This is a genomic window from Paenibacillus sp. NMA1017, from assembly GCF_058895805.1.
In genome coordinates this window covers 1-57,671 of the sequence record NZ_JBZXYR010000014.1, presented here as the reverse complement: position 1 = coordinate 57,671, position 57,671 = coordinate 1, and the positions used below count along the sequence as shown (strand labels likewise).

At 45.4% G+C, this 57,671-nt stretch carries 55 protein-coding genes (1 of these 55 running past the window's edge); 47 read left to right on the top strand and 8 right to left on the bottom strand.

What is annotated here, in order from left to right; all coding sequences use genetic code 11:
* The 23 genes from AC5ELV_RS23530 to AC5ELV_RS23420 all read left to right on the top strand — a co-directional run.
* Nucleotides 1-605 carry the 3' portion of a major capsid protein gene (locus tag AC5ELV_RS23530; protein WP_493432124.1) on the top strand. Its footprint begins 418 nt before the window's first position, so 605 of the gene's 1,023 nt are visible here — the last part of the coding sequence; its start codon lies beyond the left edge, outside the window; its stop codon occupies nucleotides 603-605.
* Nucleotides 606-619: 14 nt separating this feature from the next.
* A complete protein-coding gene (locus AC5ELV_RS23525; RefSeq protein ID WP_493432123.1) occupies nucleotides 620-898 on the top strand; it encodes a hypothetical protein in 279 nt (92 codons plus the stop codon).
* Between the two features lie 11 nt (nucleotides 899-909).
* Complete coding sequence (locus tag AC5ELV_RS23520) at nucleotides 910-1,281, top strand: hypothetical protein (protein ID WP_328802020.1); 372 nt, start codon at nucleotides 910-912, stop codon at nucleotides 1,279-1,281.
* Nucleotides 1,278-1,652 carry an ABC transporter ATP-binding protein gene (locus tag AC5ELV_RS23515; protein WP_493432122.1) on the top strand — a complete coding sequence of 125 codons (375 nt, stop codon included), beginning with the start codon at nucleotides 1,278-1,280 and terminating at the stop codon, nucleotides 1,650-1,652. Before AC5ELV_RS23520 ends, AC5ELV_RS23515 begins: the two co-directional genes overlap by 4 nt.
* Nucleotides 1,652-2,089 carry an HK97 gp10 family phage protein gene (locus AC5ELV_RS23510; protein WP_328802022.1) on the top strand — a complete coding sequence of 146 codons (438 nt, stop codon included), beginning with the start codon at nucleotides 1,652-1,654 and terminating at the stop codon, nucleotides 2,087-2,089. The genes AC5ELV_RS23515 and AC5ELV_RS23510 overlap by 1 nt, the downstream gene beginning before the upstream one ends.
* A 4-nt stretch (nucleotides 2,090-2,093) precedes the next feature.
* The gene (locus AC5ELV_RS23505; protein ID WP_328802023.1) at nucleotides 2,094-2,519 is read left to right on the top strand and encodes a phage tail terminator family protein; all 426 of its coding nucleotides are present in this window, start codon (nucleotides 2,094-2,096) and stop codon (nucleotides 2,517-2,519) included.
* Nucleotides 2,516-2,713 (top strand): hypothetical protein, encoded by a 198-nt coding sequence (locus AC5ELV_RS23500; protein WP_493432121.1) that lies wholly within the window; start codon nucleotides 2,516-2,518, stop codon nucleotides 2,711-2,713. The genes AC5ELV_RS23505 and AC5ELV_RS23500 overlap by 4 nt, the downstream gene beginning before the upstream one ends.
* A complete protein-coding gene (locus AC5ELV_RS23495) occupies nucleotides 2,713-4,035 on the top strand; it encodes a phage tail sheath family protein (protein WP_493432120.1) in 1,323 nt (440 codons plus the stop codon). Before AC5ELV_RS23500 ends, AC5ELV_RS23495 begins: the two co-directional genes overlap by 1 nt.
* 16 nt (nucleotides 4,036-4,051) lie before the next feature.
* Nucleotides 4,052-4,516, top strand: a complete 465-nt coding sequence (locus AC5ELV_RS23490) for a phage tail tube protein (protein ID WP_493432119.1) — start codon at nucleotides 4,052-4,054, stop codon at nucleotides 4,514-4,516.
* 32 nt (nucleotides 4,517-4,548) lie between these two features.
* Nucleotides 4,549-4,956, top strand: coding sequence for a phage tail assembly chaperone (locus tag AC5ELV_RS23485; protein ID WP_493432118.1), 408 nt, complete (start codon nucleotides 4,549-4,551; stop codon nucleotides 4,954-4,956).
* A gap of 244 nt (nucleotides 4,957-5,200) precedes the next feature.
* Nucleotides 5,201-5,662 (top strand): hypothetical protein, encoded by a 462-nt coding sequence (locus AC5ELV_RS23480; protein WP_493432117.1) that lies wholly within the window; start codon nucleotides 5,201-5,203, stop codon nucleotides 5,660-5,662.
* A 53-nt stretch (nucleotides 5,663-5,715) separates the two neighbouring features.
* The gene (locus tag AC5ELV_RS23475; protein WP_493432116.1) at nucleotides 5,716-8,370 is read left to right on the top strand and encodes a phage tail tape measure protein; all 2,655 of its coding nucleotides are present in this window, start codon (nucleotides 5,716-5,718) and stop codon (nucleotides 8,368-8,370) included.
* Nucleotides 8,357-9,037 (top strand): LysM peptidoglycan-binding domain-containing protein, encoded by a 681-nt coding sequence (locus AC5ELV_RS23470; RefSeq protein ID WP_493432115.1) that lies wholly within the window; start codon nucleotides 8,357-8,359, stop codon nucleotides 9,035-9,037. Before AC5ELV_RS23475 ends, AC5ELV_RS23470 begins: the two co-directional genes overlap by 14 nt.
* 18 nt (nucleotides 9,038-9,055) lie before the next feature.
* Nucleotides 9,056-10,021, top strand: coding sequence for an XkdQ/YqbQ family protein (locus AC5ELV_RS23465; protein ID WP_493432114.1), 966 nt, complete (start codon nucleotides 9,056-9,058; stop codon nucleotides 10,019-10,021).
* Nucleotides 10,021-10,272, top strand: a complete 252-nt coding sequence (locus tag AC5ELV_RS23460; protein ID WP_328802033.1) for a DUF2577 domain-containing protein — start codon at nucleotides 10,021-10,023, stop codon at nucleotides 10,270-10,272. Before AC5ELV_RS23465 ends, AC5ELV_RS23460 begins: the two co-directional genes overlap by 1 nt.
* Nucleotides 10,269-10,676: a DUF2634 domain-containing protein gene (locus AC5ELV_RS23455; RefSeq protein WP_493432113.1), complete on the top strand. Its 408-nt coding sequence runs from the start codon at nucleotides 10,269-10,271 to the stop codon at nucleotides 10,674-10,676. The genes AC5ELV_RS23460 and AC5ELV_RS23455 overlap by 4 nt, the downstream gene beginning before the upstream one ends.
* On the top strand, nucleotides 10,666-11,757 hold the full coding sequence (locus AC5ELV_RS23450) for a baseplate J/gp47 family protein (protein ID WP_493432112.1): 1,092 nt from the start codon (nucleotides 10,666-10,668) through the stop codon (nucleotides 11,755-11,757). Before AC5ELV_RS23455 ends, AC5ELV_RS23450 begins: the two co-directional genes overlap by 11 nt.
* Nucleotides 11,750-12,334 (top strand): putative phage tail protein, encoded by a 585-nt coding sequence (locus AC5ELV_RS23445; RefSeq protein ID WP_493432111.1) that lies wholly within the window; start codon nucleotides 11,750-11,752, stop codon nucleotides 12,332-12,334. Before AC5ELV_RS23450 ends, AC5ELV_RS23445 begins: the two co-directional genes overlap by 8 nt.
* Complete coding sequence (locus AC5ELV_RS23440; RefSeq protein WP_493432110.1) at nucleotides 12,331-12,612, top strand: ketopantoate hydroxymethyltransferase; 282 nt, start codon at nucleotides 12,331-12,333, stop codon at nucleotides 12,610-12,612. The genes AC5ELV_RS23445 and AC5ELV_RS23440 overlap by 4 nt, the downstream gene beginning before the upstream one ends.
* 1 nt (nucleotide 12,613) lies before the next feature.
* The gene (locus tag AC5ELV_RS23435) at nucleotides 12,614-14,017 is read left to right on the top strand and encodes a hypothetical protein (protein WP_493432109.1); all 1,404 of its coding nucleotides are present in this window, start codon (nucleotides 12,614-12,616) and stop codon (nucleotides 14,015-14,017) included.
* A 119-nt stretch (nucleotides 14,018-14,136) separates the two neighbouring features.
* On the top strand, nucleotides 14,137-14,415 hold the full coding sequence (locus tag AC5ELV_RS23430) for a hypothetical protein (protein ID WP_493432108.1): 279 nt from the start codon (nucleotides 14,137-14,139) through the stop codon (nucleotides 14,413-14,415).
* Nucleotides 14,416-14,438: 23 nt separating this feature from the next.
* Nucleotides 14,439-14,705, top strand: a complete 267-nt coding sequence (locus tag AC5ELV_RS23425; protein ID WP_493432107.1) for a phage holin family protein — start codon at nucleotides 14,439-14,441, stop codon at nucleotides 14,703-14,705.
* The gene (locus AC5ELV_RS23420) at nucleotides 14,705-15,316 is read left to right on the top strand and encodes a glycoside hydrolase family protein (RefSeq protein ID WP_493432106.1); all 612 of its coding nucleotides are present in this window, start codon (nucleotides 14,705-14,707) and stop codon (nucleotides 15,314-15,316) included. Before AC5ELV_RS23425 ends, AC5ELV_RS23420 begins: the two co-directional genes overlap by 1 nt.
* Nucleotides 15,317-15,397: 81 nt before the next feature.
* Here AC5ELV_RS23420 and AC5ELV_RS23415 read toward each other — a convergent pair whose 3' ends face one another.
* Complete coding sequence (locus AC5ELV_RS23415; RefSeq protein WP_493432105.1) at nucleotides 15,398-16,135, bottom strand: hypothetical protein; 738 nt, start codon at nucleotides 16,133-16,135, stop codon at nucleotides 15,398-15,400.
* A 99-nt stretch (nucleotides 16,136-16,234) separates the two neighbouring features.
* Between AC5ELV_RS23415 and AC5ELV_RS23410 the strand changes: the two genes are divergently transcribed.
* Both AC5ELV_RS23410 and AC5ELV_RS23405 read left to right on the top strand, forming a co-directional pair.
* The gene (locus AC5ELV_RS23410; RefSeq protein WP_493432104.1) at nucleotides 16,235-16,399 is read left to right on the top strand and encodes a hypothetical protein; all 165 of its coding nucleotides are present in this window, start codon (nucleotides 16,235-16,237) and stop codon (nucleotides 16,397-16,399) included.
* A gap of 180 nt (nucleotides 16,400-16,579) precedes the next feature.
* Nucleotides 16,580-17,998 (top strand): transcriptional regulator, encoded by a 1,419-nt coding sequence (locus AC5ELV_RS23405; protein WP_493432103.1) that lies wholly within the window; start codon nucleotides 16,580-16,582, stop codon nucleotides 17,996-17,998.
* Between the two features lie 378 nt (nucleotides 17,999-18,376).
* Here the strand turns inward: AC5ELV_RS23405 and AC5ELV_RS23400 are convergent, their stop codons facing one another.
* Both AC5ELV_RS23400 and AC5ELV_RS23395 read right to left on the bottom strand, forming a co-directional pair.
* Nucleotides 18,377-19,270, bottom strand: a complete 894-nt coding sequence (locus tag AC5ELV_RS23400) for a hypothetical protein (RefSeq protein WP_493432102.1) — start codon at nucleotides 19,268-19,270, stop codon at nucleotides 18,377-18,379.
* A gap of 669 nt (nucleotides 19,271-19,939) precedes the next feature.
* A complete protein-coding gene (locus tag AC5ELV_RS23395; RefSeq protein ID WP_493432101.1) occupies nucleotides 19,940-20,359 on the bottom strand; it encodes a hypothetical protein in 420 nt (139 codons plus the stop codon).
* Nucleotides 20,360-20,810: 451 nt separating this feature from the next.
* On the opposite strand from AC5ELV_RS23395, the gene AC5ELV_RS23390 reads away from it, so the two are divergent.
* The 3 genes from AC5ELV_RS23390 (at nucleotide 20,811) to AC5ELV_RS23380 (ending at nucleotide 22,528) form a co-directional block, all read left to right on the top strand.
* Nucleotides 20,811-21,038, top strand: a complete 228-nt coding sequence (locus AC5ELV_RS23390; RefSeq protein WP_493432100.1) for a DUF896 domain-containing protein — start codon at nucleotides 20,811-20,813, stop codon at nucleotides 21,036-21,038.
* A gap of 66 nt (nucleotides 21,039-21,104) precedes the next feature.
* Complete coding sequence (locus AC5ELV_RS23385; RefSeq protein ID WP_493432099.1) at nucleotides 21,105-21,503, top strand: DoxX family protein; 399 nt, start codon at nucleotides 21,105-21,107, stop codon at nucleotides 21,501-21,503.
* Nucleotides 21,504-21,577: 74 nt separating this feature from the next.
* Nucleotides 21,578-22,528 (top strand): ring-cleaving dioxygenase, encoded by a 951-nt coding sequence (locus tag AC5ELV_RS23380; protein ID WP_493432098.1) that lies wholly within the window; start codon nucleotides 21,578-21,580, stop codon nucleotides 22,526-22,528.
* Nucleotides 22,529-22,646: 118 nt separating this feature from the next.
* Here AC5ELV_RS23380 and AC5ELV_RS23375 read toward each other — a convergent pair whose 3' ends face one another.
* Nucleotides 22,647-23,798: a glycosyltransferase gene (locus AC5ELV_RS23375; protein ID WP_493432097.1), complete on the bottom strand. Its 1,152-nt coding sequence runs from the start codon at nucleotides 23,796-23,798 to the stop codon at nucleotides 22,647-22,649.
* Between the two features lie 353 nt (nucleotides 23,799-24,151).
* Here AC5ELV_RS23375 and AC5ELV_RS23370 point away from each other — a divergent pair, with 353 nt between their 5' ends.
* From AC5ELV_RS23370 to AC5ELV_RS23335, 8 genes are all read left to right on the top strand, one after another.
* Entirely contained in the window at nucleotides 24,152-24,874 is a 723-nt protein-coding gene (locus tag AC5ELV_RS23370; RefSeq protein WP_023986502.1) for a GntR family transcriptional regulator, read from the top strand.
* Nucleotides 24,875-25,169: 295 nt separating this feature from the next.
* Entirely contained in the window at nucleotides 25,170-27,554 is a 2,385-nt protein-coding gene (locus AC5ELV_RS23365; protein WP_493432096.1) for a phosphoketolase family protein, read from the top strand.
* A 275-nt stretch (nucleotides 27,555-27,829) separates the two neighbouring features.
* Nucleotides 27,830-28,672: an aldo/keto reductase gene (locus AC5ELV_RS23360; protein ID WP_493432095.1), complete on the top strand. Its 843-nt coding sequence runs from the start codon at nucleotides 27,830-27,832 to the stop codon at nucleotides 28,670-28,672.
* A 183-nt stretch (nucleotides 28,673-28,855) separates the two neighbouring features.
* Nucleotides 28,856-29,476, top strand: coding sequence for a PspA/IM30 family protein (locus AC5ELV_RS23355; RefSeq protein WP_493432094.1), 621 nt, complete (start codon nucleotides 28,856-28,858; stop codon nucleotides 29,474-29,476).
* A 26-nt stretch (nucleotides 29,477-29,502) separates the two neighbouring features.
* Entirely contained in the window at nucleotides 29,503-30,537 is a 1,035-nt protein-coding gene (locus AC5ELV_RS23350; RefSeq protein ID WP_493432093.1) for a TFIIB-type zinc ribbon-containing protein, read from the top strand.
* Nucleotides 30,534-31,328, top strand: coding sequence for a TPM domain-containing protein (locus AC5ELV_RS23345; protein WP_493432092.1), 795 nt, complete (start codon nucleotides 30,534-30,536; stop codon nucleotides 31,326-31,328). The genes AC5ELV_RS23350 and AC5ELV_RS23345 overlap by 4 nt, the downstream gene beginning before the upstream one ends.
* A gap of 43 nt (nucleotides 31,329-31,371) precedes the next feature.
* Nucleotides 31,372-32,364, top strand: coding sequence for an SPFH domain-containing protein (locus tag AC5ELV_RS23340; RefSeq protein WP_493432091.1), 993 nt, complete (start codon nucleotides 31,372-31,374; stop codon nucleotides 32,362-32,364).
* Nucleotides 32,365-32,612: 248 nt separating this feature from the next.
* Nucleotides 32,613-36,362, top strand: a complete 3,750-nt coding sequence (locus AC5ELV_RS23335; RefSeq protein ID WP_493432090.1) for an alpha-L-arabinofuranosidase family protein — start codon at nucleotides 32,613-32,615, stop codon at nucleotides 36,360-36,362.
* A 103-nt stretch (nucleotides 36,363-36,465) separates the two neighbouring features.
* On the opposite strand, the gene AC5ELV_RS23330 is transcribed toward AC5ELV_RS23335, so the two are convergent.
* Nucleotides 36,466-37,863 carry a phytase gene (locus AC5ELV_RS23330; RefSeq protein WP_493432089.1) on the bottom strand — a complete coding sequence of 466 codons (1,398 nt, stop codon included), beginning with the start codon at nucleotides 37,861-37,863 and terminating at the stop codon, nucleotides 36,466-36,468.
* 110 nt (nucleotides 37,864-37,973) lie between these two features.
* On the bottom strand, nucleotides 37,974-38,849 hold the full coding sequence (locus tag AC5ELV_RS23325) for a helix-turn-helix transcriptional regulator (protein ID WP_493432088.1): 876 nt from the start codon (nucleotides 38,847-38,849) through the stop codon (nucleotides 37,974-37,976).
* Nucleotides 38,850-39,042: 193 nt separating this feature from the next.
* Between AC5ELV_RS23325 and AC5ELV_RS23320 the strand changes: the two genes are divergently transcribed.
* From AC5ELV_RS23320 to AC5ELV_RS23310, 3 genes are all read left to right on the top strand, one after another.
* Complete coding sequence (locus tag AC5ELV_RS23320; protein ID WP_493432087.1) at nucleotides 39,043-40,986, top strand: glycoside hydrolase family 127 protein; 1,944 nt, start codon at nucleotides 39,043-39,045, stop codon at nucleotides 40,984-40,986.
* Nucleotides 40,987-41,013: 27 nt separating this feature from the next.
* Nucleotides 41,014-42,384, top strand: coding sequence for a glycoside-pentoside-hexuronide (GPH):cation symporter (locus tag AC5ELV_RS23315; protein WP_493432086.1), 1,371 nt, complete (start codon nucleotides 41,014-41,016; stop codon nucleotides 42,382-42,384).
* A 275-nt stretch (nucleotides 42,385-42,659) separates the two neighbouring features.
* Nucleotides 42,660-44,051, top strand: coding sequence for an MATE family efflux transporter (locus AC5ELV_RS23310; RefSeq protein WP_307353728.1), 1,392 nt, complete (start codon nucleotides 42,660-42,662; stop codon nucleotides 44,049-44,051).
* Between the two features lie 86 nt (nucleotides 44,052-44,137).
* Here the strand turns inward: AC5ELV_RS23310 and AC5ELV_RS23305 are convergent, their stop codons facing one another.
* Nucleotides 44,138-45,130 carry a zinc-binding dehydrogenase gene (locus AC5ELV_RS23305; RefSeq protein WP_493432085.1) on the bottom strand — a complete coding sequence of 331 codons (993 nt, stop codon included), beginning with the start codon at nucleotides 45,128-45,130 and terminating at the stop codon, nucleotides 44,138-44,140.
* 135 nt (nucleotides 45,131-45,265) lie between these two features.
* Here AC5ELV_RS23305 and AC5ELV_RS23300 point away from each other — a divergent pair, with 135 nt between their 5' ends.
* Together AC5ELV_RS23300 and AC5ELV_RS23295 are read left to right on the top strand one after the other, a co-directional pair.
* Nucleotides 45,266-46,138, top strand: a complete 873-nt coding sequence (locus AC5ELV_RS23300; protein WP_493432084.1) for a LysR family transcriptional regulator — start codon at nucleotides 45,266-45,268, stop codon at nucleotides 46,136-46,138.
* On the top strand, nucleotides 46,116-47,264 hold the full coding sequence (locus AC5ELV_RS23295; RefSeq protein ID WP_493432083.1) for an RDD family protein: 1,149 nt from the start codon (nucleotides 46,116-46,118) through the stop codon (nucleotides 47,262-47,264). The genes AC5ELV_RS23300 and AC5ELV_RS23295 overlap by 23 nt, the downstream gene beginning before the upstream one ends.
* A gap of 141 nt (nucleotides 47,265-47,405) precedes the next feature.
* Here the strand turns inward: AC5ELV_RS23295 and AC5ELV_RS23290 are convergent, their stop codons facing one another.
* Nucleotides 47,406-49,661 carry a beta-L-arabinofuranosidase domain-containing protein gene (locus AC5ELV_RS23290; RefSeq protein WP_493432082.1) on the bottom strand — a complete coding sequence of 752 codons (2,256 nt, stop codon included), beginning with the start codon at nucleotides 49,659-49,661 and terminating at the stop codon, nucleotides 47,406-47,408.
* Nucleotides 49,662-49,791: 130 nt separating this feature from the next.
* On the opposite strand from AC5ELV_RS23290, the gene AC5ELV_RS23285 reads away from it, so the two are divergent.
* From AC5ELV_RS23285 to AC5ELV_RS23260, 6 genes are all read left to right on the top strand, one after another.
* A complete protein-coding gene (locus tag AC5ELV_RS23285; RefSeq protein ID WP_493432081.1) occupies nucleotides 49,792-50,685 on the top strand; it encodes an AraC family transcriptional regulator in 894 nt (297 codons plus the stop codon).
* Nucleotides 50,686-50,797: 112 nt separating this feature from the next.
* Nucleotides 50,798-51,253, top strand: a complete 456-nt coding sequence (locus AC5ELV_RS23280; RefSeq protein ID WP_493432080.1) for a PTS sugar transporter subunit IIA — start codon at nucleotides 50,798-50,800, stop codon at nucleotides 51,251-51,253.
* Nucleotides 51,254-51,571, top strand: coding sequence for a PTS fructose transporter subunit IIB (locus AC5ELV_RS23275; RefSeq protein WP_493432079.1), 318 nt, complete (start codon nucleotides 51,254-51,256; stop codon nucleotides 51,569-51,571).
* Between the two features lie 99 nt (nucleotides 51,572-51,670).
* Nucleotides 51,671-52,786 carry a PTS fructose transporter subunit IIC gene (locus AC5ELV_RS23270; protein ID WP_493432078.1) on the top strand — a complete coding sequence of 372 codons (1,116 nt, stop codon included), beginning with the start codon at nucleotides 51,671-51,673 and terminating at the stop codon, nucleotides 52,784-52,786.
* Between the two features lie 44 nt (nucleotides 52,787-52,830).
* Nucleotides 52,831-55,506: a mannosylglycerate hydrolase gene (gene mngB / locus AC5ELV_RS23265; protein ID WP_493432077.1), complete on the top strand. Its 2,676-nt coding sequence runs from the start codon at nucleotides 52,831-52,833 to the stop codon at nucleotides 55,504-55,506.
* A 46-nt stretch (nucleotides 55,507-55,552) separates the two neighbouring features.
* Nucleotides 55,553-57,520, top strand: coding sequence for a BglG family transcription antiterminator (locus tag AC5ELV_RS23260; RefSeq protein ID WP_493432076.1), 1,968 nt, complete (start codon nucleotides 55,553-55,555; stop codon nucleotides 57,518-57,520).
* Nucleotides 57,521-57,671 lie beyond the last annotated feature (151 nt).

The following is a 57,671-nucleotide window of genomic DNA, read 5'->3' as shown; positions in this document are numbered from 1 at the left end:
TGGATGAAAATAATCTTTCTGCAACAATTGATTACGGCGTTCCATCGGCTCATAAGCTGGTGCTGAGTGGTACTGATCTTTGGTCTGATCCCGCATCCGACCCTATTGAAATCCTTGCAGAGATGTCGGCAACTCTGGATGAGAAGCCGACGCGGGCCCTTACTTCCACTAAGGTACTTAGTGCAATGGTAAAACACCCGAAGGTAGTCGGTGCCTTGTACGGGGTCAACGGCAGCAGCCGTATGGCCAGCCGCGCAGAACTGAACAGCTATCTGCAACAGCTTGAACTGCCGCAGATAGCGGTCTACGATGGCAAGTACAAGAAGCAGGGAGCGAACGGCACGTACACCACTAACCGATACTTCCCGGAAAATAAAATCTCATTGTTTGGTCCTGACAAGTTGGGCGATACAATCTACGGTCCGACTGCTGAAGAAGTTCGCCTGACTCGTGATCCTTCCATCCAGACACAGACGATTGGCAATGTATTGGCGATGGTCTACGAGGAAGGTAAAGACCCAGTGAGTACCTGGACGAAGGCCGTAGCAACTGCGCTGCCAAGCTTCCCGGAAGCGGACAACGTCTTCCAGGCGCAAGTATTGTAAAGGGGTGATCGACAATGTTGGTTGAGGTAAAGGAAATTCAGGTACGGCATGACGGGACGCTCTACGAAAAGGGAGCGTCTTTTTCATTGACAGCTAAGCAGTATGAGCGCATTAAGGCGCACGTTACGGTACTGGATGAAAACGACGAGAACACAGAGCCGGGGCAAGATGTTGACGAAATGACGGTACCTGAGCTCAAAGCTCATGCTGAGAAGCTGAAAATTGATCTTGGCGAGGCAACGAAAAAGGATGAAATCCTGGAGAAAGTCAAGGCGGCTGTTGCGGCCAATTAAGGAGGGCCGTTATGAAGCTTGAAGACGAGGTTTTTGAGTTGATTCGGCGAAGGCTGAAGTTACCTCCAGATAACACGGTATTGGATAGTACGATCGAGATGTACATGGACGAGATTAAGCAGCGGATTATCAACTATACCCATCAACTAGCGATTCCGGCAGGTCTCAAATACACCTGGTCGAATATGGTCATTGATCTGCTGAAGGTCCGTGATTTTGCTTTGCCAGAAGTAGCAGCGCTGCTGGGCAAAGACGCCGTAGAGGTCAAGATCGGCGACACATCGGTAAAGCTGGGTAGCACAGGAAGCGTTGCGGTTGAAACGATTGTGACCAGTTACGCTCCTGAGTTGCGTCGTTATCGGCGAATGGGGTGGCAGGGGTGATTAATTACGACCGTTACCGTGCTGCACTGGAGCTCACCTATGAGGATTCATGCGCTGTGTATCGCTATCAGGATGCCAAGGACCCAGCCAGCAGGGAGACGAAGCAGACAGCGGTCATGATTTATGAGTCACTGGCTTGCCGACTATCCCAGACAGGTCTGGCTAAAAACGGTCAGTCAGATGTGCAGAACGATACGCAGTATGACGCCAAGCTATTCCTGAACCCTGAAGTGGATATACAACAGGGGGACATGATCCTTGTGACGCGAAGGGCACGCCTCGATGTGCCTGAACGTTTCGTGGCAGGGGAACCCTTTCCGCCGTACCTAACGCACCAGGAGGTCAACTTGACATACAAGGAGTGGGCCTAATGGCAGGATTGGGTACTTTTGATTTTAGCGAGTTTCAAAAATTCGGCGATGACCTCAAAGCTATGGAGCGTGCCTGGCCGAAATTTTTGAAAGAATGCACTGAGGAGCTGGCGAACCGGCTGCTAGCCAAAGCCGTTCTGCGGACACCCGTCCGAGATGGTGACCTGCGCCGTGGTTGGACCATTAGTCAGATTAACATGACATCGACAGGCGCTGAGATTGAGGTTTTTAATTCAGTGCTGTACGCAGCTTATGTGGAATATGGCCACAGGCAGACTATAGGCAGATTCGTGCCAGCCATCGGGAAGAGGCTGAAGGTAGGCTGGGTTGAGGGTCAATTCATGCTGACACTCTCTACACCGGAACTGGAGCGTGAGCTGCCGGCGATTGTGGAGAGGCGTCTGGAGCGTTTTATCACGAGATACTTAGGGAGGTAGTGCCGTGCAAATCACTTTTAACACAGTGCGGTATGCTGTGCATGCAGCGCTGGACTCGACCTTCCCTGACATCCCGATAAGCGGCGAGGAGATCAAGCAGAATCTTGATCCACCTCGCTTTTTTGTGCGGCTTCTGGAGCCTGCACACACGCAGGAGTTGGGGCGGCGTTATCGCCGCGACCATCCCTTTGTGATCCGGTATTTTGCCCCTGAACGTGCAAATGAAGACATGTACGACATGGCAGAGCAACTGACAGGTGCGCTGGCGTGGATCGACATTAACGGCCGGAGATACCCAGGGCAGAGCATGCACTATCAGATCGTCGACGAGGTGCTGAACTTCATGGTTACTTACTCGCTGCTGGTGTGTGGGCAAGAGCCGGATGATCCGAAGATGCGGAGATTGAGACAGGAGGGAAGTCTGAAATGAGTGAGGAAAGAGTTGTTAAAGGCGTCGAACCCAAGAAGGAGCCTGCATACAGCAAAACGCAGCTGCTGACAGCCAAGCGCTTCGAGCGCGTGGACAAGGATGTACTTGCAGCCATCCTGGATGATGAGGAAAAGTATTCCATCGCTGAGGTGGAAAAAAGGATAAAGATTTTTAACGCGAAGGAGGCTAAATGATGGCTGGAGGCACTTGGACAGTACAAAATAAAAAGATACCAGGCATATATATGAACTTTGTGTCAGAAGCCGCCCCGCTTGGAACCTTGGGTGATCGAGGCGTTGTCAGCCTTCCACTTTCTTTAAGCTGGGGGCCATCTAAAACACTTGTTGCTATCGATGCTGGTGCTAATGTATTTGACGTCCTTGGATACGACATTACAGATCCTAAATTGATCTTGATTAAAGAGGCATTTAAAAATGCTAGCCGTGTTCTGTTATACCGGTTGAACACAGGGACAAAGGCAACCGTAACGGCGGGTGTATTGAGCGCTACAGCCCTTTATGGAGGAGTTAGAGGCAATGACATTACTGTAGTGATTGAGGCTAATGTAGACAATACATCTAAGTTTGATGTCGTTACTATTTTGAGCGGTACAGAAATGGATCGTCAAACGGTAGGCACGGCTGGCGAACTGGTAGCGAACAATTGGGTAACCTTCAGCGGGACTGCTGGTGCATTAACCGAAACAGCAGGCGCGCCGCTTGTAGGTGGCTCGGATGGTACGGTTGCAAATGGTGACCATACCGAATATTTGACTAAAATTGAGGTTCAAAACTTCAATACGATTGGTCTTACTTCTACGGACGCAACCCTTAAATCCGTTTATGTCGCATTTGCGAAGCGCCTGAGAGACGATGAGGGCAAATACATTCAGGTAGTCTTGCCTGAATACCCTAAGGCCGACTATGAGGGCGTAATTAGCGTTAAAAATGGCGTGGCGTTAACTGATGGTACTACACTAACGGCGGCAGAAGTTTGCGCATGGGTAGCCGGGGCAACAGCGGGGGCCAACGTTAATGAATCCCTGACAAACAAGGCGTATGAGGACGCTGCTGATGTAGTAACAAAGTACACCAGAACCCAACTTGAAGCTGCGGCTGATGCTGGTGAGTTTGTCTTCACAACAAGACCAGATGGTACGGTAATCGTCTTGTACGATATTAATACCTTGACGAGCTTCACACCGAAAAAAGGTAAACTCTTCCGCAAAAATCGTGTGATACGCGTTCTGGATGCAATAGGGATTGACTATCAAACTATCTTCAGTAAGTTCTATGTTGGCAAGGTCAGCAATAACGACATTGGCCGTAATCTATTTAAAAATGAATGCGTGAATTATATGGAAGATCTTCAAGATATCGAGGCTGTTCAAAATTTTGATGCTCAATCAGATATCGCAGTAATTAAAGGTGACGAATCTGATGCGGTTCTTATTAAACAAGCCATTCAACCAGTTGACAGCGCAGAGAAGTTCTATTTTGAAATTACGGTCAGCTAAAGGAGGGGAAATCTAAATGTTCATGAATGTCGAAGACGCGATTAGCGGAAAAATGGCCACTGCCCACGCAACTATTGAAGGTGAAGTGCACGAGCTTTTCTACGCTAAAACCGGGGAAGCAACAGTAGAAAAAAATAAAGTGGATGTTCCGATCCTCGGCAAAACCAACACCCCTCAACGGGGGTCTGGATGGTCAGGAAACGGAACAATGACCGTGTATTATGTAACGTCTGTTTTTCGAAAATTGATGCTGAGATACATTAAGACCGGTCAGGACTTTTGGTTTGATCTGATGATTACTAACGAACAGCCTGGATCAGCAACCGGAAAACAAACCGTGATTGTTAAGGAGTGTAACTTGGATTCACTTGTAATCGCGAAGTTCGACGCGACGACTGACGATATGCTTGATGAAGAGCTACCTTATACATTCGGTGATGTTGACATGCCAGATGAATTTAATACCATTACGGGCGCCTAATTGGCGCCTCACCCTACTAGGAGGATAAAATTATGAGTTTACAAGAGTTTCTGAATGCTAATCTGGTGGATGGGATCACTGATGAGGTAGCCGTTTCGCACCGCTTTGTGGACAAGGATAAGAAGCCCCTTTTGTTCACGATCAAGGCTATGACGGATGTGGAATTTAACGATCTGCGTAAAGCCTGCACCGCGATCAAGAAGGGACGTAAGGTTGAATTCGATTCACAGCGATTTAATTTGCAGACGGTTATTCGGCACACGGTGAATCCGAATTTCCGGGACGCCGAGAGCCTGAAAAAGCTCGGCTGTGCTAGCGCCGAAGAATATGTGCAGAAGGTCTTGCTGGCAGGGGAGATTGCCACCTTGTCACAGAAGATTAGCTCGCTCAGCGGATTTGATATTGAAATGGAAGATTTAGTCGATGAGGCAAAAAACTAATTAAGGAGGACTCTGACGCCAGTTATGCATACTACGTCCTCCACCAATTAAAAAAATGGCCTAGTGAATTTATGAATCTGCCGATCCGGGAGAAAGCTTTTGTCATAGCAGCCATCAACGAAAAAGTTGAGAAGGAGAAGCGGGAACGGAACAAGCCGAAGCCAAAAGGGAAGAAAAAATAATCTCCTGAGAAATTTACCCTGTGGTAGAATATAGGAAAAACGGATCAGGAGGGCTTCGGCAGATGGGATTGTTTCGAAGGAAAAAAGCGGATCGATTCACAGCAACGCTGTATCATGTGATTGGCTTACCTTTAGCAGAAAACACAATTTGTCAATTAAATGTGGTATCTGACAAACTGACTATTGTCAGCGGTAGTTCTGAATTCAACTTGAATTTGAATCAGCTCAGGGCGGCTGATTATAAAATGGATGTGGAAATATCACAAATTGTTGAAAGTAGCGCCTTAAAAGGGGTGGCTGGAGGTTTGCTTTTCGGTCCAGTTGGCGCGATTATTGGATCTATGCCAAGCAGTAAAGAGAAAAGAGCAGTAACGGGTTATTTAATCCTGAATTATCTTAAATCCAACGGAGAATTGGCGTCATTGCTATTTTCAGATGAAGCAAAATCTCTGGAAGCAGCAAGGTTTATTGATAATTTACGCCCCCTGCTCCCAGTCCTGGAAAAACAAACATACGAATTGTAAAAAACGAAGTCGCCCGAGTGGCGGCTTCTTTTTGTGTGAAAGAGGTGAATTGATTGCCTACAGTAGCTGCAACGATACAGATGATGGACAGATTCAGTGCTCCGCTGCGGCGTGTTAATAATCAAGTTCAGGCTGCAATTAGCAGCTTGGAGCGTATGCGCCGCTTAGTGGAACGCCCCGTGAGAAATCTCAACATAAAGGTTCATGTTGACGACTCCGATGCTTTACGTACCGCATCTCGAATCCGCGGCCAAATCGAATCTCATCTCAGAGGGATTACGGCGCGTGTAGAGTTGCAGGTAAATGCTCAGCTAACAGGAGCTATGGGTAGCTTGGACTCGACTATGGAGCGGCTGCGCCTTGAAGTGCAGACGCTCATAGCGACACTCCAGAGTGGAGGAGGCCCAGGTCCTGGTCCTGGTCCCGGGGGCGGTGGGGACGGCGGGCTTATTTTTGGTGGCTTTGGCAAGTTGATGGGGCTGGCGGCTGGACTATTCGGCGGCGCGGCTCTAGTCAACGGCACCGTAGGGGGATCTGCAAGACAGCAGCAGATGCAGGGCAGCCTACAAGCTCAAACAGGTGTGGATCAGGGACAAGCCGCTGCCATGATGCAGGATGTAAACAGCATCTATGCTGCTGGCTGGGGCGAAACCCTTACTGGCATAAGTAATGACATGGCAACCGTCCGGCAGAACCTGAATGGCTTGTCTCAAGATGCGGCGACAGCTTTCACACAGTCGGCGTATGCTGTAGAGCGAGTAGCCAAAGGACAGACGGAAATCAGCGAGTTATCCAAAGTTACGCGTACGCTCATGGCCAACTTCAACGGGCTTGGTGAAACGCAGGCGCTTGATCTGATTACGACTGGGTTTCAAAAGGGCGGGAACTACGCTAATGACCTGCTGGATACAGTGAATGAATACGGTGTCCATTTTGCCGGACTTGGCATGAGCGCTGAGCAAATGTTTGCAACGCTGATTGCGGGGAGCCAACAAGGGGCCTGGAATCTGGACAAGGTCGGGGATAGCGTCAAGGAGAGCTTCATTAGAATGCAAGATTTGTCCGACACGAGCACTGGTGCATTCAAGGCACTCGGCCTTGATGCGAACAAGATGGCTACGAATATCGCTGCTGGCGGAGATAAGGCAAACCAAGCATTTCAGGCTACTCTCCTTGCCCTTGGAAATTTGGGCAGCGATTTGGACCGTAATACAATCGGCGTCCAACTCTTCGGAACGCAGTGGGAGGACATGGGAGATCGTGTAGTTCTGGCAATGAAGGCCGGAGAGAAAGGTCTGGAAGGCTTTGAAGGGGCGACAGCTCGTGCAGCTGAAGCACTGCAAAATAATTTTGGATTCCAGTTTGAGCAATTAAAGCGGAATTTTGCATTGGCGTTAGCTGGAGCAGGTGGCGCTGCTGCTGAAGCAATCGCACCGGCAATAGCCTGGCTGAATCAAGCGTTCGAGTCTGGGAGGTTCCAGCCGTTTTTTGACTCTCTCGCCACGGGACTCGACGTCATTTCTAAAATTGCTGGTGCTGCTATGTTTCTTGCGGGAATTATTCTAGAAAACTGGCCGTTGATCGCCCCGATTGTTTTAGCAATGGTTGGGGCACTCACTTTATACCAAATTGCTCTTGCAGGCGCGGCTCTTAAAACTGGATTTCTAGCTGCGACAGAACTTGTTTCGGCGGCTGCAAAGGCAGCCTTTACAGGAGCAACATTAGCTTCAGTTAGCGCCACAGCAGCTGCCACAGCAGCCCAGTGGGGCCTGAACGCAGCATTGCTGGCGAGTCCTATCACTTGGATCATACTTGCTATCGTGGCCCTGATCGCGCTGTTTTATCTTGTGATTGCAGCCATTAATAAATGGGCGGGTACATCTTTATCGGCGACGGGAATGATCGTCGGAGCGCTGGCCGTTGCTGGAGCCTTCATAGCCAATCTATTTCTTGGATTGCTGCAAATAGTGTTCGGCGTCATCGAGTTTTGGTATGGCTGGTTTCAGGCCATTGCCAACTTCCTCGGGAATGTGTTCAACGATCCAATTGGGGCGGTAATCAAATTGTTTGGCGATTTGGCGGACAATGTCCTGGGAGTATTGGAGCGTATCGCTAAAGCAATGGATACGATCTTCGGCAGCAACATGGCCGATACTGTAGCTGGATGGCGGGGAAGTCTCTCCTCCATGACTACCGTGGCAATGAAGAAATACGGAAATGGAAAGTACGAAGAAAAAGTCAAAGACCTGGACATTGACAGCATTGTCGGAGACCTGGGCAGATTTGACTACGGTAAGTCGTGGAACACCGGCTATAATTGGGGTGCTGGTTTAGGAGCAGACAGTGGTGGATCGGCTGCTAATGCCGCAGCAAAGGCTGCTGCGAAAGAGGCAGCTGCTGGAGCAGGAACTGGAGCCGGAGCCGGTATAGGTGCAGGTAACGGAAAATTGAATAGTATCGACAAAGTCGGAGAGGTCGGGAAGATAAAAGACACTGTAGATGTATCTTCTGAAGACTTGAAGACAATGCGCGAGTTGGCCGAAATGAAGGATATTCGGAATTTCGTTACCTTGCAGCCGTCCATCCAATTTACGGGTGCAAATAACTACAACAGCGGCTATGACGTAGACACGGTCATTAGCCGTATCGATGAATATCTTCAAACGGAACTGGCGTCTAACGCATCGGGGGTGTATGGCGTTGGTTGAGTATGGTATTTATCTAAGCTATAACAATCAGGAGGAAGGATTCCAGCTCCCCATTGTGCCAGGCAAAATTGAAATCAGTAGCGGAGGCAAAGGAAGCACCTATGACGTGTCCAAGCTGGGCGAGATCAATGTGATTAAAGACCCAGCGCTGAAGGAATACAGCTTTGAGAGCTTCTTCCCAGCCAGCCCGATGCCATTTACAAGCGGCACGGTATTTGAGCCGTCGTTTTATAAAGACTTAATCGAGAAGTGGATGGGGACCAAACGCCCTATCCGCTTTATTTTTGTTGGCTCGACCTTTGAGATCAACACACCTGCCAGTATAGAGCAATTCGACTGGTCGGAACAAAATGGCGCAGTTGGTGACATCTTTTTCAGCCTGAAGCTGAAGGAGTACAAGTTTTACTCTGCTCAAAAGGTCGTGGTACAGCAGACGACAGCTACCCGTGCAGGAAGCAATACGGTTGTAGCCAAGAAAAAGACACGCGCCGACAGCCGGAACAAGCTGAAGACGTACACTTTGAAGCCGGGAGATACTTTAATCGGCATTGCCCGTAAGGTGCTTGGTGATGATTCCAAATGGCGTGCCATTCAAGCGGCAAACAGCCTCACGGATGCGCAGCTCAAATCGCTGCCAGTGGGCAAAGTATTGAAAATGCCGACGTAGTTAGTAAGGAGGGAACCTATGGAGATATTACTGGATAACAAAAACGGGCGTGTGTGGGATGTGTCTCAGATCGTTTCGGATGCAACATGGACTACGAAGCGAATAGGCGCGGCTTCATCGTTTGAATTTACCATGATTAAAGGCGGGATCTACCAAGACCCGTCTTTTGCAATCAATAACGGCGATGTGATCCGGGTACGGGACGGAGAATGGAACATTTTTTACGGCTATGTATTTGAGATTAACGAGAGCAGGGACGAGAGTGTGAAGGTGAAATGCTACGATCAGATCCGCTATCTGATGAGCAATGACACTTATGTATTCAAGGGGATCAAGGCCAGCGATGTCGTGAGGCGGATTGCTGATGATTTTGGCCTAAAGACAGGAACGCTACAGGACACGGGGTATGTCATCCCTGTGATGATTGAAGATAACAAAAAGCTGCTCGATACCATCTGGAAGGCTCTCGATCTTACGCTAATCCACTCGGGACAGAACTTTATTTTCTTTGATGACTTCGGCAAGCTTATGGTTCGAAGGCTATCGGAGCTGAAGGCGAATATTGGTATTGGTGACGAAAGCCTGATGACCGATTTTGAGTATACCAGATCCATCGACACGGACACCTACACCAAAATCAAGATCGTTCAGAACAACAAGAAAACCGGGAAACGTGACGTTTACATCGCTCAGGACAGTGCCAATTCAGCCCGATGGGGGCAGTTGCAACTGTACCAGGTAGCTGATGAAAAACAGAATGCGGCACAAATCAATCAATTGCTGAGTCAGTTGGCCCAGCTCAAAAACCGCGAGACGCGTAGTCTGTCGCTCACAGCCATAGGCGTGCCTGGCATTCGAGCCGGTTCCTATATCCCTGTTGTGATCGAGGAGCTTGGCTTGAGCCAGTATTTCTGCGTAGACGAGTGCTCTCATAGTTTCGAAGGAGCAGTACACACGATGAAGCTTAAATTGGTGGTGGTTTGATGGCACTTTCTGACACATTAAAATCGTTGAGCAAAGCGACGAATGAGGCCGGGAGTCCCGTGGGTGTATATTACGGCACCGTGACAACCGCTGATCCGTTGTCCATCTTGATCGACCAGAAACTACCTTTGCCCAAGGAGGCGCTGGTACTGCTCAAGGGTGCAAGTTTCAAAGCAGGCGATTCTGTTGTCCTGCTGAGAGCTCAAGGCGGTAATCAGTATATTGTTTTGGGGGAGGTCGATTCTGAATGATTCCGACGGGTGCGGCACTCACTGAAGAGCATATCACAGAACAGCAGCAGCCAAGTTATACCTATCAAGTCGATTTTGCAAATAAACGAATAAGCGATCACGTTGACGGTCTGGAGGCAGTGAAGCAGGCCGTTATTTTAATATTGTCCACGGATCGCTTCCAGTATTTCATCTATACGGTGGACTATGGCATGGAACGTATCCCCATCGTAGGAGCATCACAGGCCATTGTCCGATCAGAGCTGCAAAGATGCGTGACAGAGGCGTTACTGCAGGATGACCGAATATCCGAGGTGATTAACTTCCGGCTGTCATTTAACGGAGATGAAGTATTAGTCACCTTTACCGTTGTGACGGAATTCGGTAATTTTGAACAGGAGGCGACATTCAATAATGTACGATGATCGAACCTTCGATAACATCATGGCGGAAATGCTTGCCACCGTCGATGACAGATACGATAAGCGTGAGGGAAGCATTATCTATAATGCTTTGGCTCCAGTGGCCAAAAAGCTAGCTGAAGTATTTTATGAGTTCAGTATAGACGTGAATCTCTTTTTTGCTGATACGTCCACAGGGGTTTACCTCTCACGTCGTACAGCAGAATACGGTGTTAACCGTCAGCAAGCAACCAAAGCAATCCGCATGGGCACGTTCTACGGTTCTGGTGATGTACTCGTTGATATTCCGCTGCAAACTCGGTATGCATTGAGCAATTCCAGTAACGAGGCTACCTATGTGGCTGTGCAAAAAATATCTACTGGCATATACCGCTTAGAATGTGAGACTCCTGGAGTCATTGGCAATCAGGAATTCGGGCAGCTCATTCCCATTACCTATGTAGCGGGTTTGGTTCGGGCTGAATTGTCTGATGTGCTTGTGCCCGGAGAGGAGGCAGAAGTGGATGAGGTATTGCGTAACAGGTACTACGATGCAATGAACGAACCAGCTTTTGGGGGAAATGTGGCGGATTATAAACAACGGGTTAACGCTTTACCTGGAGTCGGTGCAACAAAAGTCTATCCGGTCTGGCAAGGCGGCGGAACAGTAAAATGTACGATCATCGCATCTGACTATAACGCACCTTCTGCAGCACTTGTGGATGATGTACAAACCATCATTGATCCGATCGTCAACAGCGGCCAGGGGATGGGTCTTGCTCCTATCGATCATAAGGTCACAATAACTGGCGCGTCAAAGGTTACGATAAACGTTTCATCAATTATCACATTGGAAGCTGGGTCTTCTATCGGTTCTGTGCAGCCTGATGTCGAAGCTACGATTGCTGATTATTTACTAGCCTTAAGAAAAACGTGGGCAGACTCGGCTCCGATCATCGTAAGGACGGCTCAGATTGATGCCAGGATGTTGGATGTCAAAGGCATCATAGATGTAACCGATACGCAGATCAACGGTTCCACAGATAACCTGACGCTTACGAGCGACCAGATTCCGGTAATGGGGGCGGTGACGCTGAGTGAGTAATGAGTTATTGGAGTCCTTACCGCCTGAGCTCCAGGAGATTGAAGAATTTCAAGTCATTACGGAAGCGGAGTTACCACAGATGCGGAAGCTCACTGATATGGTGACTCAAATCAGGAACAACCAATTTATTATGACGTCCGATGCTCAGGCCATTAAACGCCGCGAACAAAGGCTAGGCATACAGGCGAATCCCACGACAGAATCACTGGATTTTAGGAAGATCCGTTTGATCAACCGAATGAGCACCAAGCCGCCGTTTACAGTCCGGTACTTGCAGCAGCAACTGGATAAGCTGGTGGGCGAGGGATTAACCATCGTCACGGTTGACTATGCAAACCGTGTCCTCTCTATCACGGCCAACATTGGCAATGCGCCAGTCTTCAGTGAGGTGGAGAGGACTGTGTCAGTGATCAAGCCGGCTAACATGGTGTATCAGCAGCAAACATCGATTGAAGACGCGATAGGAGTAGAGGAACGAATGTCCTATCGAACTCTGACGCGACGTACAAAATTAGGTTCATGGGGTATTGGTACGATACCCTTTGCGGAAGCTGGACCGGAGGTGATCATTAAATGATTGCACCAACACTATTGACTGATTTAGCAGAGGTTGTAAACGGTAAGATTGCTAAAGTTGTACTTAATGATGCTGTAGAATTAACCGATTTCAGCGTCAAGCGGGTTGATGGTTCTACCGTGGCCATGCAATACATCATTCCGGCTTCAAGTGTATCCTTGGTAACCAATATAAAGCTGAAATCGAGCGCAGATGAAACGCTCACAGATAACAATGTTCATGTGCCGATCACCTCAGATACATTGTTGCTGCACACGCTGCCTATAAAGGAGGTCTAACATGCCTTACAACGGTAAAACAGATTGGAAATACAGTGATACGGTCACCGAAAATGATATGAACCGTATTGAACAGGGGATTGAAGATGCATTCACAGAAATTGATAACATCCATATCCCGGATGCAAGTTTAACAGAAAAAGGTATCGTCCGACTCAGCGCAGATTACAAGTCACAATCTGCTACGACTGTGCCGAATAGCAAGGCCCTTTTTGACCTTTACAACATTGTGCCAGTAGATAGAGGTAAAATGTTTCAAAGTAATTTTAACTTTGCTCTAGGCATAGGTGTATGGCGTGTTGATTTTGCGTCTCTTAATCCAGCCACAGACAATAGTCCAGTGGGAGCAAATCCCAAGGGTGTACTTTTCGTCTCATCCGTTAACGTGACGGAAGGACTAGCCCTCATCCAAAAGTACGTAGATGACACCGGGAGCATTTACAATCGGGTCAGAACAGTAGCTGGTGCATGGCTGCCTTGGGTTGAGTTAGCTACCAAAACATTCGCGCAACGAAATTTAAGGCTTGAAAGAGCCATTGAAATTGGCGCAGATGTTACCGGGGCTGGCCCGGCGTTCTTCGACTTCCACACGAGCGGAAATGCAATTGATTACGACTCGCGAATTATTGCCGAAGGCGGCACAACTGCCACTGGTAACGGTAAAATCACTATCCAAGCCGCGACTACAGCGCTAACCGGGAAGGTCGAAACATCCGGTCAAGTGTGGGTCGCTAAAAATACGCAATTCGGATCATCATCCGCTCTATCCTTGCCAATAGGTGATGGAGATACGGGTCTTAATTGGTTCGGTGACGGCGGGGTTGACTTTTACTCAAACAATTCAAAGGTTGCTGCTTTATCTGATGGCGTTTTTAAGTATTACGAAGCTGACGGTAGCTGGAAAGTGCTACGCGATGAGATAAACAATTTAAAGCAATCTGTCGTTGATGGAAAGGGTGTCATTGCTGGCGCTATCAACGGCAAGGGTGGGCATGTATCAGCCAGCAACACTCACGCAGAACTGGCGGCAGCAATAACGGGATTGCCTGTAAAGAGGTTTGCAAGCGGCACGTTCAACGGTCAGACAGCTTCGGCCACTGGCTGGAGGCAAGATGTAACTATGCAGCTATCCGTCAACTCTATGGGTTTTACTCCTTCGAAAGTATATGTTCATGTGAAACTAGATGAAACAGAGGGCACGCTTTGGTTAGATGCTTGGATTCCTTGTTCGACTTCGGCCCAAGGAACCCTACGGGGTAGAATGAACAACACCATTGCTTTACGCGGATTCGTACAACAATCAGGCGGGTTCACAGCTACCTTGGCAGGTAGCTATATAAATGACTATGCTGGGGGTAGTCCCATTAGTAGAATAACAGCCTATGAATGGGAAGCTTACGAATAAAGTTTAACCGACACGCTCAATGTGAGGCGTGTTTTTTAATGCCCCCGGAGTGGTCAGGGGCTTTTCATTTTGACAAAGGTCAGGAAATTTGTCCTGACCTATAGAGACGGGGGAGCAGAATGGATTTTTCAGCAATATTGGCTATTGTAGCTACTGCAAGTGGAATAGCATTAGGCTGGATTGGTAGGACACGATCATATAAACAGGACATCACGCAGGAAGCGTCTGCCGATGCTGTGCAACGTGCAGATGTGGACTACATCAAGCGCGGCGTGGATGATATTCGTTTAGATCAGCGAGCGCAAGGCCAACGAATAGATATGCTGTCTGAGCGCGTTACACGGGTAGAGGAATCTTCCAAGCAATCGCACAAGCGACTTGACCGTTTGGAAGAATAATAGAACGAGAGAGGATGATTTATATGGATTGGAACACTGTATGGTCGTTAATCGACCCCAAATTATTAATCGTTGTGGCGGTGTGCTGGGTTATCGGTATCGGAATTAAGCAAACACCTAAAGTGCCGGACTGGAGCATTGTATATATCGTCACTGCTGTAGCTGTGATCCTGACGGTCTGGATGGTAGGCTGGGGACCACAGGCAGTGATCCAGGGGGTGTTAGCTGGGGCATTTGCTGTCTACGGCAATCAACTGGTCAAGCAAACAAAGAAGGGAGCTGACAAGTAATGCGGAAGATATCGAAAGCGGGACTCGCGTTAATTAAAAACTTCGAGGGCTGTCGCCTCACAGCGTACAAGCCTGTGCCAACAGAGAAATATTGGACAATTGGCTGGGGTCACTACGGCCCGGATGTTAAGCAGGGTATGACCTTAACACAAGCCAAGGCAGACGCTATGTTGGTCGCTGACCTTGCCAAATACGAGGCTTACGTCAACGATAAGGCGTATGTGCCTGTGGAACTTAATCAAAACCAATTTGATGCCTTGGTCAGCTTCTGCTACAACTGTGGAGTTGGTAATTTGCGCAGCCTTTGTAAAGGCCGCACAGTCGCGCAGATTGCCGTCAGTATCACCAAATACGACAAGGCTGGCGGTAAGGTTCTGGCGGGTCTGACACGGCGCAGAGCGGCGGAGTTAGCCTTGTATAACAAACCGGATGCGGCAAAGGGGGGCAATGAAAAGATGGAAAAGGCAAATGTAATCCTATACGGCAAGCCCATCACGGACGTTGTGATGATTAACGGTAAGACGTATGTTGCGGTGCGGGATGTGGGCGAGGCATTGGGCGCTGCTGTTGTGTGGGATAGTAAGACTAATACGGCTACAGTAAGCAAGTAAGACAAATCCCCGCTAACCTTAACCTGGTTGGCGGGGATTTTTATACTAATGAAAATATTAAACCACAATTAGCAATTCAACCTATTCAATGACATTTCCACTATAGAATGTTCCTGTTTTAGATATACGTTTACTCCAATATTCATCGCCTGCTACTCTAGTCGTTAATGTACCATTCCAAGTTATAGTCCGTTTGTATTTTGCTGAAGAATCAATTATTGGAGACTCGGGACTCCATGTTGCAAATGCAGCTGCACCAACTAATGAGCTGGTAGCTGTTGTTTGTGTAATAAAACCAGTAGATGATTCATATTTTAAATCAACATAGCCTTTAACAGTGTATATCCCTCCTCCAAACTCGTACAACATAACCTCAAAATTTTTAGTTGCAATAGCTTGGGGAGTGATTGATTGCTCTTGAAAATCAGCTTTTTCGCCTACTTCTTTTATATCGCTTGGATTTATGATAGTAGAATCCTTCGAAGATTCATTTGTTGGAGGTCCGTATATGTAAGCAGCTATAGCAGCCATTTCATCAACAGTATCTGCGTTTAATGCAGGGGTTTTGTCAGCGGTGTCAATTCCTTGGCCCAATAGGGACTGTTTACTTTGTGATTCCAATCCAAAAGCGTTCAAAACTTCTCCTTTGCTCTTATATACACCTTTGTACTTATCAAAATATTCTTGTGGTACCACATTATGCACATCAACAATATTGTTTTCGGTGTTTGATGTGCTACTAGCGAAGGAGACAGATGACAAAATTGACAAGTTCAACGCTAAAATAAGACCTAGAAACAATGAAATTTTTGACTTCATTTTCAAAACCTCCTAAAATATATATAGAATATAGTTACATTTTCCATTCTATAGCAAAAATTTTCCTTTTTCAAGATGTTTTTTAGGGGAGGTGTTATTATGGCTTTTGATTTAATACCGTTTATACTTAATATGTTAATTATCCTTATTTCTATTGCGGGTGGAATATTGTTAATTGGAACATTGTATAGGGGATACGTACTTTTAGGAATACTTCTTGCTGAGAAAAAGAATAAGAACAACAACACTGAGAAAAAAATATAGAGAATCACACTCTCCGTTGACTGCAAAGGTTAGCGAGAGTGTTTTTTTTTGTTTCATTTCATGCCAAAAATTGAATACTTATATTAGTTGCATAGTATATTGACAACTGTTAAATTATGGACAACAATAGAATGCAATAATAAAAAGTTTTGGAATTTCTGTGTGGAAGGTGGATATGACATGAAGCATACACCTACGATTAGAGCAGAATTAGACAGATTCCTACAACAAGAAGGATTGAGTTTAACACAATTTGGTCATATTGCGGATATGAATAGGGGAGCAGTAAGTGCTATCGTGACAGGAAACAAGCCTTTGTCTGTTAACCAACTGGATCGAATTACTGAGGCTATGGGTTTACCGGAAGGTCACTTTTATGGCTTGTTCATAGAAAACTACATCATCGACCATCCTCCGAATATGAGACGAATCGAGCCATTTTTGTTTCGCTGTGCGGAGTTGGACAAGCTGGATGCGATCCGTCGAGTGGTGGGAGCTATCATGGACAATCTACTATATTCACCCAAGCTATTTGAAATTGCAGAAGAATTGTTGGCGCAGGGACGACATGAGGCTGCGCTACTGCTCTATGAAGGGGTAGCTGAAGCGGAGAAATATCAACACTCTGAACGCTTGGCAGTCTGTCAATATCGTATATTCACGATTCAGATTGGAGACGATCAAAGCCAAAATGTTAGTGCAGCAGCCGTTTTTGAAGCCTTTGTTGAGCGTTTGGATGAAATAGACCAGCTTGACGCATTGAAGGATCTGGCAAACGTATATAGGTCATTACGCAAATGGGACAAGGTTGACGAAATGGCAAGGCAAATGAGAGCTAAAGCAGAGATCCAATATTCGATCATCCATAACGAGAAACGCAAGGATGGAACGCAAGAAAAGAAAACAAGAGGGCCATTATTTGGTTACATTGCTTATGCTGACCTGTTGTGCGCTAGTGTTTGTGAAGCCCGGGGCGATTATCAACAAGCTCTACAATATACATACGCCTATGCGAATTTAGATTGGGTCAAAGAGACTGATGAAGATACTCAACACTGGGTAAACTTGTTCAGTCAGTGGGCAGAAGGTAATACGTATGTAAATAAACTTTTATCTGGAGACATTAGTGTGCTGAACGACTATGTCGATTATATCGCTGCATCAACAGAAACGACTGAAAAAGAAATAGTTACCAAACTGTTAAATGTTATGATGGCGGCTAATCGTTATAAGCTGGATGTGAATAATGCACTTGAACGTTTTGAAACGATTATTGACTCTTTTGTGCAACAGGAGTCGTTAGAGTTTGATATGTATACGAAACAAGTAATACCAGAACAATTTGCGCGTTTTGGCTACGAATTAGCTTATTATTATTTGCATCTGGGGAAGTATAGTGATGGCTTTAAAAATTTGATGTATGCAATGGTAAAGTCGCATATAATAAATAATGAAACTTACTTTATAAACTGCATGGGGCTGTTTATGCGATTCCAAGTTCACGCTACTCCTGCAAGCAAAACAGAGTTTTCTAATCTAATTGAAAAGGTGTGGTTGAGTAATGTTGAAAAAAACGGCATTGCTAGTAGTTGCGGCTAGTTTCCTGTTTATTGTTACTATACCTATTCAGTCACATGTTGCAGAAATCCAACTTTATGATCAAATCGGGGGATTCTAAAGCAAGGAAAAGCTCTGCTAACCTTAATTGGTCGGCAGAGTTTTTTTCGTTGCTCAGTTTGAATTTGAGTAGATGTGATAAAACAAAAGCCTTCCTTAACGGAGGGCTTTTGTTTTGGACGCTGTGATATGGCAATCACAACAACTCAATTGTAAGTACGACAAGACACAAAATCAAGCCCCATGTTCTCCAAGTTAGATTCCAAAAACTCTATTCCCTTCACAGTAATACTTATCGACAATAAATATTATTATTAGAATATTCCGTGACTATCAGGAGTGATTGAACCAGACCCTGTGTTAATGGGCGGTGTGAGGATGATCAAACCTAATACGATTGTCAAAGTAATAAATACCTTTTTCATTTTTCAGTTCCCCTTCCAAGATTTTTTTAAAGATCAGGGCATAACTGTCAAGGTGAGACGGGGTGGCGAAACCTCTAAACGCCTCGAATAGAGCTACACACCGTTTGAAGTATTTACCATCTTCTATTTTAATGGAGGATTCCAATGCCTGTAGCAAACATTTTAATGCATCGACGAACTTATCTTTTCTTAGGTGATACAGGGCTAAATGATAAGAATAGTCAATAAATTGAAAAATATTTCCGTAATCCTCTAGTTCTGCGAATGATGCACTATGCTGATTCATGGATGCTAATTCAGGATCAATGTCCCACTCATACTGTAAGGCTGCTTCGACGATTGAGACATGGGCCGGAAGCCAATCGTCTTCCGGGGATATTTCCAAAAATCTTATATACTCGGGTATAATATGTTTGTTACCTTCAAACATTTTTAATTCGTATTGGTTTAATTTAGCTAAAAGTTTAAAGTTCTCTACTACCTCAAGCCCATCCTTATCCAACCCGTTAAACCAACCTAACTCAGAGTATTTTTCAATACAGTCCTGGGTGGCTGTGTAATTTTGCATCTTTAGATGTGCTACACCACGCATTAGGTGGCTGTAACCGTAGTAAAATACCAGAGGTTGTTTTAATTCTTTACTATGTAAATTCTCATCTATGTTGTTAAATGTTGCATCATATTTTGACTTGGCACACATATACAGATGCTCTGTCAACCTTAGAAGTCTTTCCCAATCTTCTGATGTATAACACATCCTGATGTAATGTACGATTGCGTCTAAATCTTCAACATTAAGCAGGTCTTTTTCAATAGCGTCCACTTCCATTCCGAAATCCTCCTTTTCTGATTTACCGCATAATCCCACAATATAGAACTATTTACCATATGTCAATTACGTATGTACGGTACAACAGATGGCCTGATCACGCCCTTGTGATTCTAGAGGTATGGGTTTAACAAAAAGAGCTGGGGAGACGATCCTCCTGCTCTTTTTAATGAACAAAATAAAAAGCCCTCAACATGAGGACTTGTGGTATAATCTGGATTGGACAACGGGTGGGGGTCACGGCGCAGCTTCCCGAAAGGGGGTGACGCCATGACTGCATTTGGTGTGCTTTATTTGATCTTAAAATTAACTGCCACGCTGCTAAGTCTCTGGTTTAGTGGACGCAAGTTTTATCGATGGATCAGGTCAAAGCGCAACAAACGAAAAACCCACCGCTAGGTTTGCCGCCTTGGTGGGTTTTGCTGTGATATTGCAGTGCGCGCCGTGAGGCACATCGTTGTTCAGGGGGAGTGTAGCGACTCCCCTTATTTATATTCTTATGTTACCACACTGAAACTATACAGGCAATGGGATTGCCTTTGTTGTCTATAGTCAAATATTATCTTAGAGATACCGAGCCTTGGAGCATTCCGAGGTTTGTTTTTTTCTCGTATTTTATTGCAGAGACTTTTTCAGTGGCCTCGATTAGTTCAGGGAGTTTGATTAAAATCAGCATCCGTTTTCTCTTGAAACTTTTAGCAATAAGGCATCCAAGAGGATGTTAACTAGACCATCATTATCTTTAGTCTGGAACACATTATCATCGAGTATGACGATCCAGCCGCCCCTTGGCAAACTCTTAATTTCTACAGAGTCTTCAAGGTAGAGAGCATCTAGCAATTGACCAACTGTAAACAATGGTAGAAATGATTCATTCCAATCTAATTCTCCGTTGGCAGTAATAATAGCGTAGCTACCGTCCTTGCCTTCAGTAGATACAACTGTGTGGAGGGTATCTGTTTCGACATCGTAAATAATATCGGCTTGTTCAGGATCGTTTAAAAATGCACTCCCGCTGATCGCTTTTACTTGCTCCTTGCTGAGTGCCTGTATATCTTCTTTACTTAGTCTTTGTTTGAAGTATTTCATGTTGGCCATCCTTCCAAATGAGATACTTCCAGTATTATCAAAAGGGGGGCTTTTTGTAAATAGAAAGAAATCATTTATTGGACCGGAAAAGAGTAAAATTAAAAGGCTTCTTGATGAAGCTACAGCTTATACGTAACATGCAGGGTTTTTAAAAGTGTAAGTTCGCCTCCATTTGAGTAAGACAAGAAAGCCATCAGCCAGTGATTCTGGTTGGTGGCTTTTTATTATGGCTCTAGTAATTGAGTTGAAGAGGTTTTACACAACTTGTAGCTTAAAGGTGTCTCTAAGTGTTCCGGTTGCTTTTTCTTTCACCTTTAAAAGCAACTCAAGAGTTCATCTGCTTTTCTTTTAGAAAAAGTATTGACACGGATAGAAAAATATTATATCTTTATATCAAGATAAATAAATTAAAGATAAAACAACAGCAAATTATGAACAGGGAGGTATATACATGATTACAATTTTAGAAAGAATTAATCAGCTCGCAAAAAAAGCAAAAGAAATCGGATTAACTGAAATTGAAAAAACGGAACAAACGGATCTTCGCAAAGAATACCTTCAAATCTTCCGGGGTTCTGTACAGAGCATTCTCTTGAACGCTACGATTTATGATCCGAATGGAGACGATGTTACGCCTGAAAAACTAAAAAAAGAACAGGCTCAAATCGCTAAACAATGAATTTAATTTTATTTAATATCTCTAATTTAATAATCTTAAAATAATATAATATGGAGAGTGATTTTTATGTTGGCAAGTGGATTGTTACTGATACGTTTGGTGGTTGGATTGTTATTGGTAGGGCACGGAGCTCAGAAGCTTTTTGGTTGGTTTGGCGGTTACGGTCCAAAAGGTACCGGCGGTTGGATGGAATCGATCGGCATTAAGCCCGGGGTGTTCATGGCAGTGGCTGCTGGGGTGATGGAATTGTTGGGAGGAGCTCTATTTACTGTAGGATTGCTCACTCCACTGGCTGCATTGTTGATTACGGCGACTATGCTCGGAGCGATTTTTAAAGTACATGGTCCAAACGGGATCTGGGCCACAGCTAATGGCTATGAATATCCGCTAGTTCTTATTGCAGTCGTAATTGGTATTGCGTTGACAGGGGCAGGTTCATATTCCATTGATGCATTACTTAGATAAAACATGATGTTTAGGTCATTAAAAGTCATCAACAACAAAAAATAAAGGTTCCTACGATTAAAGGAGGGTTTTATATGTCACTTCAAACTACAGGTATCCATCATATTACAGCTTTTGCTGGTAATCCGCAGGAAAATGTCGACTTCTATGCCGGCGTCCTGGGGCTTCGGTTAGTGAAGAAAACAATCAACTTCGATGCTCCTGAGGTTTACCACTTGTACTTTGGCAACGAGGCAGGAAGTCCTGGAACAATCATTACTTTTTTTCCTGCGCCAGGAACTCCTAAAGGACGAATCGGAGGTGGCCAGGTGGGTATAACCACGTATGTGGTACCCCCAGGTTCACTTGATTTTTGGCAGCACCGTTTGGAAAGCTTTGATATTCAAGTTACGAAAACGAGCCGTTTTTCTGAACAATATCTTCAATTCGAGGATAATGAGGGTCTACGTCTTGAGCTTGTCGAACGTGAAGCGGGAGCGAATAGTACTTGGTCTTACGGTGGCATTTCGGCCGATAAAGCAATTAAGGGGTTTGGAGGTGCCGTGCTATTTAGCGTCAACCCACAGAAAACAATGGATGCATTGGAGAGCATACTCGGATTTACGAAAATCGCTGAAGACGCTGAATATGCCCGTTATCAGTCCGTAGGAGAAATTGGCAACATCGTAGATGTACCGCTCGTCAAAATGGATTTAGGATTTGGTGGAGCAGGCACGGTACATCACATTGCATGGCGTGCAAAAGATTTCGAACAACATGAAGAATGGAGAAGCGCAGTCCAGCATTATGGCTATCAGCCGACTCCAATCATAGACCGCCAATATTTTAATGCGATATATTTCAGAGAAGCAGGCGGCATCCTATTTGAAATTGCAACAGATCCACCGGGATTTGCTAATAATGAACCTGTTGAATCTTTGGGGCAGAAATTAATGCTGCCAGAGTGGTATGAACCCCAGCGGGCTCAAATCGAGGCGAATCTGCATCCTATTAAAGTGAGAACATTAACGGAAAAACAAAAGTAAGAAAAAGTTGCATATGACTCTTCCATAAGACAGCTTGCCGAGTTTGGCCTGCTCTCATATGGAGGAGTCTTTTTATTACGGGAAAAATTCATGTGTCTCGTGCCCTTCCGGCCTCTTGCTATTCCACCAGCTTTTCAGACTTCACCAGCATTTCTCGTAACACGTGAGCGACTCGACTTTTCCGGTTCGCTGCTTTCCTTTTTATCAAGTGTAATGATTTTTTGTATGCATGAGTATTGCTTTGATCGTAGAACTGCTTGGCTGCAATGCGTAGTGTTCTTCTTAATAACAGTGCTGATGAGCGTGTTAACCTAGAGCGGAATCCCCTGCGCAATACCCGCAATGTATTTTTGTAGGTCTCAAAATCCTCGGATGGAGGGATAAGGGCGAATAAATTTAACGAGGAGTCATTGAATCCGTAGGTTTCATACATGATTCTCAGATTTTCCGTATTTAACACGTTACCTCTGAGATAGGTGGGATGTTCCTGATGGTATCCGACCACTTCTTTGATGCAATAAAAAGGAATCTTCAAGCGATGCAGTCTATAGCCAAGGTCCCAGTCCTCGAGTCCATAGAGCACAAACCTTTCATTGAAACCTCCAATACGAATCAAGTGGCTGCGTCTGATGGCTACACAACGAGTAACCAGCAGCATCCAGGGAGCTACGTCTGTTGAGGCAAATTGTTTCTGCGTATTGGGAGGAACCCTTGTGGGACTAACTACTTTAGACAGTGCACCCGTTTGGTGAAGGATATCTTCTGGGGTTATGATCGGAGTAATTTCGTTCGCTGCTTCATAGTCAGCATTCCATAAGTTGGACTGCGTAAGTATGTTGCGACATTGTTCTTTTTCTTCAGGAGAAAAGTCAGGGTAATAATGGGTAAAAGCATCGTCCCACGAGTGAGGAATGCCTGAAAGCACGGACTTGGGATATTTACGGTGATAACGGCTCACGATCCTAATAAATTCCGGTAATACTACAAAGTCAGCGTCGCAGAAGATGATGTATAGCCCTTTTGCACGGCGCAGCCCCAAATTTCGAACGGCAGATCGACCGCGTTGTTCCTGATGAGACACATAGATAAGAGGATAGGATACTTTGAAGCCTTCGACCATTTCTTTCGTTCCATCTGTAGAACCGTCATCAGCTACAATGACTTCGAATAGTTGCTTTGGATAGGTTTGTGTCTCAAATGAAGCGAGTGTAAGCAACAATTGCTGGACTCGATTATAGGTTGGAATGATGACGCTGTAGCGGATAGCCAATATGATCTCCCCCCCCATTAATCTTATTAGAAAAACGTATGAACAAGATAAATAATAACAATGTATTCAAGGATTTTAGCCTGGTCTAGTCAAACATCCCTCAAGGCTCGAAACAGGCTTGGTCTTATTGCGGAAGTAAAGGTGGGGGTTCTGTATTTTCTGCTGATTTAAAGGTACATTCCGTGGTGTTATGTATATGTAATCATGGTATTATACATAGAGATGTAAAGTAAAAGCGAGGACGCTTCCTATTCGTTGAAGGCCCACTCAGCTACAGAAACAAACAAGAGATGAAATGGGCAAGTTATGGTAAACTATATGGAGTTATAGAAGACCTGAAAGAGGAGTACTATATGACACAATTTGTCTATAAGCAAATTATTGACGATCTCAAGATGAAAATCTTTGCGGGAAAGTTTGCAGATATGAGATTGCCAGATGAACGTAGTCTTAGTGAGACTTACCAGGTTAGTCGTAGTTCAATTAAACGTGCTCTGACTAAAATGGAGAATGTCGGAATTATTTTCAAAAAACAAGGTTCCGGGACATTTATTAATCCATTATACATAAGAAATGAATCTATCTTTAACTACGAAGGCTCTAATCTAGGGGTCACTGATAATTTTCAAATGCATGGTAAAAAGCCTAAAATCAAAGTACTGAGTTTTGAGGTCATTCCGCCAACAGAAGAATTACAGCGTGATTTGTTCTTGGAGACTCATGATTTTGTTTACAAAATTGTCCGCTTGCGTCTATTTGATGATGATCCTTTTATGATTGAAACAGGCTATATCCCCATTAAAATCGTCCAGAATTTAAATCAGACCATTATCGAGGGATCTATTTTTAATTATTTGGAAGACTCGCGGAACTTGGCCGTCACCAAATCTTTTTTATCCATTTTTGCAGAACCGTCCCAAGAGAATGATCAAAAGCTGCTACATTTAAATGAAAATGAGCCTGTAGGGATTATGGAAGGTGTGTTCTTTTTAGATAACGGTACGCCGTTTGAGTTTTCTCATATGCGATTTCATTACAAATATTTGAAATTTAATACCTTTGTATCGGTACACTAATGATAAGACTGGAGAATTCTCCGGTCTTTTTTTTATGGTTTTGAAAAAAAGGATCGGAGCCTGCGATCACCTCGTTTATTACAAATTTTATTGGTTTATACTTCTATATATTTTAATGTAAGAGCTTTTTTACTGTCTTTTTAATTTATATTTCATAGTATGTTCAAAATTTCACAAAATTGGACCGTATCACTTGTGAAAAAGGTTGAATTTAATCGGCGCGGCGTTATGATGTACATGTAGATGAAATTTCCGGAAATAAATTACAAACAATACTACTTAGGGAGTGGACACAATGTCGTTATCACCCGTGTTAGCAGATTATTCATCTAAAACATATTTAGAAAAACTTGATGCATATTGGCGTGCAACGAACTACATTTCGGTAGGTCAGCTTTATTTAAAAGATAATCCTTTGTTGAGAGAGCCTTTAAAAGATTCAGATGTGAAGGTTAAGCCTATTGGACACTGGGGCACAATTCCAGGACAAAACTTTATTTATGCACATCTAAATCGTGTTATTAATAAATATGATTTGAGCATGCTTTACATTGAAGGTCCTGGTCACGGTGGCCAGGTTATGGTCTCAAATTCTTATCTGGATGGAAGTTACACTGAAATCTATCCACAAATTACACAAGATATCCCAGGTATGAAGAAATTGTTCAAACAATTCTCTTTCCCTGGCGGTATTGCTTCACATGCTGCTCCTGAAACACCTGGATCTATCCATGAAGGTGGAGAATTAGGTTACTCCCTTTCTCATGGTGTAGGTGCCATTCTGGATAATCCTGATCTGATTTCGGCTGTTGTTATTGGTGATGGCGAAGCTGAAACGGGCCCATTAGCCGCTTCGTGGTTCTCTAACAGATTTATCAACCCCATCACAGATGGTGCAGTGCTACCAATCTTGCACTTGAATGGCTTTAAGATTAGTAACCCAACGATTATGTCTCGTCAATCAAAAGAAGAATTGACCTCATACTTTAAAGGTTTGGGTTGGGAGCCATTCTTTGTTGAAGGTGAAAATCCGGATCACATGCATTCAGAAATGGCGAAAGTATTGGATACGGCCATCGAGAAAATTGAAGCTATTCAAAAGAATGCGCGTGAAAATAATGACCTTACTCGTCCGGCGTGGCCGATGATTGTATTCCGTTCCCCTAAAGGCTGGACAGGTCCAAAGGAATGGGACGGCGTGCCGAATACAAATTCGTTCCGTGCCCATCAGGTTCCAATTCCAGTCGATCAAAAAAATATGCAGCACGCGCCTGCTTTATTAGAATGGCTGAATAGCTATAGACCAGAGGAATTGTTTGACGAAAACGGTCGTTTAAAACCTGAGCTTGCTGAAATTCTACCTACAGGTGATAAACGTATGGGAATGAACCCTGTTGCGAATGCGGGTAACCTCATTAAAGACTTGAAATTACCGGATTTCCGTAACTATGCGCTGGATAACTCCGTACCTGGTAAAGTGATTGCGCAAGATATGTCGGTTTTAGGGAAATACGTTAAAGATGTGGTTGTCTTAAATGAAGAAAATCGTAATTTCAGAATCTTCGGACCGGATGAAACGATGTCTAACCGCTTGGCACCTGTTTTTGAAGTAACCAAACGCCAATGGATGGACCAAATTATTGAACCTAATGATGAATTCTTATCATCCTATGGTCGCGTAATTGATTCTCAATTATCCGAACACCAAGCTGAAGGACTGCTGGAAGGTTATGTGTTAACAGGTCGTCATGGTTTCTTTGCAAGTTACGAAGCCTTCCTGCGTGTGGTTGACTCGATGATCACCCAACACTTTAAGTGGCTGCGTAAAGCAACGGATCAAGGATGGCGTGCAGATATCCCATCACTGAATGTCGTAGCAACTTCAACAGTGTTCCAACAGGATCATAATGGGTATACACACCAAGATCCAGGTTTGTTAGGTCATTTGGCTGATAAAAAACCAGAATTTATTCGGGAGTATCTTCCAGCTGATGCCAATTCCTTGTTGGCTGTTTTCGACACTATTTTAAACGACCGTCAAAAGATCAATTTGATTGTTTCGTCTAAACACCCACGTCCCCAATGGTTTAGTGCTGATGAAGCGAAAGAATTGGTGGATAAAGGGTTGAAGATCATTGACTGGGCAAGTACAGATCAAGGTGGAGAACCTGATCTTGTCATTGCTTCTGCGGGTACAGAGCCAACGATTGAAAGTTTAGCTGCGATTTCCATTTTGCATGAAAAACTGCCTGACTTGAAGATTCGGTACATCAACGTGGTAGATTTGCTGAAACTGAGAAGTCAAAAGCTAGACCCGCGTGGATTATCTGACACCGAGTTTGATCATTTTTTCACAAAGGATAAACCAGTAGTTTTCGCTTTCCATGGTTACGAAGGTCTGATCAAGGATTTGTTCTTTGATCGTTACAATCATAATTTGCATGTACATGGTTACCGTGAGAACGGCGATATTACGACACCATTTGATATGCGTGTATTGAATCAAATGGATCGTTTTGACTTAGTGAAGGAAGCTGTTCTAAACTTACCTGACGCTGGGAAGTACACCAACATTGTGGATGAAATGGATGCTACGGTTAAGAAACATCATCAATTCATTCGCGAAGAGGGTATTGACTTGCCAGAGGTAGAGAACTGGGTATGGAAAGGCTTGAAATAAAAATTAAGACGCTTCAACTTTGTGTTGGACAACCAAGCAATTAAGTATGAAGTGAAATATATGATTTGGTAGTGGTACAAGTGCCTGACCCCTTGACTTCAAGTATGATTTCAATGGGGATCAGGCGTTTTTTGATTTAGCACACAGAGAACTTGGTAGGGAAGTTACGAGCTAGTGGGTATATACATATATAGGGAACGGAATGGATTTCTATATTTTTTCGGAGCTTTGAAGAGGTGTTATGTTATATGAGAATAGTAAAGGAGGCTGTTAATATGAACGATCCAATTCCGGAGAAGGTATTGAATGATGGCACTAAGGTGCCTGTCATTGGATTTGGGACAGCTGGATTGAAGGGTGCAGATGGAGTCAAGGCAATTACCAGCGCGATTGATGCAGGTTACCGTCTGATCGACACAGCGTTCAACTATGAAAATGAGGGTGCTGTCGGGAAAGCGATCCGGCAGAGCTCTGTGCCCAGAGAAGAATTGTTGATTTGCTCCAAACTACCGGGTCGTCGACATGCTTATCAAGAAGCCATTGTAACGATCGAAGAGTCATTATACAGAGGAGATCTGGACTACTATGATCTTTATCTAATCCATTGGCCGAATCCCCAAATTGATCGATATGTTGAAGCCTGGCAGGCGTTGATTGAGGCGAAGAAAAGGGGCTATATTCGTTCCATCGGGGTCTGCAATTTCTTGCCCGAGCATAACGAGCGTTTAATTCGGGAAACAGGTGTCACGCCGAGCTTAAATCAAGTTGAATTGCATCCATTGTTTAATCAGGAGCATCAGCGTGCAAAAGATGCTGAACAGGGCATTGTGACGGAATCGTGGAGCCCCTTGGGTCGCGGTCACAGTATGCTGGAGAATGAAGAGATTGGGAAAATTGCTGCTGCTCATGGTAAAACGACTACACAAGCGATTTTACGTTGGCATATCCAACTTGGAGCAATCCCGATCCCTAAGGCCTCTTCTTTAAAACACCAAACGGAGAATCTGGATATTTTTGATTTTGAGTTGTCTCCAGAGGAAATGAACATGATTTCGGCATTTAGCAGTGAGGATGGACGGATATGGGGGCAGGACCCCAAGTCCTATGAAGAGCTATAATCAAGACAATAAAATAAAAGGGTTCGAAAATCTGTCGCGGGTTTTTGGACCCTTTGCTTTTATCATAAAACGAACATACATCCGAAAGTGATCAGTGGGTCAGTATATAGAGCTATGCTGAACATTTTTTACCGGATTTGATGTATGATATGGTGGAATGTAGTCCTTTCGAAGGAGGTCATCATGGGAATTTTGTCGAGGTTTAGGGATATTATGAAAATGAATGTTAACGCCTTAGTGGATAAGGTGGGAGATCCGGAGAAGACCATTGACGATTATATGCGGAATTTGAACAGTGAGCTAGGCAAGGTGAAGGCGGAAACGGCTTCCGTGTTAGCTGATGAGAGAAGGGCGAAAACAGCACTGGATGAATGCAAAGCCCAGATTAAAAAGCTCCAGCATTATGCCAGTAAGTCTGTGGAAGCTGGTAAAGAAGAGGAAGCTCGAAAGTTTCTGGAGAGGAAAGGTTTGCAGGCGGAGAAATTGGAACAATTACAAACGTCCTATGATTTAGCTTCGACAAACGCCGTAAATATGAAACAAATGCAGGAGAAGCTGGTGTCCGATATGGGGCAGCTAGAAGCGCGGCGCGCTGAACTTAAAGGGAAGCTGGCGGTTGCCAAAGCACAGCAAACCTTGAATTCTATAGGCAGCGAAAATTCTGCTTTTGAAGTTATGGAAGAGCAGGTGAACAGAGCGTATGATGAGGCAATGGCTATAGCTGAGCTTCGGGCAGGAACGAAGGACGACCTGGATGCTTTATTTGCACAATACGAGAAGAGTACGAACACAGAAGATGAATAACAGTATCTATATGAAGAGGTGAGCAGATGCCGGTTATTGAATACAAATGCCCAAACTGCGGCAGCGGCATGGTCTTTGACAGTGAGACAGGGAGGTTATCCTGTCATAGTTGCGGAAGAGAGGACAATATCGAATCTATTCCTGATCCCCTGATAAATCGTATTTTTTCAGAAGATGAGGCCCATGAGTATCATTGTAATAACTGCGGAGCGGTGATTATGACCGACGTTGAGACAAGTGCAACGGTGTGCAGCTTTTGTGGTTCTGCCGTGGTTCTCGGGGATCGACTGACCGGGAAGCTGGCCCCAGCGCAGGTTATTCCTTTTTCAATCAGTAAGGAAGAAGCCATAGCTGCTTTCAAAAAATGGTGCAAGAATGGCCGTCTGACGCCGAATCGGTTCATGATAGCAGACCGAATCAAGGGAATAACCGGGATGTATGTACCCTTTTGGTTATATGAATTACATAATAAAATTGAGGTTCAAGGTGAAGGTACCCAAGTGCGAACCTATACGAGCGGAGACTACGAATATACGGAAACGAAGCATTTTGATGTATATCGGAAAATCCGTTTGAATTATGTAAAGGTTCCGATTGATGCTGCGGAGAAAATGAACGACGAGCTGATGGATAAATTGGAGCCTTTTCCATACGATCAGTTAAAAACCTTTAAAACGCCATATCTAGCAGGTTATATTGCGGAGAAGTACAGTTATAACGAAGAAGAGCTTTTCCCGCGAGTCAAAGAAAAAGTGAAGGAATATATTGATGCTTATATTCATTCTACGGTGTCAGAGTATACGGCCGTGAACTACACGGAAAAGCAAATTGATACTACATTAAAACAAGCGGATTATGTCCTGCTCCCGGTGTGGGTCATACACTATGACTATAATCAATTGGAGCATACGTTTGCTATGAACGGACAGACGGGCAAGGTAGTCGGTAAGCCTCCGATTAGTAAGTTCAAAGTGACGGCTTGGTTTGCAGGCATTTTCGGCATGACTCTCTTCTCATTAAGGTTAATCACTTGGCTGATGATGGGAGGGGAATTCTATTGAAAAAGCATAGAGCCATTGTAGCCGTCTTGTTGTTCTTTGCTGCTTTTCTGGCAGTTCCTATGGAAATGAAGGGCGAACCAGCTACGACAGAGATGAAGTCATTGATTTATGATGAAGCGGGTCTGCTCAATCAGGAAGAGTATGATGTATTGAACACTATGGCTAATCAATACGGAGCGGAAAGAGAAACGGACATTATTATTTATACTACCCTCAATCCCGACAATATGGATGTTATGAAAATGACGCAGGACTTTTATGATGACCATGGCCCTGGGTATGACAGATCTCATGGGAACGCAGTCATTTTAACGATGGATATGAGAAATAGAGAGGTGTACTTGGCCGGATTTTATAAGGCAGAACGGTATCTGGATGACGACAGGCTTACTAAAATACGTCATGAGATTAGCCCGGATCTGACGAACGGCAACTATGGGCTGGCATTTCAAAAGTATATTCTGAGCGCGCACAGATATTTGGCAATCCGTCCAGGGGTGAATCCAGACAGTATATTTTTTAAAGGATGGCTTCATTTGGCGGTGGCGCTGGGATTGGCGGCGTTGATCGTGGGCAAGATGGTTTCCAATTCTGGGGGGCGGGTTACGGTAAATCGGCAGACCTACGAGGATGCGAACGCTTCAGGAGTTCTGGAGCATCGAGATCAGTATCTTCACACCACGACAACGAAACGGAAGATTGAAAAGAGCAGTAGCAGCAGCAGCTCAGGCGGTGGTGGCGGAACTACCAGCGGCGGTCATTCGCATAGCGGCAGCAGAGGATCATTTTAACTGAGGATTTTGCAAAATCCTAAACTGAAGGGATGGATACAGCATGGGATTCTTCAGAAATCAATTTGCAAATGTTGTAGAGTGGGAAGAATTTAGAGATGATATGATTTTCTGGAAGTGGAGTAATCGTGAAATTAAAAAAGGAAGTAAGTTAATTATCCGCTCCGGTCAAGACGCGATTTTTGTAAATAACGGCAAAATAGAGGGTATTTTTGAGAATGAAGGGTCATATAACATGGACTCTGACATTATTCCATTTCTATCCACCTTAAAAGGGTTTAAATTTGGTTTTAACAGTGGCATGAGGGTAGAGGTCTTATTCGTTAATACGAAGGAGTTTACTGTCAAATGGGGGACGCAGAATCCAGTGCTGATCCCGACTCCCCAGCTGCCAGGCGGTATGCCGATCCGTGCCAATGGCACATTTAATTTTAAAGTGAACGATTATGTTACGCTCATCGATAAGATTGCCGGAGTGAAGGACAGCTATCTAGTTGAGGATGTTAAAATACGGATTACTTCGGTGTTGGATCAGTTATTGATGAAGTGGATCAGCAAAGAAGGAAAGGATATGTTCAATCTGCAGGCGAATGCTTCTGACATTTCGAAAGGTATTCAAGAAGATCTGGATATGGAAGTGATGGACAACGGTATGACGATTACTGGCTTTCATGTGATGAGCTTCAATTATCCTCAAGAGATCCAAGATATGATCACGAAGACAGCCTCTCATGAAATGATCGGTAATCTGCAAAAGTACCAACAAGTGACGATGACGGACGGGATTGCATCGGGTAATGTAAAAGGCGGCGGTGCTGCTTCAGATATGGCGAGTATGATGATGGGAATGAATATAGCAAATGAAATGATGAAAAATTTGAACCCGAATCAAAAGCCTTCTGCTGAGACTCAGCCTGCACCTACTGCCTCCTCTCCATCTGGAGACGGGAATAAGCCCAATTTTTGTCCGAATTGCGGTACAAAAAACGAAGGAGCTAACTTCTGTCCGAATTGTGGACAAAAATTGAACGGATAATATAGTTATGGCCGAACTTCACTATTTTAAGAGAGTTCCGACTGGGTCAGGTAATCCTGTAAGCCAAAAGGCAGTTATCGCAGAGTATCTTCTGTGATGGCTGCTTTTTTATGTAGTTCGTTCTTCATAAATCCGATTTATTGGATTGAAAAAGGTACTCAGGATAAGGTACTATAACTATATAGTATGTATTTATATTAACTAATTAGTCATTACATTAATAAACTACAGGTATAGGAGCAACGAAGATGACCAAATTCCAAGATCAAATCATTGCGCGTTACAAGTTTGATGATGTAGAGAACGTCGGCAAAGATAGCTCAGGGCAAGGTAACGATGGGGTTGCTTCAGGCACAGTAACACCTACGATTTCCCATGCTACCGGTAGAGCAGCTTTGACGCTTGAGGGTGGCCCCAACGGTACATCGTATATCCAGCTTCCTTCCGATCTATTCAAAGATGTAAGCGATAACACCGGTGTGACGGTTACTGCTTGGGTCAACTTCGGCAGATTCACAGATATGTGGGAACGTGTCTTTGACTTTGGTAAAGCCCATACAGGACCCTATATGTTCATGACACGGAATCTGCGCGGAACCCTTTTCAACGAGGCGGATTTGTCCGTAGACCCGGGAAGAGGCTTTGTCAGGGATGAGTGGATGCACATAGCCCTGTCTGTGATCGGCACGGAAGGCGGCACATTAAGCAGCGCGGGTCCGGTGGTATATGTCAATGGTGAGGTAGTAGCGGACGGTTCCATCAGCCAAACTTCCAGCGGCAACTATGCCAAGCTGCGTAAATGGTTCGAAACGTTTACAGACTCGTCCAACTACAGCAATAATTTTATCGGTCGCTCCCAGCATGCGGCGGATGTAGACTTTGCCGGCTCCGTTTCAGACTTTCGAATTTATAAAGCAGGCCTGACGGCGGATGAAGTCATTGAGGTCATGTGCGATTCGTTGACAGATGAAGAGATCGTGAAGCTTGCCAGAGATAAATATTTGTCCTTTCCAACGACGATTGTGACCAAGGACTTATCTCTGCCAACCGTTCTGATGGGCGGAAGAGTAGAAGTGATCTGGAAATCCAGCCAACCTAGTATACTCTCTGACAATGGGCAGGTGCAGGCGATTACCTCCGCACAAGGGGTTACCGTCACAGCTTTATTAACGAAGGGCTTAAGCCAGATTGAAGAAAGCTTTGAAGTATCCGTTCTTCCTGAACAGCTGCCTCCGTACACGCTGACCATTCATGGAAATAAGGAAGTACTGGATGTCAGCGAAGTGATGTACGGCTTGTTCTATGAAGACATTAATAACGCGGCAGATGGCGGGATTTATGCAGAACTCGTTCAGAATCGCTCTTTTGAATCTTTCGAGTTTGATACGTATTCCCATGCTTCCGGTGAATGCGGCTGCTCTACAGGACGGAACCGGAACCCGTTGTTCGCCTGGTCTGGTGATACGGACAAGATGACTCCACAACATAGTGGTGGATTAAATGAGTTTTTAGGCGCAAAAGACAAAGAAGTGAACTCCTATTATGTGACGGTAGCGGATGGTGCAACGATTCGGAACAAGGGCTTTTCGGATTCTAACCAGAATTGTGCCATGTCCATCCAAGAGGGTGCCAAGTATGAGTTTACCATCTGGGCGAAGGCCAATTCAGCGGGCACAATCACATTGCAACTGCAAGACTCGAATGAAAAGGCTATTAGTGATTCGGTTACGATACAGGTGGAAGGCGGAAACACGTGGAAGAAGTACGGCATCGATTCCAAGCTTGTGCTGACAGGCTCGGCTACGGTTCTTGGACAGCTGGCGCTTACATTTGAAGGGGACATTTCGGTTGATATGGTTTCTTTATTCCCACAAGATGTATGGGGCGCAGGAGAGGAAGAGCAATCCCCATCGGCACATGCTAACTTCCAGGGTAACCCTAACTACCGACTGAGAAAAGATCTGGTGAACGCATTGGTTGGCATGCATCCGAAATTTTTGCGGTTTCCAGGTGGTTGTATTTCCGAGGGTTCGTTTATATGGGAAAACGTATACGATTGGAAGGAATCGATTGGGGATATCGAGCTGCGCAAGGAAAACTTTAATGTATGGGGCTATATGATGACCATGGGCCTTGGTTATATGGAGTATTTCCAGTTGGCAGAAGACCTGAATGCAGCTCCGCTTCCGGTTATGGCCTGTGGGGTGCTCTGTCAAGCTCGTTCCGATTACGCTCATCCGGCTGGAGGCGCATTAAGAGAACACTATATTAAGAACTTTACGGATCTGATCGACTTTGCGATTAGTATGGATTTTGAACATAATGAGTGGGCTGCTATGCGTAAAAAAATGGGCCATGAAGCTCCGTTTGATCTGCGTTATTTGGGCGTGGGTAACGAGAACTGGGGCACAGAGTTCTTCGCCAACTTTGAAGTGTTCAAAACGTCGATTGATGAGTATATGGAGAAAAACTATCCGGGTTATGAGCTGCACATCATCTCCACGGTTGGCGCTCAAGCAGATGACGATGCATATCAGCAGGGCTGGAAGTTTTTAAGTGGTAATATGACCGGTTCGGCTAAGGTTGCTTTTGCAGATGGTAACCAGGTGACGGAAGAAACCGTGACCTGGTATGAGAAGCAAAAAGACTATATGGACACCATTGCAGACGAGCACTATTATCGTTCTAACGAGTACCTGCTGAATAACGTCGACCGCTATAACTACTACTACAGAGCTTATAACGCGGACGGTAGTATCAATTGGAAAGCGACATCAAAGGTTTTTGTCGGGGAATACGCCTCAACGGATAAAAATACATTGGCAGGTGCTGTAGCAGAGGCAGCGGTGATGACGGGCTTCGAAAATAATGCCGATGTCGTTCGGTTGGCTGCCTATGCACCGCTGTTTAACAAGGTGCTGACAGATGGAACTTACAGATGGACGCCAGACTGCATCTGGTTCGATGACGAAACAGTGTGGTTTACGCCGAACTACTATGTACAGCAAATGTATGCTAAATATTTGGGGAATAAAGTATTGAGCACTTCTTTCTCTACTTACAAAAACGGCAAGCCAACGGATCTCATTCCTCAGGGTGGAATTGAAATCGCGACAGGCAACGCCGAAGTTATGATTAAACGTGTGACCGTTACTTCCAATCAGGACGGCAGTGTGCTGCTGGATCAAGATTTTACCCAGGAATTGAATTCAGCATGGCAGGTCATTCCCGGTTCCGTGGGCTCTACAGTGGAGGAAGGCAAGGGGCTTGTCCTCAAAGCTCAGGATAGCGGTCTGAATGGTCTGTACATCTTGAACGACAGCTGGAGCAATTACAAGGTAGAGGTGGTCGCCTCCCGCATTTCCGGCACGGACGGTTTTTATGTGGGTGCGGGTCTCACGGATATTGCTGCGGAGAAAAAGGACGTTGTCGAATACGCGATCGGCTATGGCGGCAAGGCTACCGGCGTGAAGGTTTACAAGCAAGGCAAAGAAGGCTACACATTGGGTGACTACTCTTCCAGTACAGCGGCGGGCAACCTGAGAGCGGCGAGCTATGAAGAGCTGGCTGACAACACGGACTACACCATAACAGTGAACTACGGCGGTGAAACGGGCGGCAATCTGATTTGCTCATACACCGACGGCGAGACAACCAGCAAAGTGCTGGATTACAAGCTGGAGGCTTACAACAGAGACGTGTTCAACTCGGTGACCAAAGATGCTGAGCATGTATATGTGAAGCTGGTGAATGCCGACAACGTGGATAAGGTAACACAGCTGAATCTACAAGATTTGAGGGTTGAGTCCATCGCTAAGCTGGTTACACTAACCGGCGATTCCTCGCTTGTTCATGTACCTAACGTGAACAAGAAGAATGATGAGAAGGTAGTGCCTACCGAACAGCAGATCACGCTTCATACGGATTCTGTCCTCTTAGACTTACCAGCCAACTCGGTAAATGTGCTGGTGCTGGATCTTAAACCTTTTCCCGCTTAAAAACAAAAAGGGGTGTCCCAAGTAGCCGTTTTATGGCTTTTGGAACACCCCTTTTTTTCTATGAATAGAGTCGGAATGTTGAGTCAATTTCCCTTGGCAGGCATTACTGCGTGCTTCTGTTTACCAATTCACGTGGGTTGATGCCATCGTCTATCGTTAGCGGGGTAGGGGCTCCCGTAGCGATTCGTTCCCAAGGCACCATTTTAAAGTTCTGATTTAACTTTTTGCCATTTTGAAGATTTTCGTCATCTTGTGCAACGAAGATACCATGAGGAAAATTCTTGCCTAATCCGTAGCCAAGAACATCAATACCGTCTGTGACAGACGTACCGTCAACGGTAGGGCTCGCGCTGATCGTAAAGTTGCTTATATATGCATTGTCGCCTTGTCGTTCATAGATCGCATAGCTACTGTTTCCTTGACTGGAGGCCATGAGATATCCCTTGCCATCTTTACCGTAATACAATGTAAGTCCCTCTATGTCATCGTGAAGTCTGCGCCCATCTGCAATATCCACACGTCGCAGTGGCTCGGAAGAACCGTCTGGCTCGGCACTATACTTCCAAATGGCGTGATCCTCTTCAGCGATGTAGATCGTACCATACTCATCATCAGCAACCATGCCTTCGGATTGCGTAGCCAGCTTGAACTGGCGGACAAGCTTACCTGCAATTTTGCCGCTTCCGTCATCAGTCAGCTCATATTGTTCAAATTCACCCTCTTTGCCCAACACGAGCGCGTAAAATTTATCTGTCTTGAGGCTATGGTATAGGCTGAATCCGTATACTTCTTTCATAGATGCTTTAATGGGTTTGCCAACCACGTTGGTCAGCTTTCCTGATGCACCGTCAATGGCAAAGATATCGATCGTGTTGTTGGTTCGATTGGTTGCCCCTGCGATATCCATTTTTTTGCCGCCCAAGGTGAAACCGTAACGAAGATCCACGTTGTTCATTTTTCCGACCTTCATGTTTTGCAGTTGCTTGCCTTCCAGATCATAGACTAAAATCCCGCCGCCTTTATTAGTTGCTAAAATTCTACTTTTCTCCGGATCGACCGGGTTGAGCCAGATGGCAGGGTCGTCGGCTGCGTCTTCTCCATCCTCCACAGCTTCTGTTTCGGCAGAAGGGATCACTTTATAGGTAGGAACTGCGTCCTTAGGATCTGCATATTTGCTATTTTCTGCTTCTAGCGCAGTAATCACTTTTGTAGGAAGATATACATTTCCATTCATCATCTTAATTTCCTGGTCCGCTTTTCCGGTTAGTCCAGCTAGACGATATTCCTTCTCACCAACTGTAAAGGTTCCGACAATGCCATTTTTCAGTTTGACCAAAACAGACTGGTCATCACTGTCCCATGTAATGGTCGCCCCCATTTTATCTGCCTGTGTTCGTAGTGGTGCATACCCGGACAGCCGAATGTTTGCCGCATGGGTCAGTTCTGGTGATATCAGAACCCCCGTTAACATGGCTAATAATGCTAGTTTAGTTGACTTCATATGTATGCCCCTTTTCTGAAGTGCAAATGATATAACCGACTCAGTATAAAGCGAGAATATCAAAAGAAAACAATGAAAATGTAAAGGGAATATAAAGACGATGTAAGCAATCAATGAACTGGTTTCCAGTATTGCTGTCTGTAATTCTTCGGAGACATTCCGAATTTTTCTTTAAAGCATTTGGAGAAATAGCTTGCTTGGGAGAATCCTGTTTCCTCCGTAATTTGTTGGACGGACCAATCGGTTTGTAGCAAAAGACTACGCCCTTGATCCAGTCGATAATCCATTAAATACTCAAGCGGTGTGCGCTGGAAGGCGACCTTCATACATCTTGCGAGATAGTTCTGATGTACGTGAAAATGGGTCTCCAAATCTTTATTGGTGATTGTATTTTTGTAATTCTGTTTTAGGTATATTTCGATCTGTTCGGCTAACTTAGAGGAGCTGTCTTTATTATTCTGATCAAACTCCAAACTCTGAAAAACATTCACAAACGTCTGTTGGGCCTCCCATAGTGCCAGTTTTCTAGGTTTTAAGGTAGAGGCTAGTAAATAGTCTAATTTCGAAAATAGCTCATGTGGATTCACGACTTTTTGAATTTTGGGCAAATGAATGGTCGTATGTTCTGAATGGAAATGCAGCTCGGGAATGGGGGTGCTAGGTATAATAGGATTTGGCGAGGATTGTGCGCACCACATGCTAGTAGTTTGAAAATGGAACCAGTAAAAGGAGGTTTGTTCTGTACATGCCTCAATGGGGAAATGATGTTTATCCGGTTCAAGAATGAGAGCGTAATTTTCAGTTACCTTCCACACTTCATCCTCTTCGCCAATGTGCAGCAATCCTTCTTTAATGATTATTACGTCAAAATAACCCAGATTATACCGATTCGGGTGCCAATCCCCTTTTTGGTATGTAGTAAAATTCCCCTCAATGAAATAAGGCAGCGGAGGAACAAGGAATGATAGAAAGTCCGTTTTGCTCATGGAAGCCAGCTCCTTTGTGTGTGAAATCGTATAAGTTTTAGTTAAAGATCGCGATTTTTTTTATAAATTTAGGTTGATAAAATAAGGACTGTAGCAAGGGGAGCACAGGTTAGCCTGTACGATATTATCATTACTTTATCCTTATTTTTTCAAAAATGAAAGCGTTCTATTTCCAGGAAGGGATGTTTATCCAATGAAAACGGCAAAGCCAGTTAAGCATGTCATCGTTGATGATTTATTTTGGAAAAAGTATAAGCAGGTTGTGGCGGAAGAGGTTATTCCTTATCAGTGGAAAGCATTAAATGATGAATTACCAGATACAGAACCCAGTCATGCGATTGAAAACTTTAGGATTGCAGCCGGGGAATCCAATGGAGAGTACTATGGAACTGTTTTCCAGGACAGTGATCTTGCCAAATGGCTGGAGACGGTTGCCTTTAGCTTAAGGGATCATCCGAATCCTGCGCTTGAAGAGCGGGCAGATGAAGTGATTGAATTGTTGGGAAGAGCTCAAGCTGAGGATGGGTATCTGAATACGTACTATCTGCTCAAGGAACCCAATAATCGCTGGACGAACCTAAGAGATAATCATGAGCTGTATTGTGCAGGGCATTTTATAGAAGCGGCTGTTGCTTATTATGAAACGACGGGCAAAACGAAGTTTCTTCACATTATGGAGAAATACGTAGACCTGATTCAGCAGATTTTTGGTACGGAAGAAGGGAAACGGAAAGGCTATCCGGGGCATGAAGAAATTGAGTTGGCCTTGATCAAATTATACGACGTAACTGCAAAGGATCAATATCTCAAATTAGCGCAATATTTTATTGAACAGCGGGGACAGCATCCTATTTACTTTGCAGAGGAACAAGAAAAGAGAAAACATATTCAAACAGAGCCCACCTGGAATGATGATAACAACATTAATTTTGGCTTAGGCTTCGAATACCAGCAAGCTCACCAACCTGTGCGGGAACAAAAAGAGGCAGTCGGCCATGCGGTAAGAGCGGTGTATCTGTATATTGCGATGGCGGACTTGGCCGCGAAAACAAGGGATGCTTCCCTGTTACAAGCCTGTGAAACACTGTGGGATGATGTAACGAATCACAAAATGTACATCACCGCAGGGATCGGTTCTACTGTAAACGCGGAAGCGTTCACTTGCCATCACGATCTTCCCAATGACAGCATGTACTGTGAGACCTGCGCCTCTGTGGGGCTGGTCTTTTGGGCCAATCGTATGCTGCGCTTAGCGCCAGACCGGAAATATGCCGATGTTCTGGAGCGTGCGCTATACAACGGAACGATTAGTGGGATGGATCTGGATGGGAAACGGTTTTTCTATGTGAATCCGCTGGAGGTTAATCCTTTTCAAAAATCCAGAAAAGATCAGGAGCATGTAAAAACAGAACGGCAAAAATGGTTTTTCTGCGCCTGCTGTCCGCCCAATTTGGCACGAATGATTGCATCGGTTGAGGACAATATGTACACCCAAACGGATGATACGTTGTATACGCATCTGTACATTGCCAGCAAGGTGAACTTGACTTTATCTGGTCATGAGGTTGAAATTACACAAACTCATCATTATCCGTGGGATGCGGATCTAACCTTTTTGATCCACGTAACAGAGCCGACTTCCTTCAAATGGGCATTTCGGATTCCTGGGTGGTGCAAGCAGGCAGAGGTGAAGGTGAATGGGGAAGCTATATCATTAGACCATCTGGAAAATGGCTATATCGAGATTCAGCGTACTTGGAAGAACGGAGATGTGGTAACTCTGCATTTGGCTATGCCAGTTGAACGCATTCGGAGCAATCCGCTGGTCTCCATGAACCAGCAGCAAATTGCTCTCCAACGCGGTCCAGTCGTGTTCTGTCTGGAAGAAGTGGATAATGGGGCGAATTTGGCAGGATTAAGATTGACGAAGGATAGCCTCATTACAGAAGAGTTCAACGAAAATCTGCTGGGTGGCATTGTAAAGCTGACCATAGAGGGATACCGGGTAAAAAATTCGAATGCATTATATAGCTCGGAGCCTCCTGAATTTGTTCCTCAACAAATTACCGCCATTCCTTACTACGCCTGGTGCAATCGGGCCAAAGGGGAAATGCGTGTATGGGTTTATGAATCATAATTCATTCGCATGGGGAGAGGAAAGATCATGAGTACGAGAATTGTGAGTACGGAACCACCGGAAAAGGCAAAGAGTACCGTTCCTTTTCATCGTAAAATCAGCTATTCATTAACGGATACAGCAGGCAATTTACTATACTGTGTCATTTCCAGTTATCTATTATATTTTTATACAGATGTATTCGGTCTTTCTATCGGGATTGCCGGGACATTACTATTTATCACCCGTTTTATCGATGCCATTGATGCCCCGATTTGGGGCATCCTGATTGACCGAACCAAGTCAAAATACGGCCAGAGCAGACCCTATTTTTTATGGCTAGCGATCCCGTTCGCTGTGTTTATGGTCCTTACGTTTACGACACCCAATTGGAGTGAGTCAGGCAAAATTGCATATGCCGCCATTACGTATATCATAGCCGGCATCCTGTACACAGGGATCAGTACGCCGATTACGTCTATTTTGCCTAATCTGAGCACCAATTCTAATGAACGCGTAGTCTTGAACTCCTTTCGCATGGTTGGGGGGAACGTAGGTTTCTTCATCGCCACGACGTTTACGCTACCTTTGGTCGCTTTCTTTGGACAGGGGAATGATCAAAAAGGATTTTCCTTAACGCTCGTTTTATTTGGAATCATGGCGATTATTATGTTTTTCATAGCCTTTGCCGATTTGCGAGAAAATGCAGCAGTTAAAACGAAATCCGTTCCCATTGCCAAAAGCTTTACAGCCATCAAACGAAACTGGCCCTGGATGCTCGTTGTAGCTGCCAACTTGTGTTACTGGATTGGTTTGAATATTCGTTCAGCAACGCTAATCTTTTATCTGCAATACAATCTGGACAGTAAGGACTTAGTACCTTTAATCAATGGACTGACCTCCTTGCAGTTGATCTCGATGGTTCTGATTCCGTTTTTCGCCAGAAAATTAAGTAAAAATGCGATTATGATTATCGGATTGATATTAGCTGCGCTGGGTCAAGTCGTGATTTTAATGGGAAGTACAGACTTAACCCTCATTATTATCGGCTGGATTATTGGTGCTTTAGGATCAGGCTTTGCATGTTCTATGCCGTTTGCGATGTTGTCAGATACAGTCGATTACGGGGAATGGAAAAATGGTATCCGGGCAAGTGGCTTTCTGACCTCCATTGGAAGCGCATTCTGTATTAAAGCAGGTAGCGGAATCGGCGGATTATTGCCAGCATGGATCATGGGCAGCACCGGTTACATCGCTGGGAAAGTTCAATCCCCTACGGCGTTGTCTGGCATTCAGTTTAGCTTTATCTGGCTGCCGTTTATCGTCTTCTTGATCGGAATCATTCCTATGTTTTTTTATAAAAAATTCGAAAAGAATGAAGCTTCTATTCAACAAGATTTAATTGCGAGAAGATCATAGACATTCTTTTAACAAGGTTTTAATGATATATTAAAACATTATAATGCTGCTCCAAAACCTGTTCACTGAGCTGAGCAGGTTTCTCTATTATTTTCTATTCAAATGTGAGCAAAGCCATTGACAGGATTTTCTTTTGGAGTAATACTTCTATGTAGAGAAAAGTGTACAGAATCAAGAACTAGACACATCTAGCCTTGCAACTTTATACATTTTTTCGCCATGAAGGCTCTTCTGTTGAAGGGTTTTTTTCAATTTGAGAAAAAGAATGTGATGATATGAGTCAACTGAGTGTAAGGATGAGAACACATGGCTTTCTGAATAAGCACTTTTCAGGAGAGTCTATTGATTATCGACAGATTATTGCGCTGTTTATCCCGCTTTTGATTGATCAGGCTTTTATCGTGGGTCTTAATTTGGTGAACACGGCAATGATTAGCTCGTCGGGGATGGCGGCGGTCAGTGCTGTAAATATGATCGATTCTTTGAATATTTTTCTGATTAATGTGTTTGTTGCAGTGTCTACCGGGGGAACGGTTGTCGTGGCACAGTATAAGGGGAGCGGTAACGACCTTATGGTCTCTAAAGCCGCATCCGGCACCATTTCATCTGTTTCCTTGCTGGCCTTATGTATCAGTTTGTTTATGATCGTGTTGTACAATCCGATTTTAAGTGTTCTGTTTGGTTCCGCCTCGCCTGATGTATTAGCTAACGGTAAGGTATATCTGCTGGGAAGCTGTATGTCTTTTGTAGGGATTGCAATCGTTGAGGCAGTGTGTGGGGCGCTGAGGGGAATTGGGAAGACAAGGGCATCGCTGGCTCTTTCGCTCATCATGAACCTCTCATACGTGCTTCTCAATGTGGTATTCATTAATGTATTGGATATGGGTGTGCTGGGCATGACGATTGCCGTCAATGTGTCCAGATATGCAGGAGCAGTGTGCGCGTTGATCTATTTGGTCAGGGTAGATGATGACTTGCGTGTTCAGCTTAGAGATATGCTTTATTTTAATCTGGCTATGCTTAAAAAGATTCTGTTTATCGGGCTCCCCTTTGCAGCGGAGCAGATGTTTTTCAATGGAGGCAAAATTTTAACCCAAATTTTCATTGTGAGCCTGGGGACAAATGCGTTGGCGACGAATGCCATTTGCTCATCCCTAGCTAACGTATTCCAAATCCCTGCGAATGCTTTGGCTCTTACGATTGTGACCGTGGTCGGTCAATGCATGGGACGCCGAAATGTCGAGGATGCCCGCAAGTTTACCAAATCGTTTATTTGGCTGTCGTCTTTTTCGTTTATTGTCATGGGCCTCATTCTGATGCCTTTGTTTAAGCCGATGGTGGGGCTGTTTCATCCGCCTGCCGAAATTGTAGATGATATTTTTGTTGTCATGCTGATTAATACGTTGGCCCAGATTCCGCTCTGGTCCATTGCCTTTATTACACCCTCTGCGTTAAGGGCAGCAGGTGATTCAAAATTTACGTCCCTCACCTCAATGCTGTCCATGTGGTTGTGCCGGGTGGTGCTCGGGTATATTTTGGGCATTGTGTTCAACTTAGGGATTGTGGGTGTCTGGCTGGCAATGGATATTGAATGGGGTGTGCGGGGGATCGTCTTCCTTTGGCGCTTCCGGGGCAACAAATGGGTCCAGCATCGTTTAATCGACTGAATAGGTCCACTACCATAAAATTGACTTCTGGGAGAAGGCATTTTACGGTAGTGGATTTTTTTTCTTTCTTACTTCGTTCAGACCCCTTACTCCATCCTGATCCCTATATTGCCTAACTGTGCTCCCTGCTGCATACGGTGGAAGGCTTGCGCTGTATCTTGTAAAGGAAATACGCTATCTATAATCGGATGGAGTGAATGGCGCTCCATGAACTGAAGCATAGCTGCGAATTCCTCGCCACTGCCCATAGAGGTGCCGATGATACTGATTTGAGGGAAAAATATAGACCGCAGCGGGATCTCTACTCGATCTCCTGAGCTTGCGCCAAATATAACAATCCGACCGTTCGGCTTGAGGATATCGAAATATTTATCGAACGTAGCAGGACCGATACTGTCAAGGACCAGATCCACGGTGTCACCATTCATGCTTTCTTTCCATTCCCTATGGCTGTCGAATGCATGATGAGCGCCATGGGCGAGGGCAGCCTGCCTTTTTGCTTCGCTGCGTGATGTGACGGTGACCCGTGCACCTGCCGCTAAAGCCATAAGCATGGCATACGTGGCTACACCACCGCCAATACCGGGAATGAGGACGTGCTCCCCTTGCTGTAATTGGCCTCTAGTGAAGAGAGCGCGGTAAGCGGTCAAAGCAGACAAAGGCAGCACCCCTGCTGCTTCCCATGAAAGGTATGCTGGCTTGCTGATGGCATTTTGAACAGGGATGATAACCGATTCAGCGAATGTCCCGTCAAAAGAAGGTCCGCCCAGAATGGCTGGAACCAAGGGAACATGATGCGTATTCTCCCATCCGATACATGGATTGATAATTACATCGGTGCCTACCAGCGAGGTTGGACCACCAACACCCACAGCCTCAATCACGCCTGCTCCATCCGACCCCAGAATGAGTGGAGCATCGTTGGCTGTTCGATCCGCCATGAGGAACAGATCCCGATGGTTCAAGCCTGCGGCTTTGAGTTTGACCTTCACTTCGTTGTGTCCCGGCTGTCTGTCCGTAATGTCTCTATATGTCAGGCCCTCAGGGCCGCTTTTGCTGACATGGATTACGGCTTTCATTTTAAAACCTCCCGTGGTGCGAATTTAGATGCAATTGCATGTACACTGAATTGTACAGAGCGGCAAGCATCCGGTAAAATGAACAAAATCGAACGTGAGTATCATAAATGATCATACCAAGCAGGTGACGTATACATGGAAAGCAGTGATTTGAAAATTTTTCAGGCTGTCGCTCGCGAGGGCAGTATCACGAAGGCTGCGCAAGTTTTGAATTATGTACAGTCTAATGTGACCTCGCGGATTCAGCAGCTTGAGGCACAATTGAACGTACCGCTATTTCGCCGATCTAATCGAGGGATGACGCTAACGTCGGCAGGAGAGAATCTGCTGGAATATGCGGACACCATACTGACATTGCTAGACGAGGCTGTAAAATCCACTCAATATTCGGACCATCCTACTGGACCTTTGCGACTGGGCTCGATTGAGACGGCGGCGGTTACGCATCTGACTTCTTTATTGACGGAATATCACGCTCAATATCCTGATGTCCATCTATCGCTTATGACAGGCAGCACACATGAGCTCGTACAAAAGGTATTGAATTACGAATTAGATGGAGCATTCGTCTATGGACCCGTTGATGATCCGCATATAGAGTATGTTGCAGCTTTTGAAGAGGAATTGGTGCTCATCTCGGAACCAGGGAAAAAGGACATGGGCGAGCTGCTTGCCAAGCCTATGCTGTTCTTCGACGTAGGCTGCACGCATCGTACAAGAGCGGAAAGCTTTCTGAGCGAAGCAGGTGTGGATACGTTTCAGGTCATGGAGTTCGGGACATTGGAAGTCATTTTGGGTGGTGTAGCCTCTGGCCTGGGAGTGTCCATGCTGCCACAATCGTCGATTGCAAAGGCAGAGGAGGCGGGAAGTATTGCTTCTCATCGTTTACCTGAAAAATATCGCAAATTAGAGGTGTGGTTTGTTCATCGGCGGGATTCGGTTTACTCCAGTGCACTGTCAGGCTTGCTTCACTGGATGAAAAAGGATGCTATACTTAACTGGGATTAAATTGACATCAGGGGTGTATCATTTGGAAGAACATAATTTATCGAACAATCCATCTACAGTAGCTCCGGGACAATATGCGCCGAATGGCAGCTACCATCGACGAGAACCGGATAAGATGGCAGTATTATCAGAAACATACGGAGCCGCTATTTTCTTCAGAAGATGGGCGGCTTGGATAATTGACTTCATTCTTATCGTCTTTGGGTATGGAGGGCTGGTATATTTTATAGCGGAAAAAGTAGCTGAAGCTGGAACCCCAAATATGGGCATAGTAGTGATACTCTTCCTGATTGGCTCCTTCTGCTATTATCTGTTACTGGAAGGACTTACGGGCTATACGCTGGGCAAGTTTGTACTTCGTATTCAGGTTGTGAATGGAGATGGAAGGCCGCCAGGCATGGTTAAATCCTTGATCCGTACGCTCATACATCTGGTGGATACGAATCCGCTGCTTTTCATGGGGCTGCCCGCCGGTATATGTGTGCTGGTGACACCTCGGAAACAACGGATTGGAGATATGGCTGCGAATACATATGTGGTTAAGGTAAGGGATTTGGGAAAGGCGGGCAGAAAGAAAACCGGGATTTTTGCAGGAGCAATCATCCTGATAACGATTATTTCGATTGTCTTTGCTGTATCTTTAATTTCTACGCTCATTACTCAAATCGTGAAGCCTGAGGTATTCACTAGTAAGGATAGCCAGTTTGCGGTTACGGCTCCGTGGAACTGGTCACGAGAAAATGCGATTAATGAGGATGCCGACATCTCCATTAAAAATGAATTTACCGAAAGATATTTGATTGTATTGTCTGAACCGAAAAGCGACTTTGACAGCAGTATGACTCTTCAAGAATATAAAGGGATTATTGAGGATCATTTGGTGTCAGGAATTACGGACCCTGAATTGGGGACCGCTTCAGATATGGTGGTGAACGGATATCCAGCCATTGAGTTTACCCTAAAAGGAGAAATAGACGGGAATCTGGCCATGTATAACGTGACCACGATTGAAACACCTTCGCATTATCATCAAGTACTTGCTTGGACATATGCTTCCCGATACAGCAGGGCACAGCAAGAGCTACGCAAGATTAGAGACAGCTTCCGCGAAATGAACATGCTGTGAAGTGAACATGAAGCAATAACGATGATTCTCAGGTGTAAGGCAATAAGCGGAACAAGCAGACAGCTTATAGGAGCGTCTGCTTGTTGTTTTATAGGCTTATTTTAAAAAATGAACAATTAAAACGGAGTAGGCCAAATGGTGCTATAGATAACTTTTGATCACTCGCAATCCGGCCACTTTTGCCACCTTGCCTTGGGGATGGGCTGTGAATTGAATCGTAACTTCATTCTTGTGGTTCGTCACAGATCGAGGAAGCTCATAGGCGAACGTTTCGAATTTATTCATTTCCTCGGACTCCAGCTTGCCTTCTCCTAAAATCTGACCATCCGCAGTGATGTCAAAGTCACTATGGGGACGGCTCAAGTCCTTCAAATAAGTGACCGTCAATTGGACAGGCTCATCCGGAAGCAACTTCATGACAAAAGAGAACCAGCCCCCAGGCCAGGTATCGCGATATTTGCGGTTATAAATGGACCCCAGACCTACATGCTCTCCAGTAAAGGCATGATCCCGTTCAGGCTGCATTTCGGCAGGCTGCACAACGTCCACTGTAAGTCGTTCCAGCTCTAGCTGATACGCTAACGCGGTACGGTATTCTGCCTCGGTTGCTGCCCATTCCTCCTGGGAAAAGAGATCCCAATAGACGGTATATGAACGATCATACATCTGATAAAAAGGACGAAGCTGCAAGTTTCCGATATAGCCTAAGTCGGTCATATGGAATGTATTGGGCTCGTTCCCTTCAGCAATCAGCTTCGTTGTCAGGGAATCGGCCGATCCGATCAGAACAGACGCAAGCAGACGTTCCTCGTTGGATTCCTGCACGACAGGGCCAAGGTCCCCAGCCAGTACAAGCGGGCCGTACATAAATGCAATTCGGCGCGGATTGTCCGGCATTTCCTCGACTCTCACGGTCATAGGAATGTCGTACTCGATCGTATCCCCATTGTTCCATTCCCGTTCAATTACAACGTAGCTGGTAGGACAAGCCTCTGCGACATACTCTTCCCCGTTAATTTTAATCATCATCCCTTGCTCCGCCCAGTGCGGGCATCTTAGCTTGATCGTGAAAGACTTGGGCTCCTTGCTCATGACGCGCAGCGTTCCCCGTCCATTTTGCGGAAAGAGAGTGTCTTGTTTGAGCTGTACGCCCATCTCGTCCCATGTCACGGTAGAAGGGACATATTGATTGACATAGATCGTTTCTGGCGTGTGAAAATAAATCGCAGTGCCGTACATGGAGTGGCTCTCCATACCGGAACCGACACAGCATGTGAAATCCTCATATTGAGAATTAAAGGACTTGTGTCCTCCCATTTCCAGCGATACAAAATAGCACACACGTCCATCTACAGGCTGCTGTGAAGCCAGAATATGATTGAACATTGCTCGTTCATAGTAGTCGGCATAGGCTGCGTACGCGTCCCACTCGAACATATGTCTTGTTAATTTCAGCATATTGTAGGTGTTACAGGTTTCACAGGTCCCTTCGCCCAAACGATCATTCAGCTTGCCAGGTTCACCAAAATGTTCATTATAACTATTGCCGCCGATCACGTAAGAATGCTTGTGAACCACCCGATCCCAGAAAAAGCGGGACAGGTCCGCATATTGCGGTTTGCCTGTCATTTCAAATTGCCGTGCAGCGCCAATAATTTTGGGGATTTGCGTATTGGCATGTCGCCCTGCCAACGTATCTTGGCTGTCCGCGAGATCATTTAACACCTCTCCGTGATAAAAGCGTTCCGCCAGACTCAAAAAGCGTCCTTCTCCTGAATGTTCCGCCAGATCCGTCAGTACCTCGTTCATACCGCCAAACTCGCAGTGCAGCACCTGCTGCACCTGATCATCGTCCAGCCCTTGAAGTACATCCTCCAGCCAGTTGCCGAGTTTGATTTCTATAGACAGGGCCTTGGGATGATGTGCCAGCAGATGTGCATCACGCAAGCCCGCAAAAAGCTTGTGCATGGTATATAATGGCACCCAGCCGCCGTTCAGATCAAAGCCCTGGGAGCGGATATCTCCGGCTTTTACTTCCTCAAAAATCTCTTTCCCACGTGGAATGCCGGAAATGTATCCGTTTCCATGACTGTTTTGGCATATTTCCAGTTCGTCGACCACATAGTTCACGCGTTCCAACAGCCTTTCGTCGCCTGTGGAGGCAAACATCAGTGCACAGCCGGACAGGTAGTGACCGAGTGTATGTCCGCTGATGCCACGCGCTTCCCAGCCTTCATAGTGAGCCGCTTTGGGCTCCAGTCCCGCATATTCACGAAAGCGTGATAATAAACGGTCGGGTTCCAAACTCAGCAGGTAGGCCGTATTCAGTTCCATCGCATGTAGAAGTGGGCCGGAATCAATTCTTACTTTATGCAAGCCAAAAGCTTTAGCTTTCAAAATCATCGCTCCTTAGCTAAGATGAAAGTGTATATTTCTCCACTACATTAGCATTGCAATCGCGGTATGTCAGTAGCTTAACCATACAATGGGTGGACAAATCCGAACATGAACCTAAAGAGGCGATAACATGACCTATCTAAAAGTAAATGTAAATGCTCCGATCCAACTGATCTCGGCAGGCGAGTTTGTTAACGAGGTACCTTGGAAGCATATGAGTCGTTCCATTGAGAATTTTGAGCTGATCCTGGGCGTCCAAGAGACGGTATATATACGGGAGGAACGGGAAGATTTTGAAGTAGGCGAGGGAGATATTCTATTGCTTTACCCCGGTCGTACGCATAAAGGATACCGGGAATCGTTGCCGGGCGTGAAATTTTATTGGTTTCATTTCGATGTTCCCACGACCCCGAATGTATTATCTAATGAAGAAATGAAGCAGGAAACAAGTGCTATGGATGGGCGTTTGCAGCGTCACGGTGTGATGCGTGATATCTATTTACCGCAATGTGTACAGGCAGACAACGGGGATCGGATTCATATTATTGTCAATCAGATTTTGCATGTAGCCAACTCACATTACCTTACGTATCACAGTGCCAATTATTTGTTCACCTCGCTACTGATTGAGATATCTGAACTGGCGCTTAGCCGCTTGCTTTCCAATCCTGTCCATTCACAGGGAAATGTAAGTTTTAACAAAATTATCGAGTGGACCCGAATTCATGCCGAAGAGCCGCTGACCGTGACGGATTTAGCTCGAAAATTCAATTATAACAAGGATTATATTTCCCGTTTGTTCAAGCAAAATACAGGCATGCGTCCCCTGGAGTTCATTCATAGTATTCGTATCAACAAAGCCAAAGAGTTGATTTCCCGTACAGATATGAGCATTAAGCAGGTTGCCGAAGAGGCAGGCTATACCGATGAGAAGTATTTTATGCGTTTGTTCAAAAAGAGAGCCCATATGACTCCTTCCCAATACCGGAATGCCTATCACAAAACATTTATGAACAATGTCTAGTGCATTTCCGCTTGGATAGGGAAATTTTATAGATAAAACATGGAGAAAGAGTCGGCTAAAATAAACTTGTAAGCGTTTCACCTATAGATAGAAGGGAGGAGAGACATCCACCATGATTACTAGAGAACAGATTTATTTGGATAAGAAGCTGGAGACCAAATCGGCTGTGTTTGAGTTTATTGCCCAAGAGGCAGAAAAGCTGGGTGTCACCGTCCATAGGGAGCAGCTGGTGCAGGATTTGTGGGAGAGGGAAAAGGTATACTCGACAGGGCTTCAGGATCAGTTTGCCATACCTCATACGCAGAGCGAAGTGGTCACCAGACCAGTAGTCCTCGTAATCCGATTGGAACACAGCATTGACTGGGCCTCTCATGATGGCAAGCCTGTCCAGTATATTTTTAGTATTTTGGTGCCTAAAGGGTCCGTGGATGTATCCCATTTACAAATTATTTCCTCGCTCGCAACCCTGCTCTTAGAGGATTCCTTCAAAAAGGCGGTAGCGGGTGCCCATAGCAGCGGCGATGTGTATCAATTGCTGGAACAGTATACCGAAGGGTTGGTGTCATAAATGAAAATTGTAGGCGTTACATCATGTATCGCAGGATTGGCTCATACTCCAATGGCGGCAAAAGCACTGGAAAAAGCGGCGGCACAGCTCGGTCACCATATTAAAGTGGAACAGCAAGGTGCACTAGGCCAAGTGAACAAACTTACGGAGGAAGACATTGCAGCGGCGGATTTTGTACTGATTGCTTCGGATCAGACAGTGAAGGATGCCGAGCGTTTTGAAGATAAAAGAATTGTTCGCGTTAAAATCGGTCATGCGGTCAACAATGCGGAAGCGGTTCTTACCAAAGCGGTGGAGGCCATATCTGCTCAAAAATAAGATTAGGGAGGCAACACGGACAATCAGTAGCGTAGATGATAGGAATGATATCCGATGAGCCTTTGAATAACAGTAGTATTCATGATGGGGGAGAACACGATGAAAAAATGGCTGGGTGAAGCTAAAAAGCATCTGATGACAGGAATTTCTTACCTGCTTCCGGTTATTATTGCAGGCTCCTTGATTGTTGCCGTATGTAAAATTATCGGTCTGACCATGGGTGTCACTGACTTTGGTCCATATGCTGACAAAAGTGGCTTTCTTCATATTTTATACTTAGTCGAAAATGTAGGCTGGCGCGGAATCGGACTGCTAAACATGGTTCTGGCTGGGTATATCGCCTATTCAATTGCCGACAAGCCTGCACTTGCTGCAGGACTGATTGGCGGTGTGCTGGCACAGGAGACGAATGCGGGATTCTTGGGCGCTCTTGTTGCAGGTTTTTTTGCAGGGTATGTCACCCTCTGGGTGAAAAACAAAGTGAAAATCACAGGTCCGGCCGCAGGCTCTGTTCCACTGATTATTTTACCCCTCATTACGGTAGGCTTAACCGGAATTCTCATGTCCGTCATCCTGGGTGGGCCGTTGAGCGCGATTAATGAAGGACTGGTCAACTGGATTAAGCATATGAGTGAGAGCGGAACCAGCACCTTGGCACTAGCCTTGATTTTGGGAGCTATGATTGGGTTCGATCTTGGGGGTCCCGTCAATAAAGCAGCCTGGATGGCGGGAAATGCGTTATTTCTGTCGGGCGTGTATTTACCCAATATTTTCGTAAACATTGCCATCTGTATTCCACCGCTAGGCTATGGAATTGCAACCCTGATTCTGAAGCATCGCTTTTCCAAAACATATCGGGAAGCTGGAAAAGGCTCCGTGATTATGGGCATTATCGGAATTACGGAAGGGGCTATCCCGTTTACACTGCGTAACCCTGCCAAGCTAATTCCACTGAACATGATTGCCTGCGCAGCAGGTGCAGCATTGACGGCTTTGCTGGGCGCACATGTCATCATGCCTCCAATTGGAGGTTTGTATGGCGCCATCTCCGTAGGTAATCCGTTTGCATATCTGGCTGGAGGGGTTACAGGCGCATTAATCATTGTGGCAGGAACCTTGCTCGTCAATTTCCGTGAGGAAGAACAGCAGCAGGCTGAAACGAAAGAAGCGTCTGTTAAGAAAAATGGAGAAGACATTGAGCTTGTATTTGACTAGATATCACTAGATAAAGAATAGACAGCATGGAGGGAGAACGAGATATGAGCCGTACGAAAGTGCATGTCATACCACATACTCACTGGGATCGGGAATGGTATTTTACCACTTCCAGATCCAAAGTCTACTTGGTGAAGCATGTGAAAGAAGTATTGGATGCGTTGGAGAATGGGGACGGTTTTAAATACTATCTATTGGATGCCCAAGGGTCCTTGCTTGACGATTATACCCGCTGGTGCCCGGAGGATGAAGAGCGCATTCGCCGTCTGGTAAGCGACAAACGCCTGATGACCGGACCGTGGTATACGCAGACGGATCAATTGGTGATTTCCGGTGAATCGATTGTCCGTAATCTGTATTACGGTATGGAAACGGCGCAGAAATATGGTCATGCTATGAAGGTCGGTTATGTACCGGATGCCTTCGGTCAGTCGGCGCAGATGCCGCAGATTTATCAGGAGTTCGGTATTCGGCATTTTCTATTCTGGCGCGGGGTAGCCGATAATACGAATCCGAAAACCGAATTTTTGTGGAAGGGGTCGGATGGCAGTCAGGTGTTTGCGGTACAGATGCCATTTGGCTACTACTATGGTGGGAATATTCCAGAGGAAGCGGGAGAACTTGAGACGTATCTCGACAGCCAGATCGGTGCGCTGGAAGAAAAAGCGTCCACCCGCCATGTCTATTTCCCCAACGGCTTCGACCAAGCACCTATCCGCCTGAACTTGCCGGAATTGATTCGCACGTTTAACGAGCTGGACCCGGAACGGGAATATGTGATGAATGAGCCGGAACGTTTCCTTGAAGAGATTGAAAAGGACAGCAGCGGCCTTCCTGTATTGGAAGGAGAGCTTATGGAAGCCAAGCATATGCGTATTCATAAGTCGATTTTTTCCACACGGGCTGACCTTAAGCAGCAAAATAACGAGATTGAACATTTAATCGTGAACACGCTGGAGCCTATACTGTCGATCAGCCATGCACTTGGGCATGAATATCCACATGATATCGTGAAGGATATATGGAAGCTGTTGTTTGAAAATGCAGCCCACGACAGCATTGGTGGATGCAATAGTGATACGACGAACCGGGATGTGGCTTATCGTTATAAACAGGCGCGGGATATCGCGGAGAATGTATTGGAGCTGCACAAGCGACTGATCGCATCGAAGATTAAGCAGGAGGAGACTTTTGCCTTCACCATCTTTAATACGTTGCCTTACCCGCGCAAGGGAGTGACAGAGATTGATGCTTACTTGCCGGAAGGAAGCTTTGTCATTCGGGATACGAACGGTCAGCAGCTTTTGTATACGATTACCGAGAAAGTGGAACAAACAGACTACGTGCTCGGTCAGCATATTGATCTGAATCCGAGCAAAAAGGTGTACCTGCCTGAGCGTGTATTCCGTGCCAAGCTGTTGGTGGAGCTACAGGACGTACCTGCTATGGGGTACACACAAATTATATTTGATTTTAGTACAACAGGGGATGCAGCAGCAGAACGTAGCAACGGAAAATATATTGAAAATGAATTTTATAGCATAGCCGTACAGAAGAACGGGGCATTAAGCATCACGGATAAAATTTCGGGACGTGTGTACGCGGACCAGATGGTGTTCGAGGAAAATGGAGATGACGGAGATTCCTACAATTATTCTCCGCCGGAACGTGATCTTACCGTCTCTTCGCTTGGTGCTGAAGTGGAAACAATAACATCCAAAAGTACGGTATCCGAGGAATTGTCCCTTCGGATGAAGCTGAAGGTTCCATATGATTTAAATGAGCGTTCCGCTGCTGTGACTTCGGCTGAGTTGCCATTGCAGGCATCGGTCTCCTTGCGAAAAGGTGAACGCCTGATACGCTTCTCGGTGGATGTAGACAACCGAGTGCTGAGTCACCGTCTGCGGGTGCTATTTGATACCGGGATTGCCTCTAAGCTATCTATTGCAGATCAGCCGTTCGGAGTCATTGCCCGTCCAACTACGCTGGAGGAAGTAAAGGTATGGGAACGGGAACAGTGGACGGAAAAGCCGATCACCATTGAAGCTATGCAAAGCTATGTTGCGTTAAACGATGGCTCCCGTGGAGTAGCCGTGATGACTGAAGGAGTAAGGGAATATGAAGTCATTGGGCATGAACATGATACAATAGCGCTGACGTTATTCCGCACTTTTGGTTATATGGGCAAGGAGAATCTGCTATACCGCCCGGGTCGTGCCTCAGGAGAAAAGATCGTAGAAACGCCAGATGCACAGCTGCTCGGTGAGCTTTCATTTACGTTTGCTCTACATGTTCACGAATCCGGGTTTGATGAGGCGAACATCGCTCAAGCGGCCAAGGAATATTTAACACCATTGTCCAGCTACCAGCTGTCTGATTTTCTGAACGGACGTTTAATTTTTGCCTTCCGAGACGAAGAAAGAATATTTGAGCAAAACTATAGCCTGTTATCTTTTAGCAAGGATTCCAATGTAATCTTAAGTGCATTCAAGAAAGCAGAGCATAGTGATGGTTATATCGTCCGTGTATTTAATCCTTACTTAGAGAAAAATGCGACTGCACATATCACATACAGTGAATCGGCCCATTACGAGTTGGTTTCACTGGATGAGCGTTCCAAGGGAGAAACATTGGTTTCGTCCGATACGGAAGGTGCACAATTGCCGGAATTGCAGCATTGCAAGCTATTAACGGTACGGGTAACCCCGGAATTGAAATAACGTGGAAGTAAAATACGGTTTATCGGAAAGGAGGTCTTATATCTACATGATTTTTCCCTACAAACGCTTGAAAAAGCTGTACCAGCTCGTCAGTGGAATTGATCAAGGCTGGTCTTGGACCACCAAAGCGCTCGCTGAGCGGCTGGAGGTAACAGAGCGGACCATTCGCGATGATCTTAAGAAGCTGGATAGTATGCTGAATGAATATGGAGCATATCTGGAATCCAAGAGGGGTAGCGGCTATACGATCAGGGTTGATGATCGTGAGAAATACCATTTATTTGCGGATGAAAGTCAGGAAGAAACAGAAGTAGGCCATGGGCTACCGGGGGCTCCAGAAGAACGCATACGGTATGAGCTGTTCAAGCTGCTGAATGCGAGGGAATACGTGAAGATGGAAGATCTCGCCGATGAGCTGTATATTAGCCGGGCTACGATGAATAATGATTCCAAAATCATCCGTCGGATTCTGGAGGATTATAGCCTCACCCTGCGCACCAAGCCGGGACATGGTGTAAAGGTAGTTGGTGAAGAAAAGAATATTCGTTATTGCCTGGCTGAATATGCCGACGTTCGCGATGAAGAGGGGCAACGCAGCGACATGCCCTTGGAACAACAACAGCTGTTTCAAGGATTGGATCTACCGCAGATCCGGACAATTATTCTAAAGCATTTGCGGAGCGTTGGGACCAAAATGGCTGATTTGGCGCTGAAAGATCTCATCACTCATCTGGCGGTCATGGTGCTGCGAGTGAAGGAAGGACATGGTTTTGAACGCTTTGAGGCGGTGGCGGGCAGTCCGCGGGATACTGAATTGGCTAGCGCCATGCTGAGGGAGATGGAAGAGGTCTTTGGCATCACCTGTCCTGAAGGAGAGTTCGATTATGTTCTGCTGCATATCGTCAGCAAAAAGATGGCCGAAACCGAGTGGGAACGCCTCCAGTCTGACCATCTCTTCTTGGCAGTGCACGGGATGCTGACGTTCGTCTACGAACGCTTTACCTATGACTTGCGTGACGACGAACGGCTGTCCAAGGATTTATTTGTACATTTGAAGCCCATGCTGACCCGGCTGGAGCATGGTATGAACATGCGTAATCCACTGCTTGGACATATTCGCAAGTATTATCCGCTTGCCTATGAAATCACAGTTGGTGCGGTAAAAGAACTGCAAAAATCGTTTCCGTACGACATCAACGATAACGAAATCGGTTATTTGGCACTTCATATCGGGGCTGCATTGGAACGCAAATATAATATCCCTCATCGGCGTCGCAAAACCGTGTTGCTGGTGTGCGGCTCCGGCTACGGAACCGCCCGGATTCTAGAATCCAGGCTACGTTCGCTGTTCGCTGAGCTGGATGTATCCCGAGTGGTTTCACTACGGGAATACGAGGAGATGTCCACCGTCGATGAGGACCTCGTCGTTTCGACCATTCACTTGCAGCAGCGTAAGGATAAACCGTTCGCGGTGATTAGCCCGATTCCTTCGGAACGGGATATGGAGACAATGACGCGGATGGTACGGGCCAGCGATGAGGAACAGGAAACTTCACTGCTACGGTATTTTGACAAGCAATGGTTTATGACCCGATCCGATCAGCCGAACAAAGATGCCCTTATTGAAGAAATGAGCAGTATTTTAAAGCAAAAAGGAGTAGTGACCGACAAGTTTTTGCCAGCAGTCAAAGAAAGAGAGAAGCTGGGCTCTACTGCACTGGATCGAGGAATGGCCATTCCCCATCCCCTGGAGCTAAGCTCTAACCGAACGGTCGTAAGCGTGTGCTTGCTGGAAAAGCCAATTCCTTGGGATGCCAACCATGAGGTTCATGTGGTATTCCTGCTTTCAATCTGCAAAGAGGACTACGAACAGGCTATGGGGATTTATGATTTGTTTGTAGAACTGATCCGCCAGGAAGAGACGCTGGAACGATTAAAGCATTGCCACTCCTTTGATGCCTTTATGCTAATCGCCCGACAGGTGCTTGCAGTCAAGAGCAATGATTACCATTGAGGGTGACTAGTCTGTAGTCCCACTATATGAAGCAATAAAAAAAGAGATCATTCGTGATCTCTCAGATTGTCGAGAAACCCCGTCTTTTTGAGACGTGGGTTTCTTTTTCCTTGCACCATAATGGTCTGGTATCTGGAAAAACGGGGTGTTA

Bases quoted from the DNA above. Each gene is read 5' to 3' on its own strand.
- AC5ELV_RS23325 (WP_493432088.1), bottom strand. From the start codon at position 38,849: ATGAGCAAAACGGACTTTCTATCATTCCTTGTTCCTCCGCTGCCTTAT.
- AC5ELV_RS23390 (WP_493432100.1), top strand. From the start codon at position 20,811: ATGATTACAATTTTAGAAAGAATTAATCAGCTCGCAAAAAAAGCAAAA.
- AC5ELV_RS23410 (WP_493432104.1), top strand. From the start codon at position 16,235: ATGGCTTTTGATTTAATACCGTTTATACTTAATATGTTAATTATCCTT.
- AC5ELV_RS23455 (WP_493432113.1), top strand. From the start codon at position 10,269: ATGATTCCGACGGGTGCGGCACTCACTGAAGAGCATATCACAGAACAG.
- AC5ELV_RS23440 (WP_493432110.1), top strand. From the start codon at position 12,331: ATGATTGCACCAACACTATTGACTGATTTAGCAGAGGTTGTAAACGGT.
- AC5ELV_RS23335 (WP_493432090.1), top strand. From the start codon at position 32,613: ATGACCAAATTCCAAGATCAAATCATTGCGCGTTACAAGTTTGATGAT.
- AC5ELV_RS23400 (WP_493432102.1), bottom strand. From the start codon at position 19,270: ATGGAAGTGGACGCTATTGAAAAAGACCTGCTTAATGTTGAAGATTTA.
- AC5ELV_RS23310 (WP_307353728.1), top strand. From the start codon at position 42,660: ATGAGTCAACTGAGTGTAAGGATGAGAACACATGGCTTTCTGAATAAG.
- AC5ELV_RS23510 (WP_328802022.1), top strand. From the start codon at position 1,652: ATGGCAGGATTGGGTACTTTTGATTTTAGCGAGTTTCAAAAATTCGGC.
- AC5ELV_RS23365 (WP_493432096.1), top strand. From the start codon at position 25,170: ATGTCGTTATCACCCGTGTTAGCAGATTATTCATCTAAAACATATTTA.
- mngB (WP_493432077.1), top strand. From the start codon at position 52,831: ATGAGCCGTACGAAAGTGCATGTCATACCACATACTCACTGGGATCGG.
- AC5ELV_RS23415 (WP_493432105.1), bottom strand. From the start codon at position 16,135: ATGAAGTCAAAAATTTCATTGTTTCTAGGTCTTATTTTAGCGTTGAAC.
- AC5ELV_RS23350 (WP_493432093.1), top strand. From the start codon at position 29,503: ATGCCGGTTATTGAATACAAATGCCCAAACTGCGGCAGCGGCATGGTC.
- AC5ELV_RS23300 (WP_493432084.1), top strand. From the start codon at position 45,266: ATGGAAAGCAGTGATTTGAAAATTTTTCAGGCTGTCGCTCGCGAGGGC.
- AC5ELV_RS23295 (WP_493432083.1), top strand. From the start codon at position 46,116: ATGCTATACTTAACTGGGATTAAATTGACATCAGGGGTGTATCATTTG.
- AC5ELV_RS23385 (WP_493432099.1), top strand. From the start codon at position 21,105: ATGTTGGCAAGTGGATTGTTACTGATACGTTTGGTGGTTGGATTGTTA.
- AC5ELV_RS23490 (WP_493432119.1), top strand. From the start codon at position 4,052: ATGTTCATGAATGTCGAAGACGCGATTAGCGGAAAAATGGCCACTGCC.
- AC5ELV_RS23270 (WP_493432078.1), top strand. From the start codon at position 51,671: ATGAAAAAATGGCTGGGTGAAGCTAAAAAGCATCTGATGACAGGAATT.
- AC5ELV_RS23420 (WP_493432106.1), top strand. From the start codon at position 14,705: ATGCGGAAGATATCGAAAGCGGGACTCGCGTTAATTAAAAACTTCGAG.
- AC5ELV_RS23355 (WP_493432094.1), top strand. From the start codon at position 28,856: ATGGGAATTTTGTCGAGGTTTAGGGATATTATGAAAATGAATGTTAAC.
- AC5ELV_RS23275 (WP_493432079.1), top strand. From the start codon at position 51,254: ATGAAAATTGTAGGCGTTACATCATGTATCGCAGGATTGGCTCATACT.
- AC5ELV_RS23260 (WP_493432076.1), top strand. From the start codon at position 55,553: ATGATTTTTCCCTACAAACGCTTGAAAAAGCTGTACCAGCTCGTCAGT.
- AC5ELV_RS23305 (WP_493432085.1), bottom strand. From the start codon at position 45,130: ATGAAAGCCGTAATCCATGTCAGCAAAAGCGGCCCTGAGGGCCTGACA.
- AC5ELV_RS23395 (WP_493432101.1), bottom strand. From the start codon at position 20,359: ATGAAATACTTCAAACAAAGACTAAGTAAAGAAGATATACAGGCACTC.
- AC5ELV_RS23480 (WP_493432117.1), top strand. From the start codon at position 5,201: ATGGGATTGTTTCGAAGGAAAAAAGCGGATCGATTCACAGCAACGCTG.
- AC5ELV_RS23370 (WP_023986502.1), top strand. From the start codon at position 24,152: ATGACACAATTTGTCTATAAGCAAATTATTGACGATCTCAAGATGAAA.
- AC5ELV_RS23450 (WP_493432112.1), top strand. From the start codon at position 10,666: ATGTACGATGATCGAACCTTCGATAACATCATGGCGGAAATGCTTGCC.
- AC5ELV_RS23425 (WP_493432107.1), top strand. From the start codon at position 14,439: ATGGATTGGAACACTGTATGGTCGTTAATCGACCCCAAATTATTAATC.
- AC5ELV_RS23500 (WP_493432121.1), top strand. From the start codon at position 2,516: ATGAGTGAGGAAAGAGTTGTTAAAGGCGTCGAACCCAAGAAGGAGCCT.
- AC5ELV_RS23315 (WP_493432086.1), top strand. From the start codon at position 41,014: ATGAGTACGAGAATTGTGAGTACGGAACCACCGGAAAAGGCAAAGAGT.
- AC5ELV_RS23460 (WP_328802033.1), top strand. From the start codon at position 10,021: ATGGCACTTTCTGACACATTAAAATCGTTGAGCAAAGCGACGAATGAG.
- AC5ELV_RS23340 (WP_493432091.1), top strand. From the start codon at position 31,372: ATGGGATTCTTCAGAAATCAATTTGCAAATGTTGTAGAGTGGGAAGAA.
- AC5ELV_RS23485 (WP_493432118.1), top strand. From the start codon at position 4,549: ATGAGTTTACAAGAGTTTCTGAATGCTAATCTGGTGGATGGGATCACT.
- AC5ELV_RS23280 (WP_493432080.1), top strand. From the start codon at position 50,798: ATGATTACTAGAGAACAGATTTATTTGGATAAGAAGCTGGAGACCAAA.
- AC5ELV_RS23470 (WP_493432115.1), top strand. From the start codon at position 8,357: ATGGCGTTGGTTGAGTATGGTATTTATCTAAGCTATAACAATCAGGAG.
- AC5ELV_RS23465 (WP_493432114.1), top strand. From the start codon at position 9,056: ATGGAGATATTACTGGATAACAAAAACGGGCGTGTGTGGGATGTGTCT.
- AC5ELV_RS23435 (WP_493432109.1), top strand. From the start codon at position 12,614: ATGCCTTACAACGGTAAAACAGATTGGAAATACAGTGATACGGTCACC.
- AC5ELV_RS23380 (WP_493432098.1), top strand. From the start codon at position 21,578: ATGTCACTTCAAACTACAGGTATCCATCATATTACAGCTTTTGCTGGT.
- AC5ELV_RS23285 (WP_493432081.1), top strand. From the start codon at position 49,792: ATGACCTATCTAAAAGTAAATGTAAATGCTCCGATCCAACTGATCTCG.
- AC5ELV_RS23360 (WP_493432095.1), top strand. From the start codon at position 27,830: ATGAACGATCCAATTCCGGAGAAGGTATTGAATGATGGCACTAAGGTG.
- AC5ELV_RS23520 (WP_328802020.1), top strand. From the start codon at position 910: ATGAAGCTTGAAGACGAGGTTTTTGAGTTGATTCGGCGAAGGCTGAAG.
- AC5ELV_RS23525 (WP_493432123.1), top strand. From the start codon at position 620: ATGTTGGTTGAGGTAAAGGAAATTCAGGTACGGCATGACGGGACGCTC.
- AC5ELV_RS23320 (WP_493432087.1), top strand. From the start codon at position 39,043: ATGAAAACGGCAAAGCCAGTTAAGCATGTCATCGTTGATGATTTATTT.
- AC5ELV_RS23405 (WP_493432103.1), top strand. From the start codon at position 16,580: ATGAAGCATACACCTACGATTAGAGCAGAATTAGACAGATTCCTACAA.
- AC5ELV_RS23430 (WP_493432108.1), top strand. From the start codon at position 14,137: ATGGATTTTTCAGCAATATTGGCTATTGTAGCTACTGCAAGTGGAATA.
- AC5ELV_RS23330 (WP_493432089.1), bottom strand. From the start codon at position 37,863: ATGAAGTCAACTAAACTAGCATTATTAGCCATGTTAACGGGGGTTCTG.
- AC5ELV_RS23495 (WP_493432120.1), top strand. From the start codon at position 2,713: ATGGCTGGAGGCACTTGGACAGTACAAAATAAAAAGATACCAGGCATA.